Raw genomic sequence first — 57671 nt, 5'->3', positions numbered from 1 at the left:
TAGAGGATCGTCGCGATACCGGTCGATCCGAACCCCAGCAGCAGGATCATGGTCAGCGCGACCGCATTCGGCACGTGGCCGCCTGGATCGTAGATGACGGCGGCGATGACGCCCGCGATGCTGGCCGCGATCATCATGATGGCGGATCCGGTTTCGGCATGCGTTTTCGGCGCGCGCTTCGCGGCCACGGTCGTCAGCGCGTAACAGAACGCCGCGCCCAGGATCATGAGCTGCGACGGCCAATCGCCGGTCAGGCCGAAGCCGGGATCATCCGGCATGAACAAGACGGCCACGCCGAGAAAACCGATCAGAAAGCCGACGACCTTGAACAGGGTCAGCTTTTCATCCGTGAAGACATGCGCCAGCAGGATCGTCAGCAACGGCATGGCGCCGACGATGACGGCCGTCAGTCCGCTGTCGACGGAAATCTGCCCCTTGGCGATGAGGAGGAACGGGATGACGGCTCCGGTCATCCCCAGCGCGCCGTACCACAGCCAGCGCGCATCTCTCAATGGCGGGAACCGGCGGCCCTTGAACACGGCGTAACCGCTCAGGAACAACGCCGCGACGACGAGGCGCCAGGCCGTCACCCAATAGGGGCTGATGTGATCGACCGCGACGCCGATGAAGTTGAACGCGCTGCCCCAGATGAAGATCAGGAACAGCGACAGGCCGAACAGGGCGGGTCTGGACAAGGGGGCTTGGCTCACGACAGCGCCGTTGGCAGCCCGTCCGCTTCCGGTCAACGCTTCGACGAAACGAGAACAAAATCCTTGGGTGCAGGATTGCTCTGGGGAGGGCAAAGGCCCAATGTCGGCCTATGATGAAATCAGTAATTCCGAGCGGTGTCCTCGCCGCAATATTGTCCACGACTGTGGCAGCCAGCCCGCCCGGACCCGTCAGATCCTTGGCGCCGACCGCCGTAACGGCGTTCCAGACGGCTTATCTTCCGGCTGGCTCCGGGGTGGATCGCCACGCAGAGTTCACGCAGATTTTCGCGGGCGACAGCCTCATCACGGCCATCGAAAGCGTGGCGGCGCACGGCCTCGATCCGCAGGACTATCATCTCGCGACACTGAAAGAACATGGCACGACCGGGGAGGACATGACGCACTATGCACTCGATGCGTGGATGAGCGCGGCTTCGCACATCGCCTTCGGCAAGCTGTCTCCGATATCGGTCGAACCCGATTGGACGGCGCAAGGACGGCAGGCCGACCTGATCGCGCATCTCCGGAAATCGTTGGATAACGGCAGCTTATCGGAAAGTCTTGAGGCACTCGCACCGCAGCATGCGGCTTATCAGACGATGAAAGCCGAACTGGCCGGGCGATTGGCGGCCCCGCCGCGAGACGATATCGGCGTCCTTTCCGGAGAGACCCTGAAACCCGGAACGACGTCGCCGCGCATCGGTGCCGTCCAGACCCGGCTCGATGTGCCCGTGACCGGCGTTTACGATATCGTGACCGAGGATGCGGTCGTGGCGTTCCAGCGCGAGAACGGCCTGGAGCCGGACGGACTGATCGGGCCGGCGACGGTCAGGGCGCTCAACCGGGGCGCCTCCGCCGCCATCGACCAGCTGCGCGTCAATCTGGAGCGCTGGCGCTGGTTGCCGGACGATCTGGGACGCCGCCATATCCGGGTCAACATCGCCGACTTCTCTGTGCAAGCCTGGAAGGACGGTCGGATCGACCGGGTTCACGGGGCCATCGTCGGCCGGACCTATCGCAAGACGCCCGTCTTTTCGGACGCGATCGGTTATGTCGTGCTGAACCCGTGGTGGGAGACTCCGGCCAGCTTGGCCCGGCGCGACAAGCTGCCTTTGTTCCAGCGCGATCCCGCAGCCGTGGACCGGCTCGGGTTCCAGGTGCTGGATCGCGAGGGCAAGGTCGTGAATGCCTCTGCAATCGACTGGAACGCGTTGCCGGCCGGGACCATGCCCTACAGGATCCGGCAGGCACCCGGCGCGCGCAATGCACTCGGCCAGGTCAAGATCATGTTTCCGAACCGTCACAACGTCTATCTGCACGACACGCCCGACCGGGGCTTGTTCGCCCGGCGGCAGCGCGCCTTTTCATCCGGATGCATCCGGACGCAGGATCCGATCGACCTGACCGAATGGCTGCTGAGCGAAACCCCGGACTGGGACAGGGCGCGCATCGATTCGGTGCTGGACGGATCGCGCGAGACCCGCATGAACCTGTCGGCAAAAGTGCCGGTCCACATACTCTACATGACCGTCGTCAGCGATGCGGCGGGCGTGCGGTTCGTCGATGACATCTACGACCGCGACGCTGCGGTGCTCGCCGGACTGAAACGAAGGCCCGGTCAGTGAAAGACGTCCGGGCCGGTGTCCTGTTGATCGGGGACGAACTTCTGTCGGGACGGACGCAGGACACAAATCTCGGGACGATCGCGATGTTCCTTGGCCCGCTCGGCGTGTCGGTCGGCGAAGCCCGCATCCTGCCTGATGATGCACGGATCATCGCGCATGCGGTCCGGGCGTTCAGCGAACGGTTCGACTACGTCTTCACCACGGGCGGGATCGGCCCGACCCATGACGACATCACGGCCGACGCCATCGCTGCCGCCTTCGATCTGTCGATCGGCGAACGCGACGATGCGCTGGAGGCTTTGCGCGAACGCTACGGCGAGGGCGAACTCAATTCCGCCCGTCGACGCCTGGCGCGCATTCCGAACGGAGCATCGCTGATCGCCAACCCCGTCAGCCAAGCGCCGGGCTTCCAGACGCGCAACGTCTTCACGCTGGCGGGCGTCCCGCAGATCATGCGCGGCATGCTTGCCGATATCGGGCACCGGATCGAAGGCGGCCGCAGGGTTCACCAGATCACGGTCGTCTGCGAAGGGGTCGGCGAAGGCGACGCCGCCGCCGGGTTGGCGGATATCGAACAGGCGCATGAGGGCGTCTCGATCGGCAGCTACCCCTTCTTTAACGACGCGCTTCGCGGCGTGTCTTTCGTGGCGCGCGGTCCGGACGCGGCACAGCTCGCCGATGTGGAGCGCGACCTGAAGGCTCTTGTCGCGCGGCTGACGCAGGGCTAACGGGGCGGCGTGTCGTCGCGGGCGTGGTGGAATCGGTAGACACGACAGACTTAAAATCTGTTTTCCGCAAGGAAGTGCCGGTTCAAGTCCGGCCGCCCGCACCAGCCTTCGCTTCCTAAAGGAAGCTTCGGCTGGCGAGCCAGCCGGGGCTGACGACGGAAGCCAAGGCTGCGCGCCGAAGCTTTGGCGAAGGCGGGCGAGGGATAGCATGATGTTCTTTGTGTACATTCTTCGCGCGACCGAGATTCCCGACCAAACCTATGTCGGCTTCACGCAAGATTTAAAAAACCGTCTACAACGCCATAACGCTGGCCATGTCCGGCACACATCCAAATACAGACCCTGGCGTCTTGAAACCTATCTCGCCTTTTCGACCAAAGAGCAGGCGCTTGCGTTCGAGCGTTATCTAAAAACCGGTTCCGGTCGCGCCTTCGCGAAAAAGCGGCTACACTCCTGCTTATGAAAACAGAACGTTTCGAGTTTCCCGGCGCCCTTGGCCATAATCTGGCTGGACGATTGGACCTGCCGGAAGACGGCAAGGTGATCGACTATGTCGTCTTTGCGCACGGTTTCACTATCGGCAAGAATTTCAAGCCCTTGCAGACGATCGCTAAAGCTCTCGTGGACGAGGGCTACGGCATGTTGCGGTTCGATTTCACCGGACTCGGCGGGTCGGGCGGCGATTTCTCCGACACCAACTTTTCGACCAATGTCCAGGAGATCGAAGCAGCGGCCGCCTATCTGGCGGAAAATTACGAGGCGCCCGGCATCCTGGTCGGACATAGCTTCGGCGGAACGGCCGCGCTCAAGGCGGCGGAAAACCTGCCCTCCGTGACCGCCATCGCCACCATCGGCAGCCCGTGCAGCACGACCCATATCGTTCACAATTTCGGCGACAAGCTCGAGGAGATCATCGAGAGCGGGCAGGCTGAAGTCATGCTGGCCGGGCGGCCCTTCATCATCAAGGACCAGTTTCTGGACGACATCAAGAAGCACGACATCGCCGAAGGCGTCGGCGATCTGGACCGGGCGCTCTTGATCTTCCATTCGCCGCAAGACCGCGTCGTCCTGATCGACAATGCGAGCCACCTGTTCCGTTTCGCCAAACACCCGAAGAGTTTCGTCAGCCTCGACGGGGCGGACCATCTGCTATTAAAGGACGAGTGCGACGCCGACTATGTCGGCCGGGTGCTGGCCGCCTGGGCACCGCGTTACGACCGCGGCAGCCCCGACAGGACGCCGACCAAGGCCCGGTAATCGTCGGGCGGCGGCGTCTCGAAACGCATTGCTTCTTTCGTGACCGGATGGACGAAGCCCAGCAAGCGCGCATGTAGCGCCTGACGCTTGAAAGCCGCGACCGCGTCACGTACGCGCATCTCCTCCGGTGAACGGTCCGACATGAAGGCCTTCTGGTTGCCATAGAGAGGATCGCCCAAGAGCGGACAGCCGATGTGAGCCATGTGCACGCGGATCTGGTGCGTGCGACCGGTTTCCAGCCGGCATTCCAGCTCCGACACGACGGGCGTGCCGACGCTGCCGCCACGCTTCTGCCCGAAACCGCGCAGCGTCTCGTAGTGGGTCACGGCGTGGCGGCCATGGTCCGAGGCGTCCAGATCGTCATCCGTTCCGCGCACGACGGCCTGCTTCTTCCGGTCATGGACCGACCGCGCCAGCCGCGTTGTGACGGTGCCAGTGCGCAAGTGGGGCCGGCCCCTGACAAGGCAGACATAGGCGCGTTCGATCGAATGCCGGGCAAACTGCTTGGCCAGTCCGCGATGGGCGACATCCGTCTTGGCCACGATCATGACGCCGGACGTGTCCTTGTCGAGGCGGTGGACGATGCCGGGCCGCATGACCCCGCCGATCCCGGACAGGCTGTCCGCGCAGTGATGCAGCAGCGCATTGACGAGCGTGCCGGCGCGCGATCCCGGGGCGGGATGGACCGTGAGGCCGGAGGGTTTGTCGAGCACGATCAACTGGTCGTCTTCGAACAGGATGGAAAGCGGGATGTCTTCGGGGGTCGGCGTGTCGTCGACGGGCGGCGGGACGAAAACCGCATATTCGGTCTCCGGGACGATCTTGCCCGTGACCTTGCCGACGATGTCGCCATTGGCCCGGACCTGGCCCGCTTCGATCAGGGCCTTGACGCGCGCGCGGGACAGTTCGGTCCAACCGGACAGCCATCGGTCCACGCGTTGCCCGGCGTCCGTGTCTTCGGCCGTGCGGATCTGCCAGTGCCCGTCCGGCTTTGGAAGCGTCATCGGTCGGGCCGCCTATTCGGACGATAGCGCCGCGGCGCAGAGAAGATAGGTCCGCCCATACGCGCCGGACAGGTCGGCTCTGACTTGGGCCGCGTCGGCGAGTGATCGCAGATGCCGGTCGTAATCGTGCCGGAACGTCTGCACCCGCTGCCCGAACGCCCGGTCGGCGGACAGAACCCCCCGGAGATGGAAGACGGCCTCCGTGCGGCGGACCAGGACGAGCGCGGATTGCGCCTCCTCGCCGCCGCTCCGCCGGATCGCAGCGACCTCATGGACAAGGGCGTCATCGACCAGACGAACCGGGTCGAGCCCGACTTCGCCGAGACGGACGACCACGTCCGACCCTTCGGGCGCCCTGCGTGGCGGCGCGAGTGGAACACCGGGTCCAGGTCGGTCCAGCACGCGCTTGGCCCTGTCGGACCGGGTCGTTTCAGGCGGCGTTTTGGCGGGTGGATCGGACAGGGGTTCAATCCCCCCCAGCATGTCGCGCCAGCGCCAGTTCTTCTCGCTTTTCGGTTTGCCGAAGATGCGCGTTTCCGGCGCGTCGGCATCGACACGCCGGACCAGATCGGCATCCGAACCGATCCGTAGGGGCGCGACGGGCGGCACCGCACTGTCGCCTTCGACGATCTGCGTCAGTTCCAATGCGTCGCCCTCGACGTCCGGAATGACGAGATCGTCAGGATCGCTGTCGGGGATGTCCGCGTCCAGCGGTGTGAGGTCGAGAGGCCCGACGGACAGTTCGGGAGATGCGGACAGTTCGGGAGATGATGTCGTAATGGGTTCGGCGATCGGCAAAGGGGTCCGGTCGTCTTTGGCGGTGTCCATGCGTGACTTCAGGGCGCGCAGTTCCTTTTCCATCATGCGGAGTTCATTACGGGTTTGCGTAACGCTGCCGGATACGCGGTCGGCGATGTCGGCCGTGAAGTCGCGGGATGTCTGGTCGGCTTCGATCAGGGTGGCCTGGATGTCCGCGAGCCGTTCGGACAGATCATCCTGCACGGTTTGCGCCTGATCGAGCAGTGCGGTGAGCCGGGTTTCGGCCGATCCGATTTGCGTGGTCACCATGTCCAGCCTGTCCGACTGGCGAAGCAGGGCCTGCTCGGCGGTGTCCTTGTCGTCCGACAGGCGTGTGGACAGGGTCTGCATCTGAGCGGCCTGTTCGTTGTAGATCCCGTCAATGGCGCCTGACTGAGCTTCGAGGCGTTCGGACAAGTCCGATAGCCGCGTCTCCGCTTCGGTCATGGCTTGGGCTGCGGTCCGTGCCGTCGCCGCGATGGCCGTACCGTGCGCGTCTGTCTGCTGGATGGACCGGGTCAATGCCGCATCGGCGTCCTGGATGCGCGCGGCAGCCTCCGCCATGGCGGTTTCGAGCGCGGCACGCTGTTCCGTCAGCGTTCGGGTCAATTCCGACAATCTCGCATCCATATCGGAGGCAAGCTCGTCCAGAGCCGTCCGGTGATCGCTGGCGGTCCGGCTGATCGCTTCGCTTCTTTCGTCCACCTGCTCGAACTGACGAGCCAGGTCGGCGGCGAACTCCTGCAGATCCTGACGCGTCCGCGCCAGTCGCTCATCGACCGTCGAAAGTTCGTGCCGGATGCCGCCCGCCATCGTCGCGACATCCGAGGCGGCAAAGGCGTCGGCGCGGTTCAACCGGTCCGCGACATGCGACAGTCGCAACATTTCGCGACGCATGGTCGAAAAGGCCCTCAACGCGGCCCACAAGGCAAGAACGGAAATCATGGGCACAAGGCCCGCGAGACTGACGATCGCGAGTTGCGATGCGCTCAGCGTGTCGGTTTCGCCCAGATATAGCAGGATGAGCGCGACGACCGAAAGACCCGTCAATAGGCCGAGCACCGGTCCGATCCAGCCGAGTTTCCGTTCTTCGGGTTCGGGAAACGGTTGCGGCCGGGCCGGAGACGGCACGGCCGCTTCTTCGGTCGGCTCGGTCGGAGCGGAAAGGCGGAGCGGCCGCTTGTCGTCGGCGACGATCGGCTGGACCAGCTGGACGATCGGCCGGAAGTCCGGCTTCGGGGCTTCGACGGTCTTTCGGAGTTTCGGCGGCTGGCCCGGTTCCGGCGCGGACTTGCTGTCCGCGGGTTCGGGGATCAGGGCGACCGGGTCTTCATCCGGGCCAGGATCGATGGAGAAGATCTTCTTGCTGATGTCTGACACGATCCCCTCTAGGCCGCAGGCCGGTGCTTCGGTCTACGCTAACATAGGGTTCGAGGAGGCGAAAGGCGTCAGAGTGACGACGGATCAGTCGTCGGGCCAGCCGTCGGCAGAGCGCGACGCCGCGTCCGCGTGACGTAGAGAAGTCCCAAAACGACGCAGAGAATGAGGATGGTCGAAATCGAGTCCGACGTCGGGTCCGCTTGGACCTGCCAGACGGAGGGCGTCGGCAGGACCGAATTTTCGTAATTGACGAAAATGGCGACGAAGGTGTTGTTGCCGGCATGAACGCCGATGGCGGATTCCAGCCCGTCATCGATCAGCACCATCAGGCAGGCGGCGAAACCGAAGAAGAAATAACCGCTCATGACGATCGGCAGATTGCCCGCTTCCGCGCCCGCCTGCGCTTCGGGATTGGCGAGGTGCAACACGGTGAACAGTCCACTGGTGAGGACGAAGGCGACCCATTTGTTGCCGAACCAATGGGTCAGACCCTTGTTCATGTAGCCGCGGACGACAATTTCCTCCGTCGCGCTCTGCACGGGTAGCAAAAGGATGGACAGGAAGGCGAAAGGCAGAAAGCGGCTGGCATCGAACACCATTTCCGGCGGCGATCCCATGATGAACGTCGCGATCAGACCGTAGGATGCGAGGACGGCCCACATGATGGCGAAGGCTTGCGCCGCCCGCGTCCAGCGAAACCCTGACCAGGCTGTGTGGAGTTTCGTCAATGGCATTGCGTGGACGATCTTCCAGCCCAGATAGAGACCGACAAGTGCGGCCGGGAATGTCAGCAGCATGAGCAGATAGGCGACAGGGGACAGACCGATGACGGACATCAGGATCGTGTTGGCCTCACCGAACTCGCCCATGCCCGCCAGATAGAGGCCGCCGCCGAGAAAGGTGATGACCGCACCGATCAGACCGACGATCTGCGATGATTTTCCGCGTTCGCCCAAATAGTGGATGCCGTACCCGATAGCGGCCATGATCAGGCCGGTCAGGAAAAGGATGCCACCGAGACCTGTCACGGCCGCGTCGCCCGTCTCCATGAAGGCCATCGAAAGTTCGTTCAGCTGTTGCGCGGCCTCCGGGTCCAATTCCTCGAGCATCGAGACAAATGGCATGGTAAAGGCCATCTGGCCGATGACCCATGTCATGACCGTCAGCCAGAAGACGGCGATCCAGTCGTACCACCGCACGGAACCGTTCTGTTCTCTATCGTAATAATGCATTGATAATCATGTCCGTTCGGGGGAGGGCGGAACTTATTCGCGAAGTCAGAATGGGGCGGAACGTGTCCGGAACGCAAATAGATTTCGACCATCTGAACCGATATGTCGATGGCGACACCGCGCTGACGCGCGAGATCTTCTCGCTTTTCCAGCACCAGGTCGAGATGTGGGGCCGCGGACTGGATGCGGGTGCGGATGACGAGGTCTGGGAGTCGGTCGTGCACTCGCTCAAGGGATCGGCCAGGGCCATCGGTGCGAACGGATTGGCCGGGATGTGCGAGGCGGCCGAAAGGCTCGTCGGCGAGGGTCGCCGAATGGGCGCCCGGGATGTCGCGGTCCAGAACATCGAATTCGCCATCGATCAGGTGCGCACGGAAATCCAGCGATGGGAGCACGCCCGGAGCCTGAAGGACTTGCAAGGCTGAAAACGTGAACGCCGCCGCCATGACAGGGCGGCGGCGCTACAGAGAGATTGCGTGAACTGTATTGTCTCTGGATCGCCGTTGTGCCGTGTGCGCCTTACCGGACCGCTTAGAACTACCGTTAACAAAGGCTGCAGCACGGCGCGCCAAACTGGGTTTCCGGCATCTCATGGCCTCCGTCTCGTCGCGATGCGGTCAAACTTGCCTGACAGGCGATTGACGCGCATGAAGCGGACGGTCTGACGGGCGAGGGCGGTATGACACGACAAAACGGTTTGGTTCTGGGGCTGGCGCTGCTTCTCGTCATGGGGCTGTCCGCCATGCTCGGCTACTGGCTGGGACAGAGCGGTCCGCAGTCGGACGACACTCCGTCCGGGAGTGTCGTGCAGGAAACGGAGAACGTTTCACCGACCGATGACGTCACCGTCGTCCGAAGTCGCCAAGACGCGTTTTCCTATCTCGGCTACGCGGTCGACCGTGCGGACGGGGCGCCGGCCGTCTGCCTGCGGTTTTCCAGACCGCTCGACCCGGACCGGATCATAAAAGACCGTGCCTACATTCGCATATCTCCGGACGCGCCGTTTTCGCTCCAGGTCCGCGAGCAATCGCTCTGCGTGTTGGGTCTGGACGAAGAGACGGCCTATGCCGTGACGGTCCTGCCCGGTTTCGCCGCGCAGGACGGGAGCGAGCTTGCATCGCAATTGACGGAGACGATCGCCTTCGATCCGAAGCCCGCCATGGTCGGCTTCGTCGGCGACGGCATCATCCTGCCACGCGGGGACGACGCCGTTCTGGGCGTGAAGGCGATGAACGCCGACGCGGTCGATCTGAAGCTCTACCGGGTCAATCACCGCGCTTTGTTCGAGCAGACGCCCGACATCGGCGAGACGAGTGTGGAAGGCGACTGGTCGTGGAACGGGGCGGCGTGGCAGACGCGTGTCGAAATCCACACGCAACGGATCGAAACGAGCGGCCAGACGAACGAGCCCGTGGAAATCGGCGTTCCTTTGGAGCCGATCATAGAAGGGCACGGCCCAGGCGCCTATATCGTCGAGGTCAGCCGCGCAGGCGGGACCGACAATGACCGCGTGGCGACCTCTTGGCGCTGGCTCTATGTGACCGATCTGGCGCTGGCGTCCTACCGCACGGCTGACGCGCTGGACGTCACGGTCCGCTCCATCGAAACGGCCGAAACGGTCAGCGATGTCAAGCTGACCCTGATCGCCCGAAACAACGACATACTGGCCGAAGCGCGGTCCGCCCCCGATGGGCGTGCGCGGTTTCCTGGGGCGGTGCTGCGCGGAACGGGCAATCTCGCGCCGAAAATGGTCCTGGCCTATGCGGGCGACGATGACTTCGCCGCGCTCGACCTGGCCCGCAGCCCGCTCGACCTGACCGGTTACGACGTGGCAGGCCGCGATGCGGCCGGGCCTGTCGATGCCTTCATGTTCACCGAACGCGGTGTCTATCGTCCCGGCGAAACCGTTCATCTGACCGCATTGGTCCGCGATGCGCAGGCCGAAGCCGCGTTCGACCGCGACGGCACGCTGCGCATATTGCGTCCGGACGGCACCGAATTTTCAGAAGCCCGCGTCGGCCCGCGCGACCGCGCCGGAGCGCTGTTGCGCCAGATCGCCCTGCCGGCTGATGCCATGCGCGGACGCTGGGTCGCGGAACTGTCGCTGGACGGTCTCGACACGGTCGGCCGCACCCGCTTCGCCGTCGAGGACTTCATTCCCGAACAGCTGCGCCTGGATGTGCGGGCGGACGAAACCCCGGTCCGATTGGGCGAAACCCGGGCGCTGACCGTGGCCGCGGACTTCCTCTACGGCGCGGCGGGACGCGGATTGGAAGCAGAGGCGGAAGTCAGGGTCAGCGTTGATCCGGATCCGTTCCCGGAGTGGTCGGACTATATGTTCGGTGACGCCGTCGAGACCTATCGCGAGCAGTTCGTGCCGATCGGGCAGGGGCTGACGGATGAAGACGGGCGCTACGACACGGATATCGAGCTGGCCGGAGACGATTTCAGGTCGAGCCATCCTTTGCGCCTTTTCGTAACGGCAGGCGTCGCTGAGCCGGGCGGTCGCTATGTGCGCGACAGCGTCTTCCTGCCGTTGCGGTCCGAGCCGGTCTATGTGGGGTTCGATCCCGTCTTCGACGGCGGATACGCCAAGCGCAACAGTCCGGCCGAAATCGCCATGATCTCAGTCAGTGCAGACGGAGAACGTATCGGCGTGGACGGCACTCTGTCGCTGATCCGCGAGGATTACGACTATCATTGGTTCCGCGAGAACGGGCAATGGCGCTATCGCCGCGACCGCCGGGACCTTGTCATAGAGGAACGCCGCGTCTCCATCGGGGCGGACACCCCGCTGCAGTTTTCCGAACCGCTCGACTACGGCGAATACAGGTTGCAGTTCGTCACGGAAGCCGGTCGGACGTTTTCCTACCAGTTCGGCTCCGGGTGGCGGCGCGCGGGCGGCGATGCCGATACGCCGGACCGGATCGAAATCGGATTGAGCCAAGCCGAAGTCTCGCCGGGCGATACGGTCCGGCTCACCGTTAATTCTCCTTTCGCCGGGATCGGTGAACTCGTGATCGCGGACCGGGGCGTGAAATCCGTCATAACGGTTCAGATCGAAGGCGGACAGTCCGAGATCAGCCTGCCGATCGCGCGCGACTGGTCGTCGGACCTCTATGCCATGTTGACGGTCTATACGCCCGGTGCCGATGCGCAGCCGCGCCGGGCGGTCGGTCTGGTCCACATCCCGATGGACCGGTCTTCGCAAAGGCTCGATGTCTCGCTCGACGTGCCAGACCGCATCCGACCACGGACGGAGCAGGATGTCGTGGTCAAAGTCGCCGGACTGGACGGCGAGCAAGCCTTTATGACGTTGGCCGCCGTCGATACGGGCATTCTGCAGATCACGGATTACACGCCGCCGGACCCCGAAGCACATTATTTCGGCAAGCTGGCGTTTCCGGTCGATGTATTCGACGATTATGCCCGGATGCTCGCCCCTTTCTCGGCCGTGGACCGGGTCGGCGGCGATACGTTGGGAGGGGCCGGCCTGTCGGTCGTGCCGACCACCATCGTCAGCGTGTTCGAAGGACCGGTCGAGGTCTATGACGGCCAAGCAGTCGTGACGCTCAACGTTCCGGATTTCCAGGGCGAACTCACGATCATGGCGGTCGCCTGGTCGGACACGAAGCTGGGCGGAGCATCGACGCGCATGACCGTGCGCGATCCGGTTACGGCACAACTGGCACTGCCGCGCTTTCTCGCACCGGGAGACCGAGCGGTCGCAACCATGGCGATGGACAATGTCGATGGGCAGGACGGGGTCTATAGGAGCCTCGTTTTCGTCGATGGTCAGGAAATCGGCCAAGTGGAGCGTGTGCTCGACCAAGGCGCGAGGAGCGAAGACGGTGTCGAGATCGCGTCCGGTGCGATAGATGTCGCGACCTACACGCTCGCGACGCAGGGGCCGGCGTTCGACGTGAGCCGCGACTACCGCATCGAAACCCGTCCGGCGGCGATGCGCGAAAACCGAACGCGTTTCGTGAAGCTCGAGCAAGGCCGGTCCTTGTCCCTCGATCTTACGGAAGACCGTGCGGGATTGTTGCCGGGCACGATGCAGACGCTTGTCTCCGCCTCGTTCTCGCCGGGTCTCGATCCCCGTGCCTTGCTCGCCTCCCTGCAACGCTACCCTTATGGCTGCACGGAGCAGACGGTCAGCGTCGCCATGCCGCTGCTATTGTCCGAAGCTTTGAGAGGTCTGCCCGGCATGGGTGAAGCCCAGCGACTCGCGACCGTGCAAATGGCTGTGGATACGCTGCTTAGCCGCCAGAGCCCGGACGGGACGTTCGGCCTGTGGCGACGCGGCGACGGCCATGCCAGCCCCTATCTCCAGCTCTATGCGAGCGACTTCGTCCTGAAAGCCGCAGAAGACGGTCTGAGCATTCCGAGCAGCGCGAGGCGCCGTACGCTCGACGCCGTGCAGGCGTTGTCCAAGCTGGACCGATCGTCGCGTCTGTCGCTGGACTACGATTTCGGACTCGACGACGATGCGCCGGATTACGAACTCCGGAACGCCGAACGCGCCGCCCATGCCATGGCCTTGCTGGCGCGGCACGACCGGCTGAAGAAAACGGACCTGCTCTATCTGGATCGCCGCTTCGGCGACCGGATCCGCAGTTCCATCGCCCAATCCCAGCTCGGCCATGCCCTCGACGCGATGGGCGAGACCGAGCGCGCCGAGGCGGCCTTCGTCCGCGCGGCAAACCGTATCGGCGGCGAAGCCATCACCTATTACGACAGCGATGTCCGCAACGCGGCCGCTCTGTTGGCGCTGTCGTCGGACCTACCGGAGGAGGCTCTGACATCCGCCATGCTGACCTTGCAGGTGGACCAGCCAGAGCGATTGAACACGCATGAAAAGGCGTGGGTGCTGCGCGCGTTGGCGGGACGCCGCACGACCGGAGTGCCGTTCGCTGCAGACGATGACTGGGATGCGTCCGGCATGACTGCGAGCCGTTCGGTTGGCGAAAGCACGGGCGGTTTGAGCATCCAGAACAACGAGGCCGCTCCGGTCTGGCTCCAGGTCTCGGTTTCCGGTTTGCCGGAGGGTCCGATGACGGCCCGTTCGCAGGGCGCTTCGATCGCCAAGTCGATACATGATCTCGACGGTCGCCCGCTTTTCGATCCATCCGTGTCACGCGGCGAGCGCATCGTCGTCTTGCTGGAAGCGGAAGGGCGGAGCGACGACGGCGCCATGTGGGTCATGGCCGACCTTTTGCCCGCCGGCTTCGAGATCGAAACGGTTCTGTCGCCCGACGATGCGGGCGAAACCGGTCCGTTCGGCTGGATCGGCGATTTGTCTGAGCTGGACTTGAGCGAAGCCCGGGACGACCGTTTCGTGGCTTCGTGGCGGACGGCGTCGCGGTTCGGGAATGGCGAACGCCGGATGGCTTATGTCTTGCGTGCCGTGACCGAAGGTGACTTCGCCTTGCCGGGCGCCCATCTCGAGGACATGTACCGGCCCAGCCGGACGGCGTCGACGGCGGGCAGCCGGATCCAGGTCACGCCCGCGCCGTCCTTGTGAGGCTTCGGCACAAATTCCTGATCGGTGCCGTGATGCTCGGCACTGGATGGCTGTGCCTGCCGGTTCTACCGGACGGGGCGGACACGGTGTCCGCCGTCATGCAGGACCGTCACGGGGAAGTACTGCACATCTCCACGGTCGAAGACGGGCGCGTCCGTTTGCCGATCAAGCTGGACGTGGTCGATCCGGCGTTTGTCGAAGCGCTGGTCGCGATGGAGGATGGCCGGTTCAGGCAGCATGTCGGCGTCGATCCGCTAGCCATCGGTCGCGCGGTCAGGAGCAATGCCAATGCTGGCCGGATCGTATCGGGCGCATCCACCCTTACACAGCAACTCGGACGGCAATACATGCCCCGGCCACGCACGCTGCCGACCAAGATCGTCGAAGCCTTCGAAGCGGTCCGGCTTGATCTGCGCATGAGCAAGGACGAACAGCTGGAACGTTATCTGACGCGTGTGTCCTATGGCTCGAATATCGAAGGCGTCGCGGCGGCCTCGCATCTCTGGCTCGGCAAGTCGCCCCGCTATCTGACGACAGATGAAATCGCCTTGTTGCTGGCGCTGCCGCAATCGCCCGAAGCCCGCCGCCCCGACCGCAATCCGGTCGCCGCCAAGGCCGGTCGCGACCGCATTCTCGACCGTATGGCCGAGGAGAGCCTTATCACCGAAGCGGAGGCGGCACAGGCGAGACGCCAGCCCGTACCGACGCTCAAACGCCGCCTGCCCGACCGAGACCTCCTCGCTTTCGAGACCTTCGGCGGCGGATCCACCACGCTTGACGCGCGCGAACAGACCCGCGTCGCCCGGTTGCTGTCGGACTGGACCGCCGACCAGCCCGTGCCCGTCAATGCTGCTGCCATGGTCGTGCATGTGCCGACGCGCGAGGTGCGCGCGCTCGTCGGGACGGGAGCGCGCGACCATGCTGGCGGCTGGATCGACATGACCGACCGGGTGCGGTCGCCGGGATCGACCCTCAAACCGTTCATCTATGCGCTGGCGCAGGATGACGGCACGCTCGATCTGGAAAGCGAGGTGCGCGATGCGCCGACCCGGTTCGGCAGCTACAGGCCGGAGAACTTCACGCGTCGCTACCATGGCCGAGTCACGGTGCGCGAAGCCCTTCAGCACTCGTTGAACGTTCCTGCCGTGGCGGCTCTGCACCAGGTCGGCGCGGACCGGTTCCGGGCGGCACTCGCCGCGGCGGGGCCGCAGGCAAGAGGCCGCGTCGGCGATAGGGAGGGCGAGGGACTGGCGCTCGCGCTCGGAGGAACAGGGCTGAGCGCGCGCGATCTGGCCGTGCTCTATACCGCGCTGGGCCACGGCGGCGAGGCGGCGCCGCTGAAATTCCGTCCCGGTGCACCTGACGGCGAAGACTACAGACTGATGTCGGAAGACACGGCGCAAGCGATCAAGGCCGCGTTGAGCGGTGCGCCCGTGCCGAAGGGCTTTGCGAACATGCCGGGCGTGGGCCGCGTCGCCTACAAGACCGGAACGTCCTACGGCTTTCGCGACAGCTGGGCGGCCGGGCTGGCAGGGGATCATGCCGTCATCGTCTGGACCGGACGGCCCGACGGCGCGCCGCGACCGGGCCGTACGGGCCGCGCCTCGGCAGCCCCGATCCTGTTCGACATCGCCATGCCGTTCGTCGCGCCGGACCGGACCGGACACACGGCAAAAGCGCCGGATGCTTTGCGACGCGTCGCCGACCAGACCGATGCCGGGCCGGTCATCCTGTTTCCGTCGCATGGCACCGAGCTGCTCCATGACGATCGCGGCGTTTCGATCTCCGTGGATAGCGACGATCCCGTCGCCTTGTTCGTCTCTGGCGAACCGGTTCGGCGTGAAGCAGGGCTGGCAGTCTGGATGCCCTCGTCGCCGGGCTTCTACCGCGTCAGCGCCGTCGATGCGCGCGGACGTTCAACGAATGCCGATATCCGCGTCGTCGCGCGTGACCAGCTCGTCGATGCGCCGCCGCAGTTCCGCTAGTTCTTCGGCGAACCAGTCATGCTTCTTGATCCAGGCATTGTTGCGCCATGAGGGATGGGGCAGGGGCATGACCCCGGGCCCGTAGCCGCGCCAGTCGCGCACCGTTTCGGTCAGCGTGCGCTTGGCCGCCGGGCCCAGATGATGCTTTACCGCATACATCCCGACCAGCAACGTCAGCTCGACGCCGTGCATCTGCTCGTCCAGTCGCGCTTGCCAGAGCGGCGCGCATTCGGACCGGGGCGGCAGATCGCCGCCCTTGGCATCCTGCCCCGGAAAGCAGAATCCCATAGGCGTGATGGCGAAATTGTCGGCATCGTAGAAAGTCGCCGGATTGACGCCGAGCCAGTCCCGCAGGCGCCGACCGGACGGGTCGTTGAAGGGCAGGGTGCTGGCATGGGCCAGCGTGCCGGGCGCCTGGCTGATGATGCGGACCTTCGACGCCTCGGTCGCGCGCAGGATCGGGTTGGGTTCGACCGGCAGCGGCGGGCTCGAGTGAGCGCACACATCGCAGGCACGGATCGTCTCGACGAGGGCTTGAAGCTGCGACAATGGGTGAACCTTTCCACGATCCTGGCGAGATAATGCGTGAACTCTCGCGCCGTTTCATTATTCAAGGGCGCATGTCAGACAGTTTCTTCTCCCATATCTCTTCAGAACTCGAACAGATCGAGGCCGACGGTCTCTACAAGCGCGAGCGGATCATCACGAGCGAACAGGGCGCGGAGATCAGTTTGAAGGACCGTGACGTCCTGAACTTCTGCGCCAACAACTATCTGGGCATGGCCGATGCGCCGGAGCTGGTCTCGGCGTCTAAAGAGGCGCTGGACGATCACGGTTTCGGAATGGCGAGCGTGCGGTTCATCTGCGGCACGCAGGACCAGCACCGGGACCTGGAAAAAGCGCTGGCAGACTGGCTCGGATATGACGACACGATCCTCTACGCGGCATGTTTCGATGCCAATGGCGGATTGTTCGAACCCCTGCTCGGTCCCGAAGATGCCATAATATCGGACAGTCTCAACCATGCGTCGATCATCGACGGTATCCGTCTGTGCAAGGCCAAGCGCTACCGCTACGCCAACAACGACATGGCCGATCTCGAAGCCAGGCTGAAAGAGGCGCGCGAGGCCGGGGCGCGGCATGTCCTGATCGCGACGGACGGCGTCTTCTCCATGGACGGCACGATCTGCAACCTGAAGAACGTGGTCGCGCTGAAGAAGAAGTACGATGCGCTGCTGATGGTCGACGATTGCCACTCGACCGGATTCATGGGCGAGCAGGGAAAGGGGACGGCATCGCATTGCGGCGTGCAGGGCGGCGTCGACATTCTGACGGGCACGCTCGGCAAGGCTTTGGGCGGGGCGATGGGCGGCTTCACCTGTGCCCGGCAGGAAGTCGTGGACATGCTGCGCCAGCGCTCTCGGCCCTATCTCTTCTCCAACTCGCTCGCGCCCAATCTGGTCGGCGCGTCGATCAAGGCGATCGAACTGGCAAAGGAGGGCGACGATCTGCGCGCGCGGCTCTTTGCCAACGCCGAGCGCTTCCGCGCGGGCATGGAAAAAGCGGGTTTCGAGCTTCTTCCTGGTGAACATCCGATTATCCCGGTCATGCTGCACGATGCTAAGCTGGCGCAGGAGATGAGCGCGAAACTGTTGGACGAAGGCATTTACGTGATCGGTTTCTTCTACCCGGTCGTCGGCAAGGGCCTTGCCCGCATCCGCACGCAGATGTCTGCCGCCCACACGCCAGAGCAGATCGACGCCTGCATCGCCGCCTTTGCCAAGGTCGGGCGCGAATTGGGTGTTGTGTCATGACCGACACAATGAAGGCTCTGGTAAAGGCCAAGCCCGAGAAGGGCCTCTGGATGCAAGATGTGCCGGTTCCGGAGATCGCGCCGAACGAGGTGCTGATCCGGATCGAACGCACGGCGATCTGCGGCACCGACATGCACATCTACAAATGGGACGAGTGGGCCCAGAACAACGTGCCTGTCCCGATGGTCGTGGGCCATGAATATGGCGGAACGGTCGAAGCCGTCGGCAGCACGGTCACGCGCGTCAAGGTCGGCGAACGGGTCAGCGGGGAAGGCCATGTCGTCGGGCGCAAGTCCCGCAACGCGCGCGCCGGGCGTTTCCATCTCGACCCGGACACGAAAGGCATTGGCGTCAACCTGCCGGGCGCGTTCGCGGAATATCTCGCCCTGCCGGAATTCAACGTCATTCCGCTGGGCCAGGATTTCGACATCGAGATCGCCTCCATCCTCGACCCGCTGGGCAATGCTGTGCATACGGCATTGGCCTATGACCTGGTCGGGGAGGATGTCCTCATCACCGGGGCCGGGCCGATCGGCATCATGGCGGCGGCCGTGTGCGAACGCGCCGGCGCGCGCCGGATCGTGCTGACCGACATCAACGATTGGCGGCTTGCGTTCGCAAAGACCATCACGACACGCACGACCATGGTCAATACGGTGTCCGAAGACCTGCGCGACGTGATGACCGGTCTCGGCATGAATGAGGGGTTCGACGTCGGATTGGAAATGAGCGGCGCCAAACCGGCTTTCGACCAGATGCTCGACACGATGCTGATGGGTGGCAACATGGCGATGCTCGGCATCCCGGCGCAGCCCTATGCCGTCGATCTCGGTAAGCTGGTCGGCAAGGCGCTGACGCTCAAGGGCATCTATGGACGCCAGATGTACGAGACCTGGTACAAGATGCTGGCCATGATCGACAGCGGTCTGGACGTGAAACCGATGATCACGCACCGGTTCGCCGCGGCGGATTTCCAGGAGGCGTTCGATCTGATGGAGACGGGCAAGACCGGCAAGGTCATTCTCGATTGGACTCAGGCATGAGCGCGGAGGCCGTGCCGCTGACCGGTTATGAACGCTTGCCGGAGTCCGACATGGCAGATCGGCTGGCATCCTTCCAGGACCTGATGGCCAAGCGCCGGACGATCCGGGATTTCGCCGACACGCCCGTTCCGCGCCAGCTCATCGAACAGGCGATCCGTGTGGCCGGAACCGCGCCGAGCGGGGCCAACCATCAGCCTTGGCACTTCGTGGCGATTTCGGATCCGAAGACCAAGACCGCCATTCGGCAAGCGGCGGAGGAAGAGGAGCGGGCCTTCTATCACGGCCGGGCTTCCGACGAATGGCTCGATGCGCTCGAGCCGCTCGGGACGGACGACCAAAAGCCGTTCCTTGAAACCGCGCCCTGGCTGATCGCTGTTTTCGCACAGAAGCGCGGCGATCTCGGCAAAAACTATTACGTGACGGAATCCGTCGGTCTGGCAACCGGCCTGCTGATCACCGCCTTGCATTCGGTCGGGCTGGGAACGCTGACGCATACGCCCGCACCGATGACCTTCCTGCGCGAAATCTGTGGACGCCCCAATACGGAGAAACCGTTCGTCCTGCTCGTGGTCGGATACCCGGCGGAGGGTTGCAAGGTGCCGTCCTACGCCCTGGAAAAGAAGCCGCTATCGGAAATCGTGACCTTCAAGACCCAAGCGCCATCGCCATGATTTCAGGGTCCACATTGCCGCCCGACAGGATGACGGCGACCCGCTTGTAACGCTTCGGCAATCGGCCGGTGACGACCGCTGCCATCGCGGCTGCGCCCCCTGGTTCCAGCGTGACGTCAAGATGGGTTTTCGCCAGCCTCATGGCGAGAAGGCAGTCTTCGTCCGAGACATCGAACACGTCCGTCAGGGAGCGTGCGTTGATCGGCCATGTCAGCTCGCCCGGGATCGGGGTCATGATCGCATCGCACAGGGTCGGTCCCGGATCGCCGATCGGCGTCCGCGTTCCGGCGCGCAGGCTCATCTGGTGATCGTTGTAGCCTTTGGGCTCTGAGCCGAAAATATCCGTGTCCGGGCTTTCCGCACCCATCGCAAGACTGATCCCAGCGCAAAGCCCGCCGCCGCCGATGCAGGTCACGAGAGCGTCGAACGCCAAACCGGACCGCGCGATTTCGAGACCGACCGTGCCTTGACCGGCGATGATGTAAGGGTCGTCATAGGACGGCACGATCGTGCGTCCGTCCCGGGCGGAGATGCGTTCTGCGATCTCTTCGCGGCTTTCCGTGTGGCGGTCGTAAGAGATGATGTCCGCGCCGTCGCGGCGCACGCCGGCGACTTTCACTTCGGGCGCATCCGACGGCATGACCATGAGCGCGTCGATGCCGAGTTCCCGCGCGGCGCGGGCCACGCCTTGCGCATGGTTGCCGGACGAGAAGGCGACGACGCCCCGCCGCCTTTCCGCCTCGCTCATCACGGCCAACCGATTCCGAGCCCCGCGATATTTGAACGCCCCGACATGTTGCAGACATTCCGCCTTGAAGTGGATTTCCATGCCGACCAGCGCATCGATTTCGGGCGAATGCAGCAACGGCGTGCGCCGCGCATGGCCGTCCAGGCGCTCCGCGGCCTCCAATACATTTTCGTAAGTCGGCGTAACCATGACGCTCCCCTTATTGACCGATTTGTCCATGTCTGAAAAAGACGAGGCAAATCAAGAGAAACAACAAACTGGGGAGCCTGCCCATGCAAGGCCTGATGATGAGTCGCGAACTCATGATTTCCGATCTGATCGAACATGCCGCAATCGTGCATGCGGACCGGGAGATCGTGACGCTCGAAACCGATATGAGCCAGCACCGCTATGGCTGGACCGATTGTGCCGCCCGGGTGCGCAAACTGGCCAATGCGCTCATCGCGGCGGGCGTGAAGACGGGCGACCGGATCGCGACCATCGCCTGGAACAATTACCGCCATGTCGAAATCTACTACGCCGTCAGTTCCATCGGCGCGATCGTCCATACCATCAATCCGCGTCTCAAGCCCGAACAGATCGCGTGGATGATCAACCATGCCGAAGACCGTTACGTCATGTTCGATACGACGTTCGCGCCGATCGTAGCCGGTATCCATCAGGCCTGTCCCAGCGTGGAGAAATGGATCAGCCTCACCGATGCGGCGCAGAAACCGTCCATCGTGCCGTTCGCCGAAGACTATGAAGGGTTCATCGCCGATGCCTCCGAGGAACTGGATTGGCCCCGGTTCGACGAGAACACGGCCTGCACGCTCTGCTACACGTCCGGCACGACGGGCGATCCGAAAGGGGTTCTCTACTCCCACCGCTCCACGATCCTGCACGCACTGGCCGGTTGCCAGAAGGACGTGATCGGCGCCGGGGGATCGGACACGATCCTGGCCGTCGTGCCGATGTTCCATGTCTCCGCCTGGGGGTTGGTCTATTCCGCGGCCATGGTCGGCGCGAAGCTGGTCATGCCCGGACCGGGATTGGACGGGGCCAACCTGGCGCGCATGATCGACGCCGAAGGCGTGACCCTGATGGCGGGCGTGCCGACCGTCTGGCTCGGCATCTACAATCATTGCAAAGAGCACGGCATCGAACTGCCGAGCGTCAAGAAGGCGCTGGTCGGCGGGTCCGCCCTACCGGAATCCCTGCTGCGCGCCTATGAGCTCGACCTCGGCATCCCGATGCAGCAGGGTTGGGGCATGACGGAAACGTCGCCGCTCGGTTCGACCTATGCGCCGCACCACGCCACCGATCTGGACGATTACGAAGCGACCGTTCCGCACAAGCTGATGGCGGGCCGTCGCATCTGGGGTGTGGAAATGCGCATCGTCGACGATGCGGGTGTGGAGTTGCCCGCCGACGGCGAGACCTCCGGCCATCTGCATGTGCGCGGCCCCTGGGTGGCGTCCGGTTACTTCAAGGGCGCGGGCGAAGAATCTTTCACCGACGATGGCTGGTTTGCGACGGGCGATGTTTCCGCCTTGCACCCGCATGGCTACATGGAGATCACCGACCGGTCGAAGGACGTCATCAAATCCGGCGGCGAATGGGTGTCGTCCATCGAAGTCGAGAACGCGGCCTGCGACCATCCGGACGTCGCCATGGCGGCGTGTATCGGCGTGCGGCATGAAAAGTGGCAGGAACGCCCCATGCTGATCGTCCAGCCCGTGCCGGGCAAGATGCCGGACAAGGACGAGATCAAGGCGGCCATCGCTAATAAATGCGCGAAGTGGTGGATGCCCGACGCCATCGTTTTCCAGGACGCATTGCCGCTGGGCGCGACAGGCAAAATCCTCAAACGCGAACTGAAGACCCAATATAAGGACTACGACCTTGAATCGGCTTCTTGAAGGTACCGCATGGGGTGTCGCGGCCTTATTGCTCCAAGCCTGTGCCGGCGTCGAAAACCTTGTCGATACGACCGATGCCTATGTCGAGGGCGACACGCTTCACCTGTCGGGCACCATGAATTCACGGTCCTATCGGGAAATCGAACGACTGATCGATCGTCACCCTGAGCTTACGCGTATTGAAATCGGTGAGATCGACGGATCGGTCGATGATCACATGACCCTACGGACGGGACTGATGCTTCACCGCGCCGGGCTCGATACTCATCTCAGGGCCGACAGCTTCATCGAATCCGGCGGCGTGGACATTTTCTGCGCCGGTCGCAACCGGACCGCAGAACAGGGTGCGCATGTCGGAGTTCATTCCTGGTCGTATCTGGATGAGAGCGTATCCGGCGACAAATTGGCGCCATCGGACCCTGAGCACGCGCCTTATTTGGACTACTTCGAAACTGTTGGCTGCCCCGTGGACTTCTATTGGTACACGCTGAAGGCGGCATCGGCCGACGATATCTATGTCATGACGAACGACGAGCTTCTCTCGCAAGGCGTCGTGACCCGATTCGTGGACTAGTTTTTCCCTGCGCCCAGTTCGAACAGCCTGCCGCGCTCGGTCAGCAGGATGATGCCGAGCGACACGAGGCCGAGGCAGACATAGCCGATGAGTATGGGAATAACCGTGCCGTCGAACTGCTGTGCGATGGTCAGGCCGATCAGGCTCGCCCCCGTCGAAGTGAAGAACCCGTACACCGCGTTGGCCGTCCCGGCGATGTCGCCCATCGGTTCCAGCGCCAGCGAGGCGAAGTTCGCCCCCATCATGCCGAAGCAGGCGAACGACACGATGAAAAGCGAATAGAAGACCCAGAAATTCTCGCCCGCAAACGACATGTAGGCGAGGTTGGCCGCGCTTGAGAGGATGAAGAGCAGGACCATGGTGTGGCTGATCCGCCGCATGCCCAGTCGTTCGACGACACGGCTGTTGAGATAGTTCATGACCGCCAGGCCGCTGGCGATGCCGGCGAAGTAGATCCAGAAATCATCGCCGCGTCCGAATACCTCGTCGAAGACCTGTTCGCTTGCCGCGATGAAAGCGAACAGCGATCCGAAGATCACGCCAGACGCACACATGTAGCCGAAGCTGGTCCGGTGACCGATGACGCGGCGGAAAGCGTCGGTGATCGACGCGATATTGATCGGCCGGGCTTCCTGCATTGTCGCAGGCAGGCGAAATGCCGTCCAGAGGAAGACGAGCGCAGCGAAGACACCCAGCATGCCGAACGTCCACGGCCATCCCATCAGCGCAATGATCAACGTGCCGATGCCGGGCGCCAGGATCGGGACGACCATGAAGACCGTGAAGACGAGGCTCATGATCCGGGCCATAGACCGGCCGGACGACACGTCCCGGATGATCGCCCCGGCACTGACCCGCGTTCCGGAACAGGAGACGCCTTGCAGCAAACGGAACAGCAGCAGCATTTCGAAGCTTGGCGCGAACATGCAGGCGATGCCGAACACGGCATAGCCGACGAGCGAGAGCTGGAGCAGGATCTTGCGCCCGTAACGGTCCGCCACCGGTCCCCAGATCAATTGCGGGAAGCCGAAACCGAGCACGAAGGCGACCACGATCCACTGCTGGTCGTTCGGATTGGAGATCGCGTAATGATCGCCGATCTGTTCCAGCGCGGGCAACATGATGTCGATGCCGAGCGCCTGCAGCCCGAAGATCGCCGCCATCATGGCGACGAATTCGCGCAAGGAGATCTTGAGCGGCGTGCAGTCCGGAGCCAGCAATGTCGCGGGGGCACTCATGGCGGCGCGCCTACGCCTCCGCCCGGTGCCGTTCAATCGCAAATGAGGGCCTGCGTCATCACATGCGGTGACAGTGAAAATGAACGGTCTGTAACGCCGCCGCCATGCCGAAAGAGGCCAGGTCTAAACGGCCCGTTAACACTTTTTGGCGATGTAGCGCTTAACCAGTCATTGACCATATCAGGTGCGACCCAATGCCGATCCAGTTTCAAATGCCCGAGTCCGTAGAACTCAAACCCCGGATCGTCGTGATCGGCGTCGGGGGTGCCGGCGGGAATGCCGTCAACAACATGATCGAAGCCGGTCTCGACGGGGTCGAGTTCCTCGTCGCCAACACGGACGCGCAAGCGCTTTCGCTGTCGAAAGCCGAACGCCGCGTCCAGATGGGCTGCGGCATCACGCAAGGCCTCGGCGCCGGCATGCGTCCCGAAGTCGGCGAGCAGTCGGCGGAAGAAAATCTCGACGAGATCATGGAGCATCTGGACGGCGTGCACATGCTGTTCGTGGCGGCCGGCATGGGCGGCGGCACGGGCACGGGCGCCGCGCCCGTCATCGCCCGCGCGGCCCGCGACCGCGGTATCCTGACCGTCGGCATCGTCACTAAACCCTTCATGTTCGAAGGCTCGCGCCGCATGAAGTTGGCAGAACAGGGGATCGAGAACCTCTATTCCTCCGTCGACACGATGATCACCATTCCGAATCAGAACCTGTTCCGGGTGGCAACGGAGCGCACGACCATGGCGGACGCTTTCCAGCTCGCCGACGAAGTGCTCTATTCCGGCGTGCGCGGCGTGACCGACCTGATGGTCGTTCCGGGCCAGATCAATCTCGACTTCAACGATGTCCGCACCGTCATGGACGAAATGGGCAAGGCTATGATGGGCACGGGCGAGGCGACCGGCGACAGCCGCGCCGTCGAAGCTGCGCAAAAAGCCATCAACAACCCGCTGCTGGACGACGTTTCGCTCAGCGGGGCGAAAGGCGTGCTGATCAATATCACTGGCGGGCACGACCTGACCCTGTTCGAGGTCCACGAAGCGGCGGAGATGATCCGCGGCGAAGTGGACGAGGATGCCAACATCATCGTCGGTTCGGCGCTAGATGCCGCGCTGGACGGCGTCGTCCGCGTTTCGGTCGTCGCGACCGGCGTCGATGCGGAAACGCGCAGCGAGAAGCCGGGGCGTTTCATCGCATCGCCGCAGCCGAAAGTCGAAAGCCAGCCTGCCGCCGTGGTCGAACTCGGCGTACACGAAAAGGCCGAAGCCGAAGCGCGCCTCGCCTATGCCGAATACGGGTTCGAGGAAGACGAAGAGGAAACGGTCGCCGCAGTCGTCAACGGCCCGGCCCAGACCTACACGAAAACAGAAACCGGCTATCCGCCGCGGGTCCAAGGCGGGGCCGCGCAGCTTGCGGCGCCCGTGCCGGCCCCGGTCGAAGCGCCCGTCAAGGCCGAAGCCGTCACGCCGATCGTTCCCGCCTCCGTTCCCGAAGCGCCTGTGGCCGCCCCGACACGGCGCCCGTTCGGCCTGTGGGGCCGCAAGAGCCGCCGTCCCGTCATGACGCCCGACACCGCCGCCAAACCCGCAGTGCAGACGGGATCGGGCGACCTGTTCGGAGCCGACATGGACGACGAGCTCGAAATCCCGAGCTTTCTAAGACGTCAAAACCGTTAAGGCCTCGCGTCCATTACAGCGGAGTCATCTGCCGTAACATTGCGTCATGGACCGTTGCTTGCGGTCCGGACCCCGGCCTCCTAGCGGTATGGCTAACGACTATGCCGAACGTCAGACGACAATCCACTCTGAAAGCGCCTGCCATCTGTGCGGGCGTTTCCCTGCATGGCGGGCGTCAGACGCGCCTGGTCATGGCGCCTGCCGCGCCGGATACGGGTCTGGTGTTCCGCCGCACGGATGTCACCGACCGCGACAATCTCGTACCGGTCCGGCCCAACGCGGTGACGGGCGTCCGGAACTGCACGACGATCACCAATGCGGCCGCTGTCGGCGTGTCCACCATCGAACATCTTCTCGCCGCGCTCAGCGCTGCGGGTGTGGACAACCTCCTGATCGACCTCGACGGGCCGGAGCTTCCGGCGCTGGACGGATCGGCCGAGCCGTTCCTCAAATTGATCGAACAGGTCGGGTTGGAGCGACAGGCAGCGCCGCGCCGTTATGTCCGCGTCCTGAAACCCGTCGAAATCCGGTCCGGTGACATGTTCGCCCGGATCGAGCCGTGCAACCGTCTCGAACTGGACGTCACCATCGATTTCGAGGATGCCGCCATCGGACGCCAGCGTCTTCGCATGGCGCCCGACGTGCAAGCGTTCCGCGAAAGACTGGCATCGGCGCGGACTTTCGCCCGCATGCATGAAGTCGCCGCCTTGCAGCAGGCAGGTCTGTCGCAAGGCGGATCGCTCGACAATGCGGTCGTCGTCAATGGCGACGAAGTGCTCAATCCGGACGGTCTGCGATTCGAAGACGAATTCGTGCGCCATAAGGCGCTGGACCTGATCGGCGACATGTATCTGGGCGGTCCGGTGCTTGGTCGCATCACGACGGTCAAGTCGGGTCACGGCCTCAATCACGACCTGCTGACGAAGCTGTTCGCCTGCCGCGATTGCTGGACCTACGAGGTTTTGCCGGGTGCGCATGCGCTCGTCGCGATGACAGGCGGACAGGCCCGGCCGGCTTTCGGCCCTGCGATTGCCGTTTCGGCTTAAGATATTCTCACTTTCGTGTCTGGGTCGCGCCCGCTAAGGGCCAGCGACACGACACGTGCACGGGACTTTCATGACTTCAATCTTTGCCAGATGCGTTTTCGCGCTGTCGGCGGCTTTGCTGCTTTCCGCCTGTTCGAGCTTGGGGCTCGGGGGCGACCGGAAGGAACGGCTCGCCTATGTCGAACGCCCGGCCGAGTTGATCTATAACGAGGCCATGGACCGCATCGAACGCGGCCGCTGGGATCAGGCCAAGCTGTTGTTCGAGGAAGTCGAACGTCAGCACCCGTTTTCCGAATGGGCGCGCCGGTCGCTGCTGATGAGCGCTTTCGCGTCCTACCGGGCCGCGGATCACGAAGACAGTATCACGACGGCACAACGCTATATCGGTCTGCACCCGGGCTCGGATTCGGCGCCTTACGCCTACTACCTCATCGCCATGAACTATTATGACCAGATCTATGATGTGGGCCGCGATCAGGAAACGACCGTGAATGCGTCCAACGCGTTGCAGCAAGTCATCCGGCGTTTTCCGGAGTCGGACTATTCGCGCGATTCGCGGTTGAAGCTCGAACTGACGCAGGATCACCTGGCCGGCAAGGAAATGGCCATTGGCCGGTTCTATCTCAGACAGAACCAGCCGCTCGCCGCGATCATCCGGTTCAAGAACGTCGTGCGCCAGTACGAAACCACCTCGCAGGTCGAGGAGGCCATGCACCGCATGGTCGAGGCTTATGTAACGCTGGGCATCATTCCCGAAGCCAAGAAGGTCGGTTCCGTTCTGGGCTACAACTACCCTTCAAGCGAGTGGTACCAGGACTCCTACGATCTTCTAGCCGAATATGGCATCAATCTGGACGATGAAGTTTCCAAACCGCGCGAACGCGGTTACTTCGAGAGGCTACGCGACCGGCTCTTCTAGCCCTCGCCCCTGCAGGAGCCTCCTCCATGCTGAGCGGACTGTCAGTCCGGAACGTCGTGCTGATCGAGGCGCTCGATCTGTCCTTCGCGCATGGGCTCAGCGCCCTGACCGGCGAAACCGGAGCCGGTAAGTCCATTCTGCTCGATGCGTTGGGCATGGCCGCGGGCGCGCGATCCGACCGCGGTCTTGTCAGGGCCGGGACCGACAAGGCCTCGACGACGGCGAGTTTCACGCTGCCGGACCGGCATCCCGTCTGGGCCTTCCTGAGGGATCACGATCTGGACGGCGATGCATCCGAAGATCTGCGCCTGCGCCGGGTGGTCTCCGCCGACGGCCGGTCGCGCGCCTATGTCAACGACCAGCCTGTGGGGGTGAAGGTCCTGTCGCAGATCGGTTCGATATTGCTCGAAGTGCATGGCCAGCATGACGGTCGCGGATTGCTGGACCCAGCTACGCATCTGGGCATGCTGGACGATTTCGGCGATTACGATGCCGAATTGTCTGCCGTGAAAGAGGCCTACCGCGACCGGCGCGAGACGCAGGCCGCACTGGATGCACTCATCGCCCGCAGGGAAAAGGCCGGTGAGGACCGCGAATTCCTCGAAGCCGCCATCGCCGAGCTGGACCGGCTCGATCCGAGGGCGGGCGAAGACGAAACCCTGGCCGATCAACGCCGCTTCCTGCAAGGCGCGGAAGGCGCGCTGACGGAACTCACGGCGGCTCAGGACACGTTGGGCGAAGGCGGCGAATTCGAAGATCGGCTCACCCGCGCCTTGACCGGGATCGAACGCGTGCGGGCGAAATTCGGCGAGGGCGAAAGCCGCGCGGCCCAAGCCCTGCAATCGGCCGGAGAAAGTCTGGAGCGGGCGTTGTTGGAAACGAACGAGGCGCGCGAAGCGGTCGGTCACGCCGCCGAAGCGTTCGACATCGAACCCGGCCAGCTCGAACAGGTGGAAGAGCGGCTCTTCTCGCTTCGCGCTGCCGCGCGCAAATACGGTGTCGGGATCGAGGCGCTCGTGGGCAAGCGTGCGGATTTCGCCGAAGAACTGGATTCCATCGAAACGGTCGAAGCCGACATTGCGGCGACGAAAGCCCGCCGGGACAAGGCAAAGTCGCGCTACGATGGCGCGGCGGCGAAACTGTCCGAAGCCAGAGCGAAAGCGGCGGGTCAGCTCGATGCTGCCGTTGCGACGGAACTGCCGCCCCTCAAGATGGATCGGGCGCGCTTCGTGACGGAATTGTCCAAGGCGCCTGAATCAGCCAACGGCCAGGACCAGATCCGTTTTACCGTCTCGACCAACCCCGGCACGCCTCTCGGTCCGCTCGACAAGATCGCGTCGGGCGGCGAGATGGCGCGCTTCGCCCTGGCGATCAAGGTCGCGTTGGCCGCCAAGACGCAAAGCGTCATGGTCTTCGACGAGGTCGACCAAGGCGTCGGTGGAGCCGTCGCCACGGCCGTGGGCCGCCGCCTTGCCAGACTGTCCGAGACTTCGCAGGTCTTCGTCGTCACCCACAGCCCCCAGGTCGCCGCCGCGGCGGACCACCAGTTCCGAATCGAGAAGACCTCGACCGGTGAGACGACCAACACCCACGTCCACGCCGTCGCGGAAACCGAACGCGAGGAAGAGATCGCCCGCATGCTGGCCGGCGACACGGTGACGGACGCCGCGCGGGCTGCGGCGCGGCAATTGATGACGGGCTGAAAAGACCGGTCTCGGTATTTCTTGGCTGTGAATGCCCATCTCGGGAAGACTCCCGCAACGCTCTCGGCGTATCAGGCCGCATGACCGACCGCGCCGCCCTCTATGCCGACCTTGTCGCGCGCATCCGCGAAGCGGACGCGGCCTATTACAACGAGGACGCTCCGGTCCTGTCCGACGCGGAATATGACGCTTTGCGCATGGAGCTGCGCGCGATGGAGGATCTGTATCCGGACCTCGTCGCACCGGACAGTCCGACACGGACGGTCGGCACGCGGCCGTCGGGCCGCTTCGGCAAGGTCGCGCACCGCGTGCAGATGCTCAGTCTCGACAATGCGTTCACAGACGATGACGTAACGGACTGGGCCGCACGAGCGCGGCGCTTTCTCGGACTGGCCGACGATGCGCGGATGGCTTTTACCGCGGAGCCGAAGATCGACGGACTGTCTGCGGCCGCTCGCTATGAGAACGGCGTGTTCGTGCAAGGTGCGACACGCGGCGACGGGATGGTCGGCGAAGACGTGACGCGGAACCTGCGCACGCTGTCCGATGTGCCGAAACGCCTTGCCGGGTCGGGCTGGCCGGACGTGCTGGAAGTGCGCGGAGAGGTCTATATCGAGCATGACGCTTTTCTCGCCATGAACGAGGAGCAGGAATCGAAAGGGGAAAAACTCTACATGAACCCTCGCAATGCGGCGGCGGGAAGCTTGCGCCAGATCGATCCGGGCGTCACCGCATCGCGTCAGTTACGTTTCTTCGCCTATGCATGGGGGGATGTCAGCCGACCCATCGCCGACACGCAGTTCGGCGCCATCCGGAAGTTGGCGGAATGGGGCTTCCAGACCAACGACCGGACCGAACGCTTCGAAGGCGCGGCCGGTCTGGTTTCGCATTACCGGAGCATCGAGTCCGACCGGGCGGAGCTCGGCTACGATATCGACGGCGTGGTCTACAAAGTGGACCGCCTGGACTGGCAGGACCGGCTCGGTTTCGCGGGCCGCGCGCCGCGCTGGGCGATCGCGCACAAGTTTCCGGCCGAAAAGGCCGTGACCCAGCTTCTGGATATCGAGATCAATGTCGGGCGCACCGGCGCTCTCGCCCCGCTTGCCCATCTGGCGCCGATCAACATCGGCGGCGTCCTCGTCGCCAAGGCCACGCTTCACAATGAGGACGAAATCGAACGGCTGGGCGTGAAACCGGGCGACACCGTCCGCGTGCAGCGGGCCGGGGACGTCATTCCGCAGATCCTCGAAGTTGTCGAGGACGGCGGCGGCGACCCTTTTACCTATCCGACCCGGTGCCCATCCTGCGGCTCGGACGCCGTGCGCGCCGTTGACGACAAGGGAAAGCGCGACGTGGTCCGGCGCTGCACCAACAGCCTGGCCTGTCCGGCGCAGGCCAAGGAATATCTCGTCTATTTCGTTTCCCGACCCGCTTTCGATATCGACGGGTTGGGCGAACGCCAGATCGAGCAGTTTTTCGAGCGCGGCGAAGTGACCGAACCGTCTCACATCTTCACGCTGCACGATCGCAATGACGATCTGGAACTGGAGAGCCGGGAAGGTTTCGGCGAGAAAAGCACGCAGGCTTTGTTCGCCGCGATCGAGGCGCGGCGCAGAGTCGGTCTTGCGCGCTTCCTGCGTTCGCTCGGCGTGCGCCATGTGGGGCAGGGGAATGCCAACCTGCTGGCCCGCCATTACGGCAGCTGGACGGCGCTGCAGACCAGTGCGACGGCAGAGACTGAAGAGATGCAAACCATCGACGGGATCGGCGAGGCCGCCGCAGGGTCGCTTCACGACTTCCTGAACACGGCGGAGAGCCGCGCGGCATTGGATCGTCTCCTGGCGCAAGTCACGGTGGAAGATGCGCCGACCGTCGAAAACGGCTCGCCCGTCGCGGGCAAGACCGTCGTCTTCACCGGCAAGCTGGAGAAGTTCACGCGCGACGAGGCCAAGGCGCGCGCGCAATCCTTGGGCGCGAAAGTGGCGGGCTCGGTATCGGGCAAGACGGATTACCTCGTCGCCGGGCCGGGCGCGGGGAGCAAGCTGAAAAAGGCCGAAGATCTGGAAGTCGAGGTTCTGAGCGAAGATGAGTGGCTGGCACTGATCGATGGAGGGGGCTAAGGGTGAACGTCTCTAATCCGCCGAAGGCGGCACTTCCGCGAATGCTCCGGTCTGTTCCATCATCAGCAGCTTCGCCGATATGATCGAAAAATAGGCGCCTTGCAGGATGAGTTCGCCGTCGCGCACTTTCTCGGCGATGAAATCGAAGCTCATCAGGTTCTGCAGGCTCATCCGCACGCCTTCCAATTCCAGTTCCGTCTGCGCATCCTTGCCGGTCAGGCCGCGCGCGAGAATGCGGTCCCGCGCGGGTGTCAGATGCCGGATCCAGTCGCCGACATAGCGCCCTTCGATTCCGTTCAGACACGCATCGATGCCGCCGCAGCTTTCATGTCCCATCACCAGTATTACTTTGACTTTCAATACGTTGACGGCATATTCTAAAGCGGCCGCCGTGCTGGGCGTCCGTGTGTCCACATCGCCGCGCGGCACGATGTTGGCGACGTTGCGCAGAACGAACATTTCGCCGGGATAGGCATGGAAGATGTCGGTCGGGTCGACACGGCTGTCCGAGCACGAGATCAACATGACCCGCGGCGACTGCCCGCCCTTGCCCAGCGTTTCGTAGAGGTCCTTCTGGACCTCGAAATCTGACAGGCGGAACTCCCGATATCCCTCTATGAGCTTGTCCGGCATCCGGCTCTTCTATGCCGCGTCCGTGATGGGTCAAGCGCCTGCGTTGACACGGGCGGATGTGCGGCGCACTTTGGACCCATGGGTGCGTCCGCCTCATATCTGCCGCGCGAGACTGTGCGACACTTGTCCCGCCGCTCCGATCTATGGGGCGCGTGGCTGACCTTGCATGTCTGGGGCGTGGTCTTCGCGGCCTGGGCCGTGGCGATCGTCTGGACCAACCCAGTCACGATAATTCTGGCCATCCTGCTGGTCGGTTCGCGGCAGCATGGCATGGCGATCCTGATGCACGATGCGGCGCATGGCGTGCTGTTCAGGACGAGGGCATTGAACGACTTCGCTGGCAAGTGGCTGCTCGGCGCGCCCTATGGCGGCGACATGTCGGCTTATCGGCGTTACCATTTGAAACATCACCGTTTTACCCAATCTGCCGATGATCCGGACCTGCCGCTTTCGGCCAAGTTTCCCGTGTCGAAAGCATCCTTGCGCCGAAAGCTCTTCCGCGACCTGACCGGCCAGACCTTCTTCCGCCTGCGCCTGGCGAGCCTGAAAGCCTCGCACGAACCGGGCATGGAAGCGTTCGAGAAGACATCCGTCTGGCCCTACCTCATCACAAACGGCATCCTGTTCGCCGGTCTCGCCCTGATCGGCCATTGGTGGGTCTACCCGGTGCTGTGGCTGCTACCGCTGGCGACCTGGTTCATGGCCGTGCTGCGCAACCGCAACATCGCCGAACACGCGCTCACGACGACGGATGGCAACGTCCTGACGCAAGCCCGCACGACGAAGGCGAATTGGCTCGCCCGCATCTTCCTCGCGCCCTATTGGGTCAACTATCATGTGGAGCATCATGCCTACATGTATGTGCCCTGCTGGCAGCTGCCGCGCCTGCACCGCGCCATGACAGCGCATCACGGGTCGATGGATATCCAGCCGAGCTATCGAGAGGTTCTACAACTTGTCGTAACGAGTTGATGTTTATGTGGTTTCTACGCGGCGCACGCTGTCCGAGGCCCGGTCCGGAACTCGCGGAATCGGCGCGGCGCGGCGCTCGATCCTCCCGGAATTCGAACGGATCACTGCCGATTGCGGCGGCTGCCTCGACGTCATCTACGTGTCCGGCGCGGTCCAGGGCGAACGCCGCATAATGGAGCCGACCGATAGGGTTTCCGTTCTCAGCCGCGTGACCGATCTGTCGAATGGTGCGGACGACAGTCCCGGCGCTTCACGGGCGGGGACGTGGACAGCCCGAGCCGCACTCTGGCCCGGTATGCCAAGGCACAGGCCGACCAGTACAGGGTGAATCTGAATGTGATGATGGTCTACCGTTTTGGCCGAGGCGGCCATCATCGTCCGTTCAGCCAGGTCTGCATTCCCGGTGTCCGCATCATGAAAAACGCACAAACATTACGATCGCCAGCATCAGGACCTGCGGACAGAAGACGGCATCGTCCATGGCGACACGATGGAGGGCGTGGACGATTCGGCCAAGCTAACCGGGCTCAATGCCATCGTCTTGGCCGGCATGGCAGGCACGTTGCCTTTCACAGCCAATGTCGAGATCGAAGGTGCGGTCCGGCCTGGCGCGAACTTGACGTGGAAAACCCCTGAAAACGCAGGAAACCTTTCGGGCTACCGGGTTCATTGGCGCCTGATGACGGAGCCGGAAGCATATCTGGTCCGGCACAGACACGCGTTCCTAGGCAATCCGGTTCGCGACGCCGCGCGGCGCGCCGCCTAGACCCATATAGCGGGCACGCAAACCAACGGGCTAGATCGAAAAACTCGTCCCGCAGCCGCAATTCGCGGTCGCGTTCGGGTTGTTGATCTTGAAGGACGCGCCGATCAGTTCGCGCGAATAGTCGATCTCGGACCCGGCCAGGAACTCCAGGCTCATCTCGTCGATCAGCACGCGCGCGCCGTCGCGTTCGATCAGGAGATCGTCGGACCCCGGCGCATCGTCGAAACCGAAGCGGTAGGAAAAGCCCGAACACCCGCCGCCGTCCACGGCGACGCGCAAGAAGCGGTCCATGCCCTGTTTCGCCATGATCGTGTTGATCTGGCGCGCGGCGGATCCGCTCAAGGTGACGGGCAGGGTTTCGGTGGCGGTTGCGGTCATAGGTCTTATATAGCGCAGGAACACCCGGCTGGAAGGGCTGATGTCCCGACCCTAACGAAAGAGTGACCGTGACCGTCTTCAAGCCCACCCGGATGGCGCGCGCGCCTTACGCGTCCGATCCCTACAATGCGCGCGGCCGCGCCATCCCGCAGCCGACCACGTCGGAGCGCAGCCCGTTCCAGCGCGACAAGGACCGGATCATCCATTCCTCCGCCTTCCGCCGCTTGAAAGGCAAGACACAGGTCTTCGTCGCGCATGAGGGCGATTACTACCGGACGCGCCTGACCCATTCGATCGAAGTCAGCCAGATCGCCCGGTCGATCGCCCGCGTCCTGGGTCTGGACGAGGATCTGGCGGAGTGCCTGGCCCTGGCGCACGATTTGGGTCATCCGCCCTTCGGCCATGCGGGCGAAGACGCCTTGTCCAAGGCGATGGCCGCTTATGGCGGGTTCGACCATAATGCCCAGACGCTGCGGATCGTTACCCATCTGGAGAGCCGCTACGCGGAATTCGACGGTCTGAACCTGACGTGGGAGACGCTGGAAGGCATCGCCAAGCATAACGGCCCGGTCGTGACGCGCGAAGCGGACTACAAGACGTTGCCCTGGGCCTTGCGGGCCATACCGGACTATCAGGCGCTTGAGCTTCACACGTTCGCCGGGCCGGAAGCGCAGGTCGCAGCGATTTCCGACGACATCGCCTATATCAACCACGATATAGACGATGGTTTGCGGGCCGGACTGTTTAGCGTGGACGATATCCGGGATGTGCCGTTCGTCGGCGAGGCTTTCGCGGACGTGGACCGCCGCTATCCGGACATTTCGAGCGACCGGAAAATCCACGAAGCCGTGCGCGACATGATCGGGCACATGGTGGCCGATGTCCTGTCGGAAACGCGCAGACGACTGGAAAAGCACGATCCGCAAAGCCCCGACGATATCCGGCACATGCCCGAAGCCGTTTGCGACTTCAGCGAGGCGTTCCGCGAAAAGGAGCGCCCCTTGCGGGAGTTTTTGATGACGCGCATGTACCGGCACTATCTGGTCAACCGCATGATGGCACAGGCGTCGCGCGTCGTGGGTGAGTTGTTCGAGCTGTTCATCGCCGACCCGTCCGTCCTCCCGACGGAGCTGCAGGCAGGGTGTGCCGGGCCGCACGCGCTGGAAACGGCGCGGGTCGTATCGGACTATATCGCGTCCATGACGGACAACTTCGCCATCGCCGAACACCGCAAGCTGTTCACGGCGACGGCCTATCTGGGCGGCTGAGCGCGGGATCCGGCTGCAATAAATGTTTAAGTTGCGCGCGGCTTTCCCCTACTTCGTCAACAAGACGCCGCATTCCGCTTGCGATATGATTGACAGAACGGCTGTGATTCGCTCACCATCTTCATCACGGGGGCGGACACGGCGAGGGGAAAAGACCGATGAGCTCTGACGGGCCAGAATTCAATCCGGCCATGGTGGCCGACGAACCGATCGCACCTTTCGACGTGACCCGCACGTCTGAGCGCGCCGGGCTGCTCAAGCTCGTCATCGGCTTCGGCCTTCTGGCCGCCGTCGCCTTCATCATCCTGAAGATCTACCAGCCCGGCGTGCGCGACCGTGGCGACCCGCCGCTCATCACGGCCGACAACACGCCATTCAAGGTCGTTCCCGAAGATCCCGGCGGGGAGCAGACGCCGGATCAGGACAAGGAAGTCTTCGATGTCATGTCCGGCGCGGACCCGAGTACGGACGTCGTCACCTTGCCGCCGCCCGAAACGCCTGTGGACCGTCCCGTCATCGCCGATCCGGACCCCGTACCGGACGAACCGCCCGCGGCGGAGCCGGATCCTGTCGTGACCGTCGAGCCGCAACCGCGCGAACCGGCCGTGCTGCCCGCCCCGCCCCCGGCCGCAGGCGGATCGGACTGGGTGGTGCAGGTCGCATCGCTGCGCAGCCAGGCGGAGGCCGAAGCCACGTTCGCGCGCATCCGCGCCACCCACGGTGCGATCCTGTCCTCCTACGGCTCCGACATCGTGCGTGTCGATCTGGGCGACAAGGGTATCTACTACCGGGCGCGCGTGGACGGCTTTTCCGACAAATCCCAGGCCGCGGCGACTTGCGAACGTCTGGACGCGGCCGGGCAATCCTGTTTCGTCGCACGGCGATAGGGTGAGCCATCTCGCTGCGATTCTGGGCCTTTCGGGCACCCGCCTGACGCGGGCGGAGAAAACCTTCTTCCGCGACGCCGATCCTTGGGCGTTCATCCTGTTCGCGCGTAATGTGGACACGCCGGACCAGCTTCGCCGTCTGTGCGCCGATCTGCGGAATGCGGTAGGGCGCGATGCGCTCATTTTCGTCGATCAGGAAGGCGGCCGGGTGCAGCGTCTCAAAGCGCCGCATTGGCGCGCCTATCCGACCGGGGCGGCATATGCCGCGATCCATGCGCGCGATGCCAAGGCCGGGCGGCGCGCCGTCTGGTTGGGACACAGATTGATCGCCGACGATCTGCGCGCCGTCGGCATCACGGCCGACTGCGCGCCCGTGCTGGACCTGCCGCAGCCCGGTGCCGATCCGATCATTTCCGACCGGGCTCTGGGCGAGACGGCGGACCGGATCGTCGATCTGGCCCACGCTGCCATGCACGGACTGATGGAAGGCGGAGTCGCCCCGGTCATCAAGCACATTCCCGGTCATGGCCGCGCGACCGTGGACAGCCACCTGGCGCTGCCGCGGATCGACACCGCCATGGAGAGGTTGGAGGAGACGGACTTCGCGCCGTTCCGCGCCCTGAACCGCGCCCCGATGGCGATGACCGCCCACGCCGTCTATGCGGCGGTAGGCGATGCGCCCGTCACCATATCGGCCGAGGCGCTGCAGTTTCTGATCCGCGAGCGCATCGGTTTCGACGGGCTGCTCATGTCGGACGATCTCGATATGAAAGCGCTCAGCGGGGACAGTCTGGAAGCCAAGACCCGCGCGGCGCTCGATGCCGGATGCGATGTGGCCCTGCAATGCTCCGGCCAACTGCCCGACATGATCGACGTCGCGAAGGGTGGCCGTCCGTTGTCCGGCGATGCACGAGCGCGCGCGGGCGTCGCCGAGATCGTTGCCTCCAGCGCGTCCGTCTTCGACCGCGCGCGGGCGGAGGCGGAGTTCGATGCGCTGCTCGGAACCGTGTCGTGAGCGTGATGGAGGACTTTCAGGAGGATCTGCGCTTCGAGGCGTTGGAGACGGCCGAGGAGAGTCCGGATGCGCTCCTGCTCGACATTGACGGCTTCGAAGGCCCGCTGCACCTGCTGCTTGAACTGGCGCGCAAGCAGAAGGTCGATCTGGCGCGTGTGTCGATACTGGAGCTGTCCGAGCAATATCTGGATTTCATCAAGACGGCGCACGACTTGCGGATCGAGTTGGCGGCCGATTATCTCGTCATGGCGGCGTGGCTGGCCTATCTGAAATCGCGGCTCATCATTCCGAGCGAAAAGGCGGAGATGGAAACGCCGGAAGCGCAGGAAATGGCGGCGATGCTGGCCTTCCGGCTGGAGCGGCTCGACGCCATGCGGCGCGCGGTGGCGGGTCTGCAACGCCTGCCGAAGATCGGCCAGGACGTTCTCGCACGGGGTGCGCCGGAAGGTTTGCGGTCCCGCACCGCCCCGCTGTTCGAAGCCGACCTGTTCGATCTGCTGAAAGCCTACGGCACGTCGCGGTCGCGCGCGGCGTTCAAACACCACACGCTGCCCAAGCCGAATGTGCTGAGCATGGACGAGGCGCGGCACCGTTTGAAGCGCGCCATGGCGAATACCGGGTCCGACCTGTCGGAATGGACGGCGATGGATTCGTTGATCGACCGGACGGATCTGCCCGGTAACGTGCCCCAATCCTCTATCCGCGCGTCGTCCCTGTTGGCCGGGCTGGAACTGGCCAAGGAAGGCGACATCGAATTGCGCCAACTCGTGGCGTTCGATCCCATCTATCTGCGGACCGCGCAAAAGGCGGCGCCGTGAAGCGTCCGACTTCGGACCGGCTCGACAAGGCCTCCGCCGGGATCGAGGAGGATGTCGTGCGTCTGACGGACCGGCTGGGCCAGGGCGGGGAAGGCGCAGCGCAGGACGGCGAGGTGCGGCTGCTCGAAGCCCTGCTGTTCGCGGCGTCGGAGCCGATCGATGTCGCCACCTTGCGTGACCGCCTGCCCAAGGACACGGACGTCGGCGCGCTGCTCGCCCGGTTGCAGCGCGATTATGCGGAACGGGGCGTCAATCTGGTCAGCGTGGCGGGCCGCTGGCGGTTCCAGACGGCGCCGGACCTGTCCGAACAGCTCGTCGATGTGCGCGAAGCGCCACGCAAACTGTCCAAGGCGGCGCTCGAGACATTGGCCATCGTGGCCTACCACCAACCCGTGACGCGCGCCGAGATCGAGGATGTACGCGGCGTGGCCGTGTCCAAGGGCACGGTCGATGTGTTGATGGAGTTGGGCTGGGTGCGTGTGCGCGGCCGTCGCCGCACGCCGGGCCGACCCGTGACCTACGGCACGACCGAAGGGTTCCTCGGCCATTTCAACCTCGAACAGATCACCGACCTGCCGGGCCGCGACGAACTCAAGGCCGCCGGTCTGCTCGACCCGCGACTGCCCAAGGATTTCGAAGTCCCCGAACCGTCCATGCTGGACGCTCTGCGCAACGACGAGGGTCCGCTGGACATGGAGCCGGAGGATGCGGAATTCTTCGAGGATTTCCTGGCGGAAGACGATTAGGGGAATGCGGCGGAACTGACCGCACCCGATTGACCCGTCCGCCTTCGCCGCCTAGAGGCAGGCCATGTTTACGGCCCATCCCATCGGCATCATCATCATCCTGATCATCGCGCTGCTCGTCTTTGGCGGCCGCGGCAAGATCAGCGCCATCATGGGCGATCTCGGCAAGGGGATCACGTCTTTCAAGAAAGGTCTGAAGGACGACGCCGCCGAAGCCAAGATGGCGGCGAAATCCGATCCGGCCGACGACGCGCTCGACGTCACCCCCCGCAAAAAGGACTAAGCGGCCTTCATGCTTCCGTCCTTCGGCTTCGGGGAGATGGTGGTCATCGCCCTGCTGGCCGTGATCGTCGTCGGGCCCAAGGATCTGCCGAAGGTCATGCGCTCGCTGGGCGGCTTCATGGCGCGCCTGCGCCAGATGGGGCAGGAATTCCGCGATGCGTTCGACGAGATGGACGCGGATGACGAGATCAAGTCGCTGCGGGCCGAAATCGCGCAGATGAAGAGCCTCGGCTTTCTCGACGAAGAACTCGACAGCGACATTCGCGACCTGAACACGGAACTGCGCGACACGACCGACCGGCCCTCCGACAAGACATGAGCGAACAGGCCAATTTAGAGACGGACGAGGTCGAAGCCTCGCGTGCGCCGTTGCTGGACCATTTGAACGAACTGCGCGCGCGGCTCATCAAATCCGTTCTGGCCGTCGTGGCCGGAATGATCGCCTGCGCGCCCTTTCTCGGCCATATTGTCGATTGGCTTCTCTGGCCCTTCGAGCAAGCCCTGGTGCGCTATAATATGCGCATGCTCGAAGCTGGCAAACCGCTGATCGACATGGAAATCATCGCGACGCAGCCGTTGGAGACTTTCTTCGTCAAGCTCAAGATCGCCCTGTTCGGGGGCGTCGTGATCGGGTTTCCGGTGCTGGCCTACCAGCTCTACCGCTTCGTCGCGCCGGGGCTCTACAAGAATGAGAAGGGCGCATTCCTGCCCTATCTGATCCTCAGCCCGGTCCTGTTCGTGGCGGGCGCCAGCCTCGTCTTCTTCTTCGTCTTTCCCTTCGTGATGGAATTCGCACTCAGCCAGCAATCGATCGGCGGCGGGCAGGAGATCAAGCTGCTGCCGCGCATCGCCGACTATCTCAGCCTGTCCACGACCTTGTTTCTGGCCTTCGGCCTGTCCTTCCAGCTGCCCGTCATCCTGTCACTGCTGGGCCGGGCGGATATCGTGGAATCGGGTCAGCTGCGGCGCTGGCGCAAATATGCCGTATTGGCCATCGCTGTCTTCGCCGCCTTCGCCACGCCGCCCGATCCGATCACCCAGTTCATTCTCGGCGGAGCGATCTATCTGCTTTATGAGTTTTCGATCATCGCGGTGCGCATGGTCGAACGAAAAGCCGTTCAGGAGGCCGCGGTTTAGGACTCCTTAACCGTGAGCGCGCACCCTTGCGGAACTATGCGCCCGACCGTTTTCCTTCTCGTTTCCGTCGTGCTGGCCGCCCCGGCCTGGGCCGTCGAACGTCCTGTCGATGAACGGTCGGCGGCGCTTCGTGCCGAGGTGGCCAAGGTCCAAACCTTCATGCAAGCCACCGGCCTGGAGCTATCCGTCGAAACGACAAACGACGGCGAAACGGTGCCTGTCTATCGCCAGTCCGGAATGGCGCGGCACATCGTTGCCAAAGGCGACACCCTGTTTTCCATCGCCCGGAGCTACGGCGTTTCCGTATCGGGACTGATGCAGGCCAACGCTCTGGACACACCGTCCATCGGTCTCGGAGACGCACTCGTCGTTCCTGCAAGACCGTCTCCGACGGCGAACCTGCAGCCGGCGACAACCGACACGGCGCCTCCACGCGGACGCTACGTCGTGGCGGCAGGCGACACGCTGTTCTCCGTGGCTCGCCAGGCCTGCGTTTCCGTCGCCGACATCCTGTCCGTCAACACGGTCGCCGATCCGAACGCGCTCCGCCTCGGGCAGGATCTGTCCTTGCCGGACGGTCATTGCCTGACCTCCTAGCTTTCGCTGCGAAGTCTGCCGCGATTGCTTGCGGATAAGGCTGGCGTCTCTATATAGCCGCGACACGACGACGCCGGGCGAGGGGCCCGGTCAATGCGCAGGCGGTACCCGATATGATCATCACGCTGATTCAACAGGCGGCCCCGGCCGGCGGTGCCGGCCCGGCCATTGGCGGCCAGTTCCTGATGCTGGCCCTGATCGGCCTGATCTTCTACTTCCTCCTGATCCGACCGCAGAGCCAGCGCATGAAGAAACACAAGGCGATGCTCGCCGAGATCTCGCGCGGCGACGAAGTCGTCACCAGCGGCGGCTTGATCGGCAAGGTCAAGAAAATCAACGATGACGAGATGACGATCACGCTGGGCGCGAACAACGACGTGAAAGTCGTCCGGTCCATGATCGCGGATGTGCGCAATCCCAAATCCGCCGCCAACGATTAGGCCGCGCCGATATGCTCTTTTTCTCCCGCTGGAAGACCCTGTTCATTGTCGGTCTCGTCGCGATCGGCATCCTGCTCGCCGCGCCGAACGCCATCAAGCCGGAGACCCGCCAATCGCTTCCGACATGGATGCAGAACACGATCAATCTCGGTCTCGACCTTCAGGGCGGGGCGCACATGTTGCTCGAGGTCGATCTGTCGAGCGTCATGCAACAGGCGCTGGTCAATGAACGCACGGGCATTCTGACCGAACTGCGCGATGCAGGGCTGCGCGCGGAATCGGTTCGGATCGCCGACAACAAGGTCGTGGCGCGAATGCGCCGGTCCGAGGATCAGGCGGCGGCGCTCGATATCGTCCGCGCTCTGAGCGTTCCGGTCGATCCCAGCCAGATCGGGTCGCCGCGCACGACCATCGTCACGCCACTCGGCAGTGACGGCTTCACGGTCGAGATCACCGACGCGCAGATAGAATTCATCCGCAAACGCACCATCGACCAGTCGATCGAAGTGCTGCGCGACCGCATCGACCCGTCGGGCACGACGGAGATGACGCTGGTCCGCGAAGGCGACGATCGCATTCTGCTGCAGGTCCCGGGCGCCAAAAACATCGACGAGATCAAGGCCGCGATCAACCGGACGGCCAATCTGTCTTTCCACCTCGTCCACGCGGACAGCAACAATGAACGCGCACTCAGCCAAGCGATCACCACGTTCGATGCGGAGACGGGCGATGCACGCCTGGCCAGCATCGGCACTCGCTATTTCCCGCATCAGGACCAGGGCGGCGGACTGATCGTGGAAGAAAGCACGCGCATCACGGGCGAATGTCTGGAGAACAGCTCGCCGGGCGTCGATCCCGACCGGGGCAATCCCATCGTGAACTTCAAGTTCAACTTCCGCTGTTCGCGACTGTTCGGCGAGATGACGGCGCGCAACATCGGCCGGCCCTTCGCGGTCGTGCTGGACGGAGAGATCATCACCGCGCCGAACATCCGGTCCGCCATCACGGGCGGTCGCGGCTATATCGAAGGCTCGTTCACACCGGACAGCGCATCGGAACTGTCGCGCCTGCTCAATGCCGGTGCGCTGCCCGCCAAGCTGCTGATCGTGGAGGAACGCACGGTTTCCGCAGAACTGGGCGAAGCCTCCATCAGGGCCGGGCAGGTGGCGTCGATCATCGGCTTGATCGGCGTCGCCCTGTTCATGTGGCTGTCCTATGGCCTGCGTTTCGGGACCATCGCCGTGGTGGCGCTGGCGACGAACATCGCTCTGATCGCGGCGGCACTGACCTTGCTCGGGGCGACGCTGACCCTGCCGGGGATCGCGGGCATCATCCTGACCATCGGTATGGCGGTGGACGCCAACGTGCTGATCTTCGAACGCATCCGCGAGGAAACGCATAACGGCCGACCGCCGGTCAACGCCATCGAAACGGGCTATCGCCGGTCTCTCGCGCCAATCCTCGATGCCAACATCACGACGATGATCGCCGCGATCACGCTTTACTTCGTCGGGTCCGGCCCGGTTCGGGGCTTTGCCGTAACGTTGGCCATCGGCATCGTCACCTCCGTCTTCACCGCCGTCGTCTTCGCCCGCCTGCTGACCGCGACCTGGCTGCGCGGGACGCGGCCCAAAACCCTTCCGATCTAGGACCCGACATGCGCGACATTTCCATGGTCAAGCTGATGCCGGTTCAACCGCGCGTCCCTTTCCTGAAGCTGCGCGTGATCGCGGGGATCCTGTCCCTGATCGCCGTGCTGGTGTCTTCCTATTGGTTTTTCACCAAAGGCCTGAATTACGGGATCGATTTCAGCGGCGGTGTCGTGACCGTGGTCGACTTCGGCGAAGCGCCGCCCGATACGGCACAGGAATTCGTGCAGAGCCGCTTCAATGGATCGACCGTGCAGAATATCTCGCAGCCCGCCGGATCGACCATCACCTACGATTATCTTCGCATAGGCTTGCCCTTGCAGACCGAAGAAGCCGAAGGCGACGTCTCGGAAGAGGAAGCGCGAGAAACGCAAACCGATGCGCAGCAGGTCGCTCAGGCGGCGCTGATCGACGCGTTGCAATCCGAGTATGGCGACATTCGCATCGATGCGACGGAGACCGTCTCGGGCAAGGTGTCGGGCGAACTCAGGCGCAAGGGCTTGCTCGCCGTCGTGCTCGCGCTCGGTCTCGTCCTGGCCTATATCTGGTTCCGGTTCGAATGGCAGTTCGGGGCGGGGGCGGTGATCGCCCTGCTGCACGATGTCATCCTGACACTGGGTGTGTTCGAACTGTTCCAGATCGAATTCAACCTCGCCATCATCGCGGCCATTCTGACGATCGTCGGCTATTCTCTCAACGATACGGTGATCGTCTATGACCGGATCCGCGAGAACTTGCGCAAATACAAGAAGATGCCTTTGGAAGAAGTCATCAACATCTCGATCAACGACACCTTGTCGCGCACCATCCTGACATCCGTGACGACGTTGCTGGCGTTGACGGCCCTCTTCGTGCTGGGCGGGCCGGGTCTGCAAGGCTTCTCATTCGCCATGATCTGGGGCGTGCTGGTCGGGACCTATTCGTCCATTTTCGTGGCCAGCCCGATGCTGCTGATGCTCAAGCTCAAGCGCGGTTCCCGGATCGATGCAGTGAAGGAAGCCGAGCCCCGGACGGCCTGATCGCCAGACGTTCTCCATCTCTGTCCGCGCACAAAAAAAGCCCGCACATGGCGGGCTTTTTCATTGGCCGTGACCGGGCCTAGTTCAGGTTGCTTTCCGCGAAATCCCAATTGACGAGATTTTCGAGGAAGCCGTTCATGTAGGACGGCCGCGCATTCTGGTAGTCCAGATAATAGGCGTGTTCCCAGACATCCATGGTCATCAGCGGGGTGACGTCCTGATCCTCGACCGGCGTATGCGCGTTCAGCGTGTTGGTCACGTCCAGCGTGCCGTCCGCCTTCTGCACCAACCAGGCCCAGCCGGAGCCGAACTGGCTGCCGCCCTTGTCCTTGAAAGCCGTGACGAAGCCGTCATAGCCGCCGAAGTCGCGGTCGATCAGCTCACCGAGCTTGCCATTGGGCTTGCCGCCGCCGTTGGGCGACATGGAGTGCCAATAGAAGGTATGGTTCCAGACCTGCGCGGCATTGTTGAAGATCCCGCCTTCGGCTTTTCGGATGATCTCCTCGAGTTCCATGCCTTCATATTCCGTGCCTTCGACGCCCTTGTTCAGCTTGTCCACATAGCCCTTGTGATGTTTGCCATAGTGGAAGTTCAGCGTTTCCTCGCTGATCGTGGGGGCGAGCGCGTCGCGCGAGTAGGGAAGGTCGGGGAGTTCGAAAGCCATGTTGATCTCTCTTGTTCTGGGGGATTTACGCTTATTCCTACGTGACAGCCGGTGCAATGTTCCTGATCGACCGCGCGTCCCGGCCGGTGGTTCCACCGTCCGGGTCCGACAATCGGGCTTGCGCCGGCGCCGTCTTCGCATAGGCAGTCCCGTCCTGGATGGGCAAGACGAACAAGGGTCGCAGGTGGCAATCCCGATTGACAGTTCCGTGATGGACCGCGTGGGCGCCGCCGACCCAGACCGGGTGCGCGCGGCACGCTTGGCCGATCCGGACGTGCGCGACCGGCTTTTCGCGCTTTACGCCTTCCATGCCGAACTGGCCAAAGTGCCGGAGCTGGTCACCGAGCCGATGATGGGCCGGATCCGCTATCAATGGTGGCGCGACTGCCTGGGCGAAATATATGGCAGCGGACCCGTCCGCGCCCATGAGGTCAGCACGCCGCTGGCGGAGATGGTTGTGCAGACGGGTCTGAGCCGGTTCTATCTCGACCGCCTCATCGACGGTCGCGAACGGGATCTCGATCCACGGCCTTTCGAGACCATGGATGCCGCGACGGCGTATGCGGACGCGACATCGGGCGCGTTGGCTGCGGCGGCCGCGACAATCTGCGGCGGGGAAGGCGGCGTGGCCGCCGGACGGGCCTGGGGACTTTGCGGGCTGGCGCGGAGCTATCGCTATTACAAGGACGGCATGCTCAAGGAGTTGCCGTTCGATACGATCCTGGCGGCGTCGGAGGAGGCCTACAGGGAGGCGCGCACGGTCAAGCCGGGTGCGGCGCTCCCGGCGCTGGCCTACGTGTCGCTCGTCCCCGGCTTTCTGAAGAGGATGCGAGGGCAGGGGTTTGATCCGGCCGGGCAAGTGCCAGACTATGCGCCGTTCCTGAAGCAGGTGCGGATGTTGAAGGCCGTGGGATCGGGGCGTCTATGAACGTTTCGGCCCGTCCCCGGCCATAAGTGCCGGAGACGGATCAGAGAGGAATGGTTCCTACCCCCATCCTGCGATATCCGCCAAGGCCCGTTCCGCCATGGCCCGGCGCTTGACCCGCGTCTTCTGCTTGCCCTTCGCGCGCGTGCCGTCCGGGTTCTGCATCACCCGTTTCTCCACGGGTGGGAACAGTCCGAAATTGACGTTCATCGGTTGGAACTTCGCCTTCGGCCCGTCCATGAACCCACCTGTTACATGTTCGACCAGCGCGCCGAGCGCGGTCGTGGCGGGTGGGGCAGGTAGCGTTTCCCCTTTGGCCTGTGCCGCGGCCATGCGGCCCGCCACCAGACCGAGTGCGGCGCTTTCGACATAGCCTTCCACGCCCATGATCTGTCCGGCGAAACGCAGGTCAGGCCGCGACTTCAGGCGCAACTGCCTATCGAGCAGTTTCGGGCTGTCGATGAAAGTGTTTCGGTGAATCCCGCCCAGGCGGGCGAAGACGGCCTTCTCCAGCCCTGGGATCATGCGAAAGACATCGGTCTGCGCGCCGTATTTCATCTTCGTCTGGAAGCCGACCATGTTGTAGAGCGTGCCGAGCGCATTGTCCTGGCGCAGCTGGACGATGGCGTGCGCCTTGACCGTTGGATCGTGCGGGTTGGTCAGGCCGACGGGTTTCATCGGACCGAAGCGCAATGTTTCGGGTCCGCGCGCCGCCATGACTTCGATCGGCAGGCAGGATTCGAAATAGGGCGTATCCTTTTCGAAGTCCTTGAACTCGGTCTGGTCTGCCGCAACGAGCGCCTCGATGAAAGCGTGATACTGGTCCTTGTCGAGCGGGCAGTTAATGTAATCCGCCCCGTCGCCCTTGTCGTATCGCGACTGCATCCAGGCGACGTCGAAATCGATGCTGTCATGATAGACGATCGGGGCGATAGCGTCGAAGAAAGCCAGCGAATCCGTTCCGGTTTCTGCGAGGATCGCCTTGGCCAGACCGTCCGCCGTCAGCGGGCCGGTGGCGATAATCGTGTTTTCCCAGTCGCTTGGCGGCAAACCTTCAACCTCGCCATGGACGATATCGATCAGGGGGTGCTGGCCCAGCAGGGTGGTGACGCCATCCGAAAAGCCGTCCCGGTCCACGGCGAGTGCGCCGCCGGCCGGAAGCTTGCAGACTTCGCCCATGCCCATAATGAGCGATCCGCTGCGCCGCATTTCCTCGTGTAGCAAACCGACGGCATTGCCGAGATGATCGTCGGAACGGAACGAATTGGAGCAGACGAGTTCGGCGAAACCGCCGGACTGGTGCGCGGCCGTCATCCGTTCGGGCCGCATTTCGTGCAAAACGACCGGAACGCCGCCCTCCGCGACCTGCCAGGCCGCTTCGGATCCCGCCAGGCCGGCGCCGACAATGTGTACGGGTTTGATCATGCGCGCGCGTTAGAGCCGCGCCATGGCCGCGACAAGAGGCGGTTGCAGGGTCGTATTCTATAACACTGGACCCGGCATCGAAGCCTTGCTAGATATTAAACCGTGAGTTGAAGGGGTGTCAGCCATGCAATTCGAATTCGAGAATGCGTTTCTGCATTTCGCAAGGACCGGCGCGCCCCGGGGCTTCGTCTGGCGTTATGCACTCGCCTATCTTCTGGTCACGCTCCTTTTCGGTGGTGTCATGGCGCTGTTGTTCGGCGGCTGGTATGTCGACATGTTTAGCGCCGTGGCTTCCGACGACCCGCAAGCCGTGATCGAGACGACACAGATGAGCGGTAGCATGATGGCGCTGATCTATCTCGTCGTCCTGCCGCTCAGCCTGCTGTTCTATGCCGTTTTCGAGGCGGCCTATCTGCGGCGCTATATGCGCCGGGATCGTTTCCGGTTGCGGCTGGGTGCGGATGAGTGGCGTGTCTTCGTGGTCCTGCTGATCTGGATGGTCGCGTTCATCGCTTCCACAATTGTCATCGCCATCGCTATCGCGCTTGCGGTTCTTTTCGTGGGAATAGCCATGGGGTCGCTGGAATCCGAAACGGGACCGCCAACCGCCTTCATGCTCATAGGCACGCTCTCCTACATCGCGGTTTTTGTCGGTCTGGGCGCGCTGGCCGTGCGCTTTTCGCCAGCCGCTGCGCTAACGATCCGCGACCGCCGGGTCCGGTTCTTCGAGGCGTGGCGGGCCACGAAAGGCAAGTTCTGGACTTTGTTCGGTGCCTACGCCGCCTGGTTGGCCCTCGCCATGGTCGCCTACATCGTCGTCATGGCGGTGTTCATGGTGATCCTCATGCCGGTCATGGGCGGCATGGAGAGTGTCGAGGCTCCCGATATGTCCTTCCCGCCGGCTCTGCTCGCCTTGATGGCTTTGCTCTATCTGGCCATGCTCGTGGCCAGCGCTCTGTTCTACTATGTGTGGGCCGGGCCCGCGGCATTGGCGGCGAAAACCTACGCGCCCGGTCTGGAAGACGGCACCAAGGCCATCGCATCGGAGCTGTCGTGACCGGGATCGTCCCAGCGCCATATTCGACCGACTACGAGATCACGGACGCCATGTTCGGCGCGTTCCGTGCCCCGGGCGGCATGCGGCTGTTCTGGATCCTCGCGGGATGGGGAACGCTCTTCCTGACGATCACCAGCCTTCCGTTGATCCCGTCGATGATCGGATCCTATGTGGAGCTGATCGTGGCCACGGCGAATTTGGAAACGGATGCCGATGCCGCGTCGGCCGTGTTCGGGACCATGGGTCGGTTCTTCGCCTATTTCACCCTCTGGTTCATCGTCTATGTCGGAGTCGTCGCTCTTGTCCGTGCGGCGTTCTTCCGGAACTATTTCTTTTCAGACCCGGTGAATGCTTTCCCGATCCGTTTCGGTGGGGACGAAGGGCGTCAGGCGCTAGCGATCCTCGGTTTTTCCGCCGCTTTGATGTTTGCATATTTCATTGCGTTGATAATTTGCGGAATGGTCTTTGGCGCTTTCGTCGCTGCGGCAGGTGGGGAGTCGGTCGTCCTGTTCGCATTCGGCATGATGCTGACCTACGGTCTCATCATGTGGGTCTCTGCCTGGATCGGACTGCGTCTATACGCCGCCGGAGCGCTGACGGCGTTGAGGCGCAGGATCCACGTCTTTGCGGCCCGGCATGTGAGCCGCAACCGCTTCTGGGCCATGTTCGGTTCGATCCTCGTTGCCGGATTGATCGGCAATGTCGTCAGTTACACCACGTTTTCGATCGGTATGCTCATGGCGTTTTCCGAACTTGGATTGGCCGACATTTTTGCACTGCTGAGCAGCGCCGACTCTGCCGCTTCGCTCGCCGCGATCGAGCGTGCGTCTGAAACGGCCGGATTTAGGATAACGAGCATCGTCGCCATCGTCCTGACGAGCTTCGGCTACATGGTCTTCACCCTCATGCTGGCCGGACCGCAGGCCTTTTTCACGAAGCAATGGGCCGAAGCGGCAAACGCAACCGACCGGGAGGAAACGCAGTCATGACATCCATCAAGAAAACGTGCGCGGCCTTTGCCCTGGCGCTCTGCCTGGCGTCGCCCTCCGCAGCGCAATTGCCCGACAGCGTGAAAACGTCCTACGACGCCTATGTCGCCGCGATGAAGTCCGGTGATGCGGACGCGGTGAAAACGAGCGCTCGCGCGGCTTGGCAGGCGGCCGAATCCACGCTCGGGGATCATAAATCGACCGGAGACCTGGCCTTCAATTACGCCGCCGCGCAGGGCAAGCCGATCGAGAAAGACCAGATCGAAGCGGTGGAACGCAGCATGGAACTGACGGATGGATATGGTGCCGATGCCCCATTGACCTATCTCGAGCGCGGGATCGTGCATATCCAGTTGCTCCGGCACCGGGACAAGATACGCAGGGCCCGACATGCCGCCATCAAACTTGTCGATTACGCCGACGAGAACGGATTGTCAGGCAGTACGTTCACCGGCGAGGCTTTGACCTTGCTGGCTGGGATGCATGCGAGCGAAGGCGATGGCGAGCGCGCGGCCGAAGCGTCGGAGCGAGCGCTGACCATCTTCGAGAGCGCGACGGACGGCATTCGGACGGTCCAGCATATCCATGCCAACCTCTATCGCGGCTACGCCCATGAAAGCGACGAGGACCATATGAGTGCCGCGTTGCGCTATCAGACCGTCATGGAGAAAACGGACGGGTTTGATCCCGGAACCTATCCGGTCGTCGGAACGGCGCTGGGACGGTGGATCCACATGCGCGGCGCCTTGCGCGACGCAGGCCGTCTGGAAGAAGCGGAAGAAAAGGGCCTTTGCCAGTGCTGGCCTTATGACAAGCCGCGCAACGAAAATGTTCTGCCCATCAAACGCATTCCCCCCGTCATGCCCACAGAGGCGCGGCAATCCGGCTATGTCGTCGTCGAATTCGATCTGACCGATGAAGGCCGCCCGACAAATGAGCGGGTTATCACGGCCTGGCCCGAATATTTCGAAAAGCCCGCGATGAGATCGCTCGGAAAATGGGAATATTCGGCGCGGACGCCCGATCAGACGGACGCGGACCGGACGGATATTCTTGCCACGATAACCTTCAGGCTGCTGGATGAGCGTGGAGACGTCATCTGGTAGGAGGTATGCCGTCGGCCATCAGGCCGGGCCGGGCGTCCCGCCTCCGATGAAAGGCGGGACGCAGTATTAGAGCGGCGTTGCCGCGTTCGACCGTTAGAAGCGAATCGTGCCGCGCAGGCTGGCACGGTGGTCTTCCACCTCGCTGCCGAAGCGGCCATCCCAGCGCAGGGCGACATCGATCGTGTTCGAAATGGACAGACCGACATTGGCTGCAGCGTGGAAACGGTTTTCGTCCGCAACCGTCTGCAACACGGAGAAGGCGTTCTGGGTCGCGCCGATCTGCGCTTCATAGGCGAGTTCACGGTCGCCGAAAACATGCTCGTAAGCGCCTTCTATGCTGACCTTCACGGCACCCGTGTCGCCTGAGTCGATCAGGCCCAGACGCGCACCGAGCCCGGCGACACCCTGGTCGAGATCGCCGTCACGGAGTTGCGTCTCCGTGGGTCCCGCCGCGGCAATGTCGTCGAAACTGGCCAGCGTTCCGGACAGGCGTCCGAAGGGTGTGATCTGAAGGCCCGAATTGGCGTCGCCCGTCAGGTCGTAGCCGACTTCGAGACGCCCGGTGAATACATCCGCACCGGTATCGGCTCCGAGGGTTTCGATGTCGGAATTGGTGTAGCTCAGTGCCAGATCGGACCGGAAACCGCCGCGCGTGCCGCCGCCATAGACGCCGACGGAATAGCTTTTCGCATCGCCGTCCGTCGTCGGACCGTTCGTGTCGGTATAGGTGTAGCCGACGCCGATCCCGACCGCGGCTTCGTCGAACAGGCCGAGTTCGATGCGCCGTTCGAAACCGGCGGCGTAGCCGACGCTTTCGGATTGGATGCCGGTCGTATCGCCGGCCTCGACATCGATGTTGCCGTAGTTCACGGACGCCCAGATGCCGCTATCGCCGTCATCCGAGGACAACATGATCGGTCCGGCCAGCAAGGTGCGGTCGTTCCGGGCGAAACCGGCGGCACTGACGAGCGGGCTGGCGCCCGCGCGTAGAGAGTCGCCGAATTGCTGCGCGGCGGCCAGACCGCCGACGGCGCCTTGGACTTCGCCTTGGCGCGAAATCCGCTGAAAGATGGGATCGACCGATTGAGCCGAAGCGAGGACGATCTTGTCCAGCTGGTCCAGGGCCGCGTCATCGGTCCCGGCTTGGGCGATCCGGTCGAGGCCGGCCGCGGCGCGAAGCGAGTTCGCGTTGCTGACCCCTTGACCTCGGACACCGTCCACGAAGGCGTTTTCGGCCAAGGCAACCGAAATCGTGTCGCCTTGTGCGGCGCCGCTCAGAAACACGGAGTTGTTGACGTTCACGCTGGAGCCGGATTGGAAGTCCGCGCCGGAAACGCGCATATCCTGCCGCCGCGACGACCCCTGTCCCTCGACGTTCGCGTTGGACCCGGATTCGAATGTCGTGGTGCCGCCATTGCCGGATTCGGAGCTGACATTGGCCTGACCTCCCGACTGGACCGTGACGGATCCGCCTGAGCTGGAGCTGACGTCGCCGCCATTGCCGCCGTCTCGGATCGTCAGCGATCCGCCGTTGGACGCCGAACTGCTGGCCACCGTCCCGCCATCGACAATGTCGACGGAGCTGCCGGATCCCTGGACGTTGACGGATTGGTTGGGCTGGCTGTCATTGACCGTATAGGTCGCGCCGGAGCCGGTCGGGGCCTGGAACACGAAACCTTGCGCGGCGAACTTCGCCGTCGCCGCGGTTGCGGCCGTGGTGCCGGACCCGCCGCTGCCAGATCCGCCGCTGCCGGCTTCGCCGACATTGACCGTTTCCGCGCCGCTGAACTGGGACGATTCATACGATCCGCCGCGCAGGTTCAGCGTGTCGCTGCCTTCCCCGAGATCGGCGAGCAGCTTGCCGGAGCCGTCCAGCGTGCCGTTGCTTTCGATCGTCAGCGTATCGCTGCCGCCGGCCATCTTGATGACGGGGTCGGAGGTGGACCCTCTGACGGTCCCGGCGATGTTGATCATGTCGTCGCCGCCGCCCAGATCGATCGTCGGATCGGACGATCCGCCGAAGATCATGCCGTCGGCATTGATGGTGACGTCGGCCGAGCCGCGCGAGACGATGGCCTGCGCGCCGACGGCATCGATTTCGCCGCCTTCATTCACATTGATCGTCGCCGATGTCGCGGATTCGTTGATCAGAACCGCTTGGGACTCCGAAGACGAGGTGGAAATGGTGCCCATTTCGAGCATGGTGAGCGTCGCCTTGTCGCCAAGCTCGACGCCTTGGCTCTGCGAGGAGGACGCCGAGACTTCGCCCGCGATTTCGACCGTGCCTTCGTCGCCCGAAACGATCGCGGTGGAATTGCCGGAACTGATGCGCACTTCGCCGCCGCGTTCGACGCGAATGGTCGCGCCCGTGCCCTGGCTTTCGATGCCGTTGGACCCGGACGACTGCGCCGTCACGAACCCGCCGCCGCGGACCGTGACCTTGGCGTCATTGCCGGTCAACAGGATCGCCGTGGCGTTGCCGGATGAAGACCGGACATCGCCCGACACGTTGACCGTGCCGGAATTGCCGTCGACCTTGACGGGGTTCGACATGCCCGACGATGTGGTGACGCGGGCGTCCGATCCGACATTGAGCGTGCTCATGTCGCCGCGGATCAGCACGGCGGGCGAATTGCTGTTGCCGGTCGTGACCAGCGCCTTGTCGGTCAGCTCGATCGTGGAGTTGCTGCCGACGGAGACGGCTCCAGAGTCGCCGCCGCCCGTCCGCACGGTGCCGGAGACGTTCACGGTCGCATCGTCGCCGGTCCGCACTGCGCCGGAAGTTTCGCCCGATGTGGCGACTTGGCCGTCGATCGTGATCGTCGCGCCATTGGCCACGTCGATGCCGGGGGCACTGTCGCCGGACGTGTTGATCGGCCGGTTCGAATTGCCGGCGACCGTGACGGTCGCTCCGTCGCCGAGCGCGACACCCGCCTGACCCGTGACGGAGATGCCACCGGACGGCGCTTCTATGTTGACCGTGACATTGTCGGCCTGTCGGTTGACCACGCCGTCATTGTCGAGATTGTCGGCGCACGTGATCGTCTGGCCGGTTTCGGGATTGGACGCATCGGCTTGTGGATCGCCGTCGACGGTGCAGGCGGCATGAGCGGACTGGGCGGACAGCAAAACGACCAGGCTCGTGCCGGTCAGCAGCACGCTGGCGAAGGACAAATTTTTCACGTATTAGACCTTTGAATCGAGGCCCCCTGCACCTCCTTCATACCACGGCGTTTATCTAAGGTAGATTAATCTAGACAACCTCCGTTATCATTCCGCCGCTTCTGCACCAGTCATTCCGCCGCTTCCGCCCGGGCCGCGATCCTCTCCAGCATCGGTTTGAGATAGCGCCCGGTCCAGCTGGCCTCGACACTGGCCACGTCTTCCGGAGTGCCGGTCGCAACGACTTCGCCGCCGCCGTCTCCGCCTTCCGGGCCGATGTCGATGACCCAGTCGGCTGTCTTCACCACGTCGAGATTATGCTCGATGATGACCATGGTGTTACCGTTGCCGACCAGTTCCTGCAGCACGGACAGCAACTTGTTCACATCCTCGAAATGCAGTCCGGTCGTCGGCTCGTCGAGGATGTAGAGCGTCCGGCCCGTGGCGCGCTTCGACAGCTCCTTGGCCAGCTTCACCCGCTGCGCCTCGCCGCCCGACAGCGTCGTCGCCTGCTGGCCTACCTTGATGTAGCCCAGCCCGACGCGTTGCAGTGTGACCATCTTGTCGCGGATCGACGGCACCGCCTTGAAGAAGTCTGCCGCCTCCTCGATGCTCATGTCGAGCACGTCGGCGATGGACTTGCCCTTGAATTTGATTTCCAGCGTTTCGCGATTGTAGCGCGCGCCGTTGCAGACGTCGCAGGTGACATAGACGTCGGGCAGGAAGTGCATCTCGATCTTGATGACGCCGCCGCCCTGGCACGCCTCGCAGCGCCCGCCCTTGACGTTGAAGGAAAAGCGTCCTGGTTTGTAACCGCGCGTTTTGGCCTCGGGCAGGCCGGCGAACCAGTCGCGGATCGGGGTGAAGGCGCCGGTGTAAGTCGCTGGATTTGAACGCGGGGTGCGGCCAATAGGCGACTGGTCGATCTGGATGACCTTGTCGAGCGCGTCGAGGCCGTGCACGGCGCGGTGCGGCATGGGCGCCTTGGTTGCCTTATTGATGCGTCGCGCCGCCGCCTTGTAGAGCGTCTCAATGGTCAGGGTCGACTTGCCGCCGCCCGACACGCCCGTGACGCAGGTCATGACGCCGAGCGGAAAGTCGACATCGATGTCCTTGAGATTGTTGCCATAGGCGCCTTCGACCCGGATGACCTTCTTCGGATCGACGGGGCGGCGCACCGCAGGGATCTCGATCTCCTTGGCGCCAGTGAGGTATTTGCCCGTCAGCGACTTGCGCGATTTCATGATCTGTTTCGGCGTGCCCTTGGCCACAACCTCGCCGCCGTGAATGCCCGCCTTCGGCCCCATGTCGATGACATAGTCGGCGGTCAGGATCGCTTCCTCGTCATGCTCGACGACCAGCACGGTGTTACCGAGATCGCGCAGTTCCTGCAGCGTTTCCAACAGCCGTGCATTGTCGCGCTGGTGCAGCCCGATGGAGGGCTCATCCAGCACGTAGAGGACACCCGTCAGGCCAGAGCCGATCTGGCTGGCCAACCGGATGCGCTGGCTCTCCCCGCCTGACAGCGAGCCGGAGCCGCGCCCCAGCGTTAAATAGTCCAGCCCGACCGCATTGAGGAATTTCAGCCGGTCCGTGATTTCCTTCAGGATGCGCTCCGCGATTTCCAGATCCTTGTCGGACAGGCTGGTCTTCAGCCCCTCGAAATGGTCCAGCGCATGGGCGATGCTCATCTCTCCGGGAATGGAAATATCCATCCCGCCGACGCGCACGGACAGGGCCTCGGGCTTGAGCCGTTTGCCGTCGCAGGTCTCGCACGGGCTGTCGCTCTGATACTTGCTCAGTTCCTCGCGCACCCATGTGCTTTCCGTCTCGCGGAAGCGCCGTTCCAGATTCGGCACCACGCCCTCGAACGGCTTCTTCGTCTTGTAAGTGCGGCGGCCATCCTTGTAGTTGAACTGGATCCGCGTGCCTTTGGTGCCATATAAAACAACCTCTTGCGACTTCGAGTTCAAGTCCCTGAACGGCGTAGAGGTCGAGAAACCATAATGGTCGCACAGCGCCTTCAATGTCTGCGCGTAGAGCTTGGACGGCGTCTTGGACCAGGGCGCGATGGCCCCGCCTGCGAGGCTGCGACTGTCGTCCGGAATGATCATCGCCGCGTCGAATTTCAGCTCCTTGCCGAGCCCGTCGCAGGTCGGGCAGGCACCCTGGGGACTGTTGAACGAAAACAGGCGCGGTTCGATCTCGGCCAGTGTGAAACCGGAGACGGGGCAGGCGAATTTGGACGAAAACAGCAGGCGCTGGTCGGCATCGTCCGCCTGTTCCGCCACGGCCAGACCGTCTGACAGGCGCAGCGCCTGCTCCAGACTGTCCGCCAGACGCGTCTCCACGCCGTCGCGCACCACGACCCGGTCCACCACGACATCGATGTCCTGCTTGAACTTCTTGTCCAGCGCCGGGGCGTCTTCAAGCCGCACGATCTCGCCATTAATCTTGGCGCGCTGATAGCCCGCCTTCATCCATTCGGCGATCTCCTTGCGGAACTCGCCCTTGCGATTGCGCACGACGGGCGCGAGCAGATAGAGCTTGGTGCCTTCATCCATCGCCATGATCAGGTCGACCATCTGGCTGACCGTCTGGCTCTCGATCGGCAGGCCGGTCGCGGGCGAATAGGGCACGCCCACCCGCGCCCAGAGCAGGCGCATATAGTCGTAGATTTCCGTGACCGTGCCAACGGTCGAGCGCGGATTTTTGGACGTCGTCTTCTGCTCGATGGAAATAGCGGGCGACAGTCCTTCGATGGAATCGACATCCGGCTTGCCCTGCAATTCCAGGAACTGGCGCGCATAGGCCGACAGGCTCTCGACATAGCGGCGCTGGCCCTCGGCATAGATGGTGTCGAAGGCGAGGGACGACTTGCCCGATCCCGACAGGCCGGTGATCACCACCAGCTTGTCGCGCGGCATGTCGACATCCACATCCTTGAGATTGTGCTCGCGCGCGCCGCGCACCTGGATGTTTTTCAGCATGGCCATGAATAGCTAACCCGTCACGCGTGATGTGGCTCCGAAGCTGGACAAATCCGCTGGAACAGATAAAGAACATCCGCGCTACTCGAAGTTTCGAGTCGCGGCAAGCTCGGCTCTGCATTGACGATGTCCGCCCCTACCTACGTATCAGCAGATGGGGCGGAGGCACCGAATTTCAATGCCGTCCACAGCTTCGTCGGCCACGCCCCGTGACCGCGCCGCGACCCGGTGCCAGAAGATGCGCATCCACCCGCCCGCAGCCCCACTGAGGCTGCGCACTCACAGGAGAATATCATGGCAGGTTCCGTCAACAAGGTCATCCTCATCGGCAATCTCGGCGCCGATCCGGAAGTCCGCACCTTCGGCAATGGCGGCAAGGTCGCCAAGCTGCGCATGGCCACGTCCGAGACGTGGAAAGACCGCCAATCCGGCGAACGCCGCGAGAAAACCGAATGGCACACCGTCGAGATCTTCGGCGAAGGCCTGGTCGGCGTGGTCGAACGCTACGTCAACAAGGGCTCCAAACTCTATATCGAAGGCCAGCTCACGACCGAGAAGTGGCAGGACCGCGACGGCAATGACCGCTACACGACCAAGGTCAAGGTGGCAGGTCCGAACAGCAATCTGACCATGCTCGACAGCAAGGGCTCGGGCGGCGGTGGTGGTAATTATGGCGGCGGAAGCGGCGGCGGCAACTTCAACCAAGATCGCGGCGGCTATGGCAATATGGATCAAGGCGGCGGCTCCCGCTCCGCCGCCAATATGGATGGCCCGAAACAGGATTTCGATCTGGATGATGAAATACCGTTCTAATCCAATCTAGCCTCCAGGTTTGCGTCCCGCCATGCGGGTCTAAGATTGCCAACGGCAATCGTCGCAAACCTTGTCCGGCACGGACACGCGTCCCATAGGACGCGAAGGGAACGCCTCGTCGCAAGCCCAAACGGCGTCCTGTCGGCCTACCTCTCCCAACCCCCTCATCCCGGGCTCGACCCGGGATCCATCTCCCAACGGTTCCAGCTGGCCCAGCCGTCCCGTGATGGACCCCGG

General features: G+C 63.5%; 50 protein-coding genes and 1 tRNA gene (1 of these 51 running past the window's edge). 38 read left to right on the top strand and 13 right to left on the bottom strand.

Features of this window, described 5'->3' with window-relative positions:
- A protein-coding gene (locus Q0718_RS10875; RefSeq protein ID WP_298917646.1) for an EamA family transporter crosses the window boundary here: on the bottom strand, window positions 1-710 show its 5' portion. The gene continues 259 nt to the left of window position 1, outside the view; the window shows 710 of its 969 coding nt (coding positions 1-710); it begins with the start codon at window positions 708-710; its stop codon lies beyond the left edge, outside the window.
- 110 nt (window positions 711-820) lie between these two features.
- On the opposite strand from Q0718_RS10875, the gene Q0718_RS10870 reads away from it, so the two are divergent.
- From Q0718_RS10870 to Q0718_RS10850, 5 genes are all read left to right on the top strand, one after another.
- Window positions 821-2335, top strand: a complete 1515-nt coding sequence (locus Q0718_RS10870; RefSeq protein WP_298917644.1) for a L,D-transpeptidase family protein — start codon at window positions 821-823, stop codon at window positions 2333-2335.
- Window positions 2332-3063: a molybdopterin-binding protein gene (locus tag Q0718_RS10865; RefSeq protein ID WP_298917642.1), complete on the top strand. Its 732-nt coding sequence runs from the start codon at window positions 2332-2334 to the stop codon at window positions 3061-3063. Before Q0718_RS10870 ends, Q0718_RS10865 begins: the two co-directional genes overlap by 4 nt.
- A 17-nt stretch (window positions 3064-3080) precedes the next feature.
- Window positions 3081-3167, top strand: a tRNA-Leu gene (locus tag Q0718_RS10860).
- A 104-nt stretch (window positions 3168-3271) separates the two neighbouring features.
- On the top strand, window positions 3272-3526 hold the full coding sequence (locus Q0718_RS10855; protein WP_298917640.1) for a GIY-YIG nuclease family protein: 255 nt from the start codon (window positions 3272-3274) through the stop codon (window positions 3524-3526).
- The gene (locus Q0718_RS10850; RefSeq protein ID WP_298917638.1) at window positions 3523-4320 is read left to right on the top strand and encodes an alpha/beta hydrolase; all 798 of its coding nucleotides are present in this window, start codon (window positions 3523-3525) and stop codon (window positions 4318-4320) included. Before Q0718_RS10855 ends, Q0718_RS10850 begins: the two co-directional genes overlap by 4 nt.
- On the opposite strand, the gene Q0718_RS10845 is transcribed toward Q0718_RS10850, so the two are convergent.
- The 3 genes from Q0718_RS10845 to Q0718_RS10835 form a co-directional block, all read right to left on the bottom strand.
- On the bottom strand, window positions 4275-5324 hold the full coding sequence (locus Q0718_RS10845) for an RluA family pseudouridine synthase (protein WP_298917636.1): 1050 nt from the start codon (window positions 5322-5324) through the stop codon (window positions 4275-4277). The genes Q0718_RS10850 and Q0718_RS10845 overlap by 46 nt on opposite strands.
- 12 nt (window positions 5325-5336) lie before the next feature.
- Entirely contained in the window at window positions 5337-7502 is a 2166-nt protein-coding gene (locus tag Q0718_RS10840; protein ID WP_298917633.1) for a hypothetical protein, read from the bottom strand.
- Window positions 7503-7570: 68 nt separating this feature from the next.
- The gene (locus Q0718_RS10835; RefSeq protein ID WP_298917630.1) at window positions 7571-8734 is read right to left on the bottom strand and encodes a CPBP family intramembrane glutamic endopeptidase; all 1164 of its coding nucleotides are present in this window, start codon (window positions 8732-8734) and stop codon (window positions 7571-7573) included.
- 62 nt (window positions 8735-8796) lie between these two features.
- Here Q0718_RS10835 and Q0718_RS10830 point away from each other — a divergent pair, with 62 nt between their 5' ends.
- From Q0718_RS10830 to pbpC, 3 genes are all read left to right on the top strand, one after another.
- Entirely contained in the window at window positions 8797-9159 is a 363-nt protein-coding gene (locus Q0718_RS10830) for an Hpt domain-containing protein (RefSeq protein ID WP_298917627.1), read from the top strand.
- 254 nt (window positions 9160-9413) lie between these two features.
- On the top strand, window positions 9414-14261 hold the full coding sequence (locus Q0718_RS10825; protein WP_298917625.1) for an alpha-2-macroglobulin: 4848 nt from the start codon (window positions 9414-9416) through the stop codon (window positions 14259-14261).
- Window positions 14258-16246, top strand: coding sequence for a penicillin-binding protein 1C (gene pbpC, locus Q0718_RS10820; protein WP_298917623.1), 1989 nt, complete (start codon window positions 14258-14260; stop codon window positions 16244-16246). The genes Q0718_RS10825 and pbpC overlap by 4 nt, the downstream gene beginning before the upstream one ends.
- Here pbpC and Q0718_RS10815 read toward each other — a convergent pair.
- Window positions 16178-16795, bottom strand: a complete 618-nt coding sequence (locus Q0718_RS10815; RefSeq protein WP_298917620.1) for a uracil-DNA glycosylase family protein — start codon at window positions 16793-16795, stop codon at window positions 16178-16180. The two genes, pbpC and Q0718_RS10815, sit on opposite strands and share 69 nt — an antisense overlap.
- Before the next feature lie 71 nt (window positions 16796-16866).
- On the opposite strand from Q0718_RS10815, the gene kbl reads away from it, so the two are divergent.
- Genes kbl through Q0718_RS10800 form a run of 3 tightly spaced genes read left to right on the top strand, consistent with a single transcriptional unit; the run spans window position 16867 to window position 19774 of the window.
- Complete coding sequence (kbl, locus tag Q0718_RS10810; protein ID WP_298917618.1) at window positions 16867-18060, top strand: glycine C-acetyltransferase; 1194 nt, start codon at window positions 16867-16869, stop codon at window positions 18058-18060.
- Window positions 18061-18068: 8 nt separating this feature from the next.
- Entirely contained in the window at window positions 18069-19103 is a 1035-nt protein-coding gene (tdh, locus tag Q0718_RS10805; RefSeq protein ID WP_366523878.1) for an L-threonine 3-dehydrogenase, read from the top strand.
- Window positions 19100-19774 (top strand): nitroreductase family protein, encoded by a 675-nt coding sequence (locus Q0718_RS10800; RefSeq protein ID WP_298917612.1) that lies wholly within the window; start codon window positions 19100-19102, stop codon window positions 19772-19774. Before tdh ends, Q0718_RS10800 begins: the two co-directional genes overlap by 4 nt.
- Here the strand turns inward: Q0718_RS10800 and Q0718_RS10795 are convergent.
- Complete coding sequence (locus Q0718_RS10795; RefSeq protein ID WP_298917609.1) at window positions 19749-20711, bottom strand: threonine/serine dehydratase; 963 nt, start codon at window positions 20709-20711, stop codon at window positions 19749-19751. The genes Q0718_RS10800 and Q0718_RS10795 overlap by 26 nt on opposite strands.
- Window positions 20712-20809: 98 nt before the next feature.
- Here Q0718_RS10795 and Q0718_RS10790 point away from each other — a divergent pair, with 98 nt between their 5' ends.
- Window positions 20810-22423 (top strand): long-chain fatty acid--CoA ligase, encoded by a 1614-nt coding sequence (locus Q0718_RS10790; RefSeq protein WP_298917606.1) that lies wholly within the window; start codon window positions 20810-20812, stop codon window positions 22421-22423.
- On the top strand, window positions 22407-22997 hold the full coding sequence (locus tag Q0718_RS10785) for a hypothetical protein (protein WP_298917603.1): 591 nt from the start codon (window positions 22407-22409) through the stop codon (window positions 22995-22997). The genes Q0718_RS10790 and Q0718_RS10785 overlap by 17 nt, the downstream gene beginning before the upstream one ends.
- Here Q0718_RS10785 and Q0718_RS10780 read toward each other — a convergent pair.
- Window positions 22994-24235, bottom strand: coding sequence for a multidrug effflux MFS transporter (locus Q0718_RS10780; RefSeq protein WP_298917600.1), 1242 nt, complete (start codon window positions 24233-24235; stop codon window positions 22994-22996). The two genes, Q0718_RS10785 and Q0718_RS10780, sit on opposite strands and share 4 nt — an antisense overlap.
- A 194-nt stretch (window positions 24236-24429) precedes the next feature.
- Between Q0718_RS10780 and ftsZ the strand changes: the two genes are divergently transcribed.
- The 5 genes from ftsZ to ligA all read left to right on the top strand — a co-directional run bounded on the left by ftsZ (window position 24430) and on the right by ligA (window position 31696).
- Window positions 24430-25908: a cell division protein FtsZ gene (gene ftsZ, locus Q0718_RS10775; RefSeq protein WP_366523875.1), complete on the top strand. Its 1479-nt coding sequence runs from the start codon at window positions 24430-24432 to the stop codon at window positions 25906-25908.
- Window positions 25909-26009: 101 nt separating this feature from the next.
- Complete coding sequence (gene lpxC / locus Q0718_RS10770) at window positions 26010-26954, top strand: UDP-3-O-acyl-N-acetylglucosamine deacetylase (RefSeq protein WP_298917595.1); 945 nt, start codon at window positions 26010-26012, stop codon at window positions 26952-26954.
- A gap of 70 nt (window positions 26955-27024) precedes the next feature.
- The gene (locus Q0718_RS10765) at window positions 27025-27873 is read left to right on the top strand and encodes an outer membrane protein assembly factor BamD (protein ID WP_298917592.1); all 849 of its coding nucleotides are present in this window, start codon (window positions 27025-27027) and stop codon (window positions 27871-27873) included.
- A 26-nt stretch (window positions 27874-27899) separates the two neighbouring features.
- Window positions 27900-29576 (top strand): DNA repair protein RecN, encoded by a 1677-nt coding sequence (recN, locus tag Q0718_RS10760; RefSeq protein WP_298917589.1) that lies wholly within the window; start codon window positions 27900-27902, stop codon window positions 29574-29576.
- 80 nt (window positions 29577-29656) lie between these two features.
- A complete protein-coding gene (ligA, locus tag Q0718_RS10755; protein ID WP_298917583.1) occupies window positions 29657-31696 on the top strand; it encodes an NAD-dependent DNA ligase LigA in 2040 nt (679 codons plus the stop codon).
- 12 nt (window positions 31697-31708) lie between these two features.
- Here the strand turns inward: ligA and Q0718_RS10750 are convergent, their stop codons facing one another.
- Window positions 31709-32329, bottom strand: a complete 621-nt coding sequence (locus tag Q0718_RS10750) for a carbonic anhydrase (protein ID WP_298917580.1) — start codon at window positions 32327-32329, stop codon at window positions 31709-31711.
- Window positions 32330-32407: 78 nt separating this feature from the next.
- Between Q0718_RS10750 and Q0718_RS10745 the strand changes: the two genes are divergently transcribed.
- The 3 genes from Q0718_RS10745 to Q0718_RS10735 all read left to right on the top strand — a co-directional run bounded on the left by Q0718_RS10745 (window position 32408) and on the right by Q0718_RS10735 (window position 34067).
- On the top strand, window positions 32408-33301 hold the full coding sequence (locus Q0718_RS10745; protein ID WP_298917577.1) for a fatty acid desaturase family protein: 894 nt from the start codon (window positions 32408-32410) through the stop codon (window positions 33299-33301).
- 7 nt (window positions 33302-33308) lie between these two features.
- The gene (locus tag Q0718_RS10740; RefSeq protein ID WP_298917575.1) at window positions 33309-33629 is read left to right on the top strand and encodes a hypothetical protein; all 321 of its coding nucleotides are present in this window, start codon (window positions 33309-33311) and stop codon (window positions 33627-33629) included.
- 171 nt (window positions 33630-33800) lie between these two features.
- Complete coding sequence (locus Q0718_RS10735) at window positions 33801-34067, top strand: hypothetical protein (protein WP_298917573.1); 267 nt, start codon at window positions 33801-33803, stop codon at window positions 34065-34067.
- A gap of 30 nt (window positions 34068-34097) precedes the next feature.
- On the opposite strand, the gene erpA is transcribed toward Q0718_RS10735, so the two are convergent.
- Window positions 34098-34445, bottom strand: a complete 348-nt coding sequence (gene erpA, locus Q0718_RS10730; RefSeq protein ID WP_298917570.1) for an iron-sulfur cluster insertion protein ErpA — start codon at window positions 34443-34445, stop codon at window positions 34098-34100.
- A gap of 92 nt (window positions 34446-34537) precedes the next feature.
- On the opposite strand from erpA, the gene Q0718_RS10725 reads away from it, so the two are divergent.
- The 12 genes from Q0718_RS10725 (at window position 34538) to secF (ending at window position 44303) form a co-directional block, all read left to right on the top strand.
- On the top strand, window positions 34538-35713 hold the full coding sequence (locus tag Q0718_RS10725) for a deoxyguanosinetriphosphate triphosphohydrolase (RefSeq protein ID WP_366523877.1): 1176 nt from the start codon (window positions 34538-34540) through the stop codon (window positions 35711-35713).
- 158 nt (window positions 35714-35871) lie between these two features.
- Window positions 35872-36600: an SPOR domain-containing protein gene (locus Q0718_RS10720; protein WP_298917565.1), complete on the top strand. Its 729-nt coding sequence runs from the start codon at window positions 35872-35874 to the stop codon at window positions 36598-36600.
- Between the two features lies 1 nt (window position 36601).
- Window positions 36602-37615, top strand: a complete 1014-nt coding sequence (gene nagZ, locus Q0718_RS10715) for a beta-N-acetylhexosaminidase (protein ID WP_298917561.1) — start codon at window positions 36602-36604, stop codon at window positions 37613-37615.
- Window positions 37616-37620: 5 nt separating this feature from the next.
- On the top strand, window positions 37621-38433 hold the full coding sequence (locus Q0718_RS10710) for a ScpA family protein (protein ID WP_298917740.1): 813 nt from the start codon (window positions 37621-37623) through the stop codon (window positions 38431-38433).
- Window positions 38434-38489: 56 nt separating this feature from the next.
- Window positions 38490-39179, top strand: coding sequence for an SMC-Scp complex subunit ScpB (gene scpB, locus Q0718_RS10705; RefSeq protein WP_366523876.1), 690 nt, complete (start codon window positions 38490-38492; stop codon window positions 39177-39179).
- A gap of 64 nt (window positions 39180-39243) precedes the next feature.
- The gene (gene tatA, locus Q0718_RS10700) at window positions 39244-39462 is read left to right on the top strand and encodes a twin-arginine translocase TatA/TatE family subunit (protein WP_298917555.1); all 219 of its coding nucleotides are present in this window, start codon (window positions 39244-39246) and stop codon (window positions 39460-39462) included.
- A 9-nt stretch (window positions 39463-39471) separates the two neighbouring features.
- Window positions 39472-39780 carry a Sec-independent protein translocase protein TatB gene (gene tatB / locus Q0718_RS10695; RefSeq protein WP_298917552.1) on the top strand — a complete coding sequence of 103 codons (309 nt, stop codon included), beginning with the start codon at window positions 39472-39474 and terminating at the stop codon, window positions 39778-39780.
- Window positions 39777-40598 (top strand): twin-arginine translocase subunit TatC, encoded by an 822-nt coding sequence (gene tatC / locus Q0718_RS10690; RefSeq protein WP_298917549.1) that lies wholly within the window; start codon window positions 39777-39779, stop codon window positions 40596-40598. Before tatB ends, tatC begins: the two co-directional genes overlap by 4 nt.
- Window positions 40599-40634: 36 nt before the next feature.
- A complete protein-coding gene (locus Q0718_RS10685) occupies window positions 40635-41195 on the top strand; it encodes a LysM peptidoglycan-binding domain-containing protein (RefSeq protein ID WP_298917547.1) in 561 nt (186 codons plus the stop codon).
- A gap of 113 nt (window positions 41196-41308) precedes the next feature.
- Complete coding sequence (gene yajC / locus Q0718_RS10680) at window positions 41309-41635, top strand: preprotein translocase subunit YajC (protein ID WP_298917544.1); 327 nt, start codon at window positions 41309-41311, stop codon at window positions 41633-41635.
- Between the two features lie 11 nt (window positions 41636-41646).
- Window positions 41647-43284 carry a protein translocase subunit SecD gene (gene secD / locus Q0718_RS10675; protein ID WP_298917541.1) on the top strand — a complete coding sequence of 546 codons (1638 nt, stop codon included), beginning with the start codon at window positions 41647-41649 and terminating at the stop codon, window positions 43282-43284.
- Between the two features lie 8 nt (window positions 43285-43292).
- Entirely contained in the window at window positions 43293-44303 is a 1011-nt protein-coding gene (secF, locus tag Q0718_RS10670) for a protein translocase subunit SecF (protein WP_298917538.1), read from the top strand.
- Between the two features lie 79 nt (window positions 44304-44382).
- Here the strand turns inward: secF and Q0718_RS10665 are convergent, their stop codons facing one another.
- Window positions 44383-44967 carry a Fe-Mn family superoxide dismutase gene (locus tag Q0718_RS10665; RefSeq protein WP_298917535.1) on the bottom strand — a complete coding sequence of 195 codons (585 nt, stop codon included), beginning with the start codon at window positions 44965-44967 and terminating at the stop codon, window positions 44383-44385.
- Window positions 44968-45151: 184 nt separating this feature from the next.
- Between Q0718_RS10665 and Q0718_RS10660 the strand changes: the two genes are divergently transcribed.
- Entirely contained in the window at window positions 45152-45895 is a 744-nt protein-coding gene (locus Q0718_RS10660; protein ID WP_298917531.1) for a squalene/phytoene synthase family protein, read from the top strand.
- 57 nt (window positions 45896-45952) lie between these two features.
- Here the strand turns inward: Q0718_RS10660 and trmFO are convergent, their stop codons facing one another.
- Window positions 45953-47317, bottom strand: a complete 1365-nt coding sequence (gene trmFO / locus Q0718_RS10655) for a methylenetetrahydrofolate--tRNA-(uracil(54)-C(5))-methyltransferase (FADH(2)-oxidizing) TrmFO (RefSeq protein ID WP_298917529.1) — start codon at window positions 47315-47317, stop codon at window positions 45953-45955.
- A gap of 124 nt (window positions 47318-47441) precedes the next feature.
- On the opposite strand from trmFO, the gene Q0718_RS10650 reads away from it, so the two are divergent.
- The 3 genes from Q0718_RS10650 to Q0718_RS10640 are packed head-to-tail and all read left to right on the top strand — an operon-like array spanning window position 47442 to window position 50469.
- Window positions 47442-48374: a hypothetical protein gene (locus tag Q0718_RS10650; RefSeq protein WP_298917526.1), complete on the top strand. Its 933-nt coding sequence runs from the start codon at window positions 47442-47444 to the stop codon at window positions 48372-48374.
- The gene (locus tag Q0718_RS10645; protein ID WP_298917523.1) at window positions 48371-49363 is read left to right on the top strand and encodes a hypothetical protein; all 993 of its coding nucleotides are present in this window, start codon (window positions 48371-48373) and stop codon (window positions 49361-49363) included. The genes Q0718_RS10650 and Q0718_RS10645 overlap by 4 nt, the downstream gene beginning before the upstream one ends.
- Window positions 49360-50469 (top strand): energy transducer TonB, encoded by a 1110-nt coding sequence (locus tag Q0718_RS10640; protein ID WP_298917521.1) that lies wholly within the window; start codon window positions 49360-49362, stop codon window positions 50467-50469. The genes Q0718_RS10645 and Q0718_RS10640 overlap by 4 nt, the downstream gene beginning before the upstream one ends.
- Window positions 50470-50562: 93 nt before the next feature.
- Here the strand turns inward: Q0718_RS10640 and Q0718_RS10635 are convergent, their stop codons facing one another.
- Window positions 50563-53652: an autotransporter domain-containing protein gene (locus Q0718_RS10635; RefSeq protein ID WP_298917519.1), complete on the bottom strand. Its 3090-nt coding sequence runs from the start codon at window positions 53650-53652 to the stop codon at window positions 50563-50565.
- 110 nt (window positions 53653-53762) lie between these two features.
- Window positions 53763-56627: an excinuclease ABC subunit UvrA gene (gene uvrA / locus Q0718_RS10630; protein WP_298917516.1), complete on the bottom strand. Its 2865-nt coding sequence runs from the start codon at window positions 56625-56627 to the stop codon at window positions 53763-53765.
- Between the two features lie 288 nt (window positions 56628-56915).
- Here uvrA and ssb point away from each other — a divergent pair, with 288 nt between their 5' ends.
- Entirely contained in the window at window positions 56916-57434 is a 519-nt protein-coding gene (ssb, locus tag Q0718_RS10625; RefSeq protein WP_298917513.1) for a single-stranded DNA-binding protein, read from the top strand.
- The last annotated feature ends 237 nt before the right edge of the window (window positions 57435-57671 follow it).

The sequence above is a fragment of the uncultured Algimonas sp. genome, assembly GCF_947498175.1.
In the GTDB taxonomy this organism is placed as follows: Bacteria; Pseudomonadota; Alphaproteobacteria; order Caulobacterales; family Maricaulaceae; genus Litorimonas.
This window is presented reverse-complemented; position numbering and strand designations above follow the sequence as displayed.

Coding starts and splice junctions, on each gene's coding strand:
- Q0718_RS10855 (WP_298917640.1), top strand. CDS start 3,272: ATGATGTTCTTTGTGTACATTCTTCGCGCGACCGAGATTCCCGACCAA.
- tatB (WP_298917552.1), top strand. CDS start 39,472: ATGCTTCCGTCCTTCGGCTTCGGGGAGATGGTGGTCATCGCCCTGCTG.
- Q0718_RS10750 (WP_298917580.1), bottom strand. CDS start 32,329: ATGCCGGACAAGCTCATAGAGGGATATCGGGAGTTCCGCCTGTCAGAT.
- recN (WP_298917589.1), top strand. CDS start 27,900: ATGCTGAGCGGACTGTCAGTCCGGAACGTCGTGCTGATCGAGGCGCTC.
- Q0718_RS10870 (WP_298917644.1), top strand. CDS start 821: ATGATGAAATCAGTAATTCCGAGCGGTGTCCTCGCCGCAATATTGTCC.
- Q0718_RS10790 (WP_298917606.1), top strand. CDS start 20,810: ATGAGTCGCGAACTCATGATTTCCGATCTGATCGAACATGCCGCAATC.
- uvrA (WP_298917516.1), bottom strand. CDS start 56,627: ATGGCCATGCTGAAAAACATCCAGGTGCGCGGCGCGCGCGAGCACAAT.
- Q0718_RS10780 (WP_298917600.1), bottom strand. CDS start 24,235: ATGAGTGCCCCCGCGACATTGCTGGCTCCGGACTGCACGCCGCTCAAG.
- Q0718_RS10720 (WP_298917565.1), top strand. CDS start 35,872: ATGAGCTCTGACGGGCCAGAATTCAATCCGGCCATGGTGGCCGACGAA.
- Q0718_RS10765 (WP_298917592.1), top strand. CDS start 27,025: ATGACTTCAATCTTTGCCAGATGCGTTTTCGCGCTGTCGGCGGCTTTG.
- Q0718_RS10795 (WP_298917609.1), bottom strand. CDS start 20,711: ATGGTTACGCCGACTTACGAAAATGTATTGGAGGCCGCGGAGCGCCTG.
- kbl (WP_298917618.1), top strand. CDS start 16,867: ATGTCAGACAGTTTCTTCTCCCATATCTCTTCAGAACTCGAACAGATC.
- Q0718_RS10665 (WP_298917535.1), bottom strand. CDS start 44,967: ATGGCTTTCGAACTCCCCGACCTTCCCTACTCGCGCGACGCGCTCGCC.
- erpA (WP_298917570.1), bottom strand. CDS start 34,445: ATGACCGCAACCGCCACCGAAACCCTGCCCGTCACCTTGAGCGGATCC.
- Q0718_RS10710 (WP_298917740.1), top strand. CDS start 37,621: ATGGAGGACTTTCAGGAGGATCTGCGCTTCGAGGCGTTGGAGACGGCC.
- yajC (WP_298917544.1), top strand. CDS start 41,309: ATGATCATCACGCTGATTCAACAGGCGGCCCCGGCCGGCGGTGCCGGC.
- Q0718_RS10745 (WP_298917577.1), top strand. CDS start 32,408: ATGGGTGCGTCCGCCTCATATCTGCCGCGCGAGACTGTGCGACACTTG.
- Q0718_RS10685 (WP_298917547.1), top strand. CDS start 40,635: ATGCGCCCGACCGTTTTCCTTCTCGTTTCCGTCGTGCTGGCCGCCCCG.
- Q0718_RS10835 (WP_298917630.1), bottom strand. CDS start 8,734: ATGCATTATTACGATAGAGAACAGAACGGTTCCGTGCGGTGGTACGAC.
- trmFO (WP_298917529.1), bottom strand. CDS start 47,317: ATGATCAAACCCGTACACATTGTCGGCGCCGGCCTGGCGGGATCCGAA.
- ftsZ (WP_366523875.1), top strand. CDS start 24,430: ATGCCGATCCAGTTTCAAATGCCCGAGTCCGTAGAACTCAAACCCCGG.
- secF (WP_298917538.1), top strand. CDS start 43,293: ATGCGCGACATTTCCATGGTCAAGCTGATGCCGGTTCAACCGCGCGTC.
- tatA (WP_298917555.1), top strand. CDS start 39,244: ATGTTTACGGCCCATCCCATCGGCATCATCATCATCCTGATCATCGCG.
- tatC (WP_298917549.1), top strand. CDS start 39,777: ATGAGCGAACAGGCCAATTTAGAGACGGACGAGGTCGAAGCCTCGCGT.
- Q0718_RS10825 (WP_298917625.1), top strand. CDS start 9,414: ATGACACGACAAAACGGTTTGGTTCTGGGGCTGGCGCTGCTTCTCGTC.
- Q0718_RS10640 (WP_298917521.1), top strand. CDS start 49,360: ATGACATCCATCAAGAAAACGTGCGCGGCCTTTGCCCTGGCGCTCTGC.
- Q0718_RS10650 (WP_298917526.1), top strand. CDS start 47,442: ATGCAATTCGAATTCGAGAATGCGTTTCTGCATTTCGCAAGGACCGGC.
- Q0718_RS10725 (WP_366523877.1), top strand. CDS start 34,538: ATGGCGCGCGCGCCTTACGCGTCCGATCCCTACAATGCGCGCGGCCGC.
- lpxC (WP_298917595.1), top strand. CDS start 26,010: ATGCCGAACGTCAGACGACAATCCACTCTGAAAGCGCCTGCCATCTGT.
- ssb (WP_298917513.1), top strand. CDS start 56,916: ATGGCAGGTTCCGTCAACAAGGTCATCCTCATCGGCAATCTCGGCGCC.
- secD (WP_298917541.1), top strand. CDS start 41,647: ATGCTCTTTTTCTCCCGCTGGAAGACCCTGTTCATTGTCGGTCTCGTC.
- Q0718_RS10845 (WP_298917636.1), bottom strand. CDS start 5,324: ATGACGCTTCCAAAGCCGGACGGGCACTGGCAGATCCGCACGGCCGAA.
- tdh (WP_366523878.1), top strand. CDS start 18,069: ATGAAGGCTCTGGTAAAGGCCAAGCCCGAGAAGGGCCTCTGGATGCAA.
- ligA (WP_298917583.1), top strand. CDS start 29,657: ATGACCGACCGCGCCGCCCTCTATGCCGACCTTGTCGCGCGCATCCGC.
- Q0718_RS10800 (WP_298917612.1), top strand. CDS start 19,100: ATGAGCGCGGAGGCCGTGCCGCTGACCGGTTATGAACGCTTGCCGGAG.
- Q0718_RS10850 (WP_298917638.1), top strand. CDS start 3,523: ATGAAAACAGAACGTTTCGAGTTTCCCGGCGCCCTTGGCCATAATCTG.